Origin of the sequence: Arenibacter antarcticus (genome assembly GCF_041320605.1) — a bacterium.
Lineage (GTDB): Bacteria > Bacteroidota > Bacteroidia > Flavobacteriales > Flavobacteriaceae > Arenibacter > Arenibacter antarcticus.
This window is the reverse complement of record NZ_CP166679.1, coordinates 1-57,671: the sequence shown is the minus strand read 5'-3', so window position 1 is coordinate 57,671 and position 57,671 is coordinate 1. Positions and strand designations below refer to the sequence as shown.

General features: G+C 39.4%; 50 protein-coding genes, 2 tRNA genes, 3 rRNA genes and 1 pseudogene (1 of these 56 running past the window's edge). 27 read left to right on the top strand and 29 right to left on the bottom strand.

Annotated elements, in window-relative coordinates; genetic code table 11:
* Positions 1-415: the 3' portion of a DUF4252 domain-containing protein gene (locus tag KCTC52924_RS00280; protein WP_251808758.1), read on the top strand. Its footprint begins 131 nt before the window's first position; the window shows 415 of its 546 coding nt (coding positions 132-546); its start codon lies beyond the left edge, outside the window; the stop codon is at positions 413-415.
* Between the two features lie 158 nt (positions 416-573).
* Here the strand turns inward: KCTC52924_RS00280 and purB are convergent, their stop codons facing one another.
* From purB to KCTC52924_RS00265, 3 genes are all read right to left on the bottom strand, one after another.
* Positions 574-1,917, bottom strand: coding sequence for an adenylosuccinate lyase (gene purB / locus KCTC52924_RS00275; RefSeq protein WP_251808759.1), 1,344 nt, complete (start codon positions 1,915-1,917; stop codon positions 574-576).
* Positions 1,918-2,044: 127 nt separating this feature from the next.
* A complete protein-coding gene (locus KCTC52924_RS00270; protein ID WP_251808760.1) occupies positions 2,045-2,605 on the bottom strand; it encodes an adenylosuccinate lyase in 561 nt (186 codons plus the stop codon).
* A gap of 41 nt (positions 2,606-2,646) precedes the next feature.
* Positions 2,647-3,339 (bottom strand): NAD-dependent deacylase, encoded by a 693-nt coding sequence (locus tag KCTC52924_RS00265; protein WP_251808761.1) that lies wholly within the window; start codon positions 3,337-3,339, stop codon positions 2,647-2,649.
* Positions 3,340-3,403: 64 nt separating this feature from the next.
* Here KCTC52924_RS00265 and KCTC52924_RS00260 point away from each other — a divergent pair, with 64 nt between their 5' ends.
* Together KCTC52924_RS00260 and KCTC52924_RS00255 are read left to right on the top strand one after the other, a co-directional pair.
* Positions 3,404-4,060 carry an RNA methyltransferase gene (locus KCTC52924_RS00260; RefSeq protein WP_251808762.1) on the top strand — a complete coding sequence of 219 codons (657 nt, stop codon included), beginning with the start codon at positions 3,404-3,406 and terminating at the stop codon, positions 4,058-4,060.
* A gap of 39 nt (positions 4,061-4,099) precedes the next feature.
* Positions 4,100-4,627 (top strand): SRPBCC family protein, encoded by a 528-nt coding sequence (locus KCTC52924_RS00255; protein WP_251808763.1) that lies wholly within the window; start codon positions 4,100-4,102, stop codon positions 4,625-4,627.
* 93 nt (positions 4,628-4,720) lie between these two features.
* Here KCTC52924_RS00255 and KCTC52924_RS00250 read toward each other — a convergent pair whose 3' ends face one another.
* The 6 genes from KCTC52924_RS00250 to KCTC52924_RS00225 all read right to left on the bottom strand — a co-directional run bounded on the left by KCTC52924_RS00250 (position 4,721) and on the right by KCTC52924_RS00225 (position 11,584).
* Positions 4,721-5,536, bottom strand: coding sequence for a metallophosphoesterase (locus tag KCTC52924_RS00250; RefSeq protein ID WP_251808764.1), 816 nt, complete (start codon positions 5,534-5,536; stop codon positions 4,721-4,723).
* Positions 5,537-5,671: 135 nt separating this feature from the next.
* Positions 5,672-7,363, bottom strand: coding sequence for an alpha-amylase family glycosyl hydrolase (locus KCTC52924_RS00245; protein ID WP_251808765.1), 1,692 nt, complete (start codon positions 7,361-7,363; stop codon positions 5,672-5,674).
* Between the two features lie 147 nt (positions 7,364-7,510).
* Complete coding sequence (locus tag KCTC52924_RS00240) at positions 7,511-8,290, bottom strand: carboxypeptidase-like regulatory domain-containing protein (RefSeq protein WP_251808766.1); 780 nt, start codon at positions 8,288-8,290, stop codon at positions 7,511-7,513.
* 76 nt (positions 8,291-8,366) lie between these two features.
* Entirely contained in the window at positions 8,367-10,199 is a 1,833-nt protein-coding gene (locus KCTC52924_RS00235) for a DEAD/DEAH box helicase (RefSeq protein ID WP_251808767.1), read from the bottom strand.
* A 169-nt stretch (positions 10,200-10,368) separates the two neighbouring features.
* Positions 10,369-11,007: a DUF4337 family protein gene (locus KCTC52924_RS00230; protein WP_251808768.1), complete on the bottom strand. Its 639-nt coding sequence runs from the start codon at positions 11,005-11,007 to the stop codon at positions 10,369-10,371.
* Entirely contained in the window at positions 10,979-11,584 is a 606-nt protein-coding gene (locus KCTC52924_RS00225; protein WP_251808769.1) for a non-canonical purine NTP diphosphatase, read from the bottom strand. Before KCTC52924_RS00225 ends, KCTC52924_RS00230 begins: the two co-directional genes overlap by 29 nt.
* A gap of 100 nt (positions 11,585-11,684) precedes the next feature.
* On the opposite strand from KCTC52924_RS00225, the gene KCTC52924_RS00220 reads away from it, so the two are divergent.
* The 4 genes from KCTC52924_RS00220 to serA all read left to right on the top strand — a co-directional run bounded on the left by KCTC52924_RS00220 (position 11,685) and on the right by serA (position 15,765).
* Positions 11,685-12,137 carry an isoprenylcysteine carboxylmethyltransferase family protein gene (locus KCTC52924_RS00220; RefSeq protein WP_251808770.1) on the top strand — a complete coding sequence of 151 codons (453 nt, stop codon included), beginning with the start codon at positions 11,685-11,687 and terminating at the stop codon, positions 12,135-12,137.
* Between the two features lie 112 nt (positions 12,138-12,249).
* Complete coding sequence (locus tag KCTC52924_RS00215; protein WP_251808771.1) at positions 12,250-12,861, top strand: SatD family protein; 612 nt, start codon at positions 12,250-12,252, stop codon at positions 12,859-12,861.
* Positions 12,858-13,559, top strand: a complete 702-nt coding sequence (locus tag KCTC52924_RS00210; protein ID WP_251808772.1) for a DUF3307 domain-containing protein — start codon at positions 12,858-12,860, stop codon at positions 13,557-13,559. Before KCTC52924_RS00215 ends, KCTC52924_RS00210 begins: the two co-directional genes overlap by 4 nt.
* A gap of 313 nt (positions 13,560-13,872) precedes the next feature.
* A complete protein-coding gene (gene serA, locus KCTC52924_RS00205) occupies positions 13,873-15,765 on the top strand; it encodes a phosphoglycerate dehydrogenase (RefSeq protein ID WP_251808773.1) in 1,893 nt (630 codons plus the stop codon).
* A gap of 234 nt (positions 15,766-15,999) precedes the next feature.
* Here serA and rlmH read toward each other — a convergent pair whose 3' ends face one another.
* Positions 16,000-16,473 (bottom strand): 23S rRNA (pseudouridine(1915)-N(3))-methyltransferase RlmH, encoded by a 474-nt coding sequence (gene rlmH, locus KCTC52924_RS00200; RefSeq protein ID WP_251808774.1) that lies wholly within the window; start codon positions 16,471-16,473, stop codon positions 16,000-16,002.
* 211 nt (positions 16,474-16,684) lie between these two features.
* Here rlmH and nadC point away from each other — a divergent pair, with 211 nt between their 5' ends.
* From nadC to priA, 4 genes are read left to right on the top strand one after another with little or no spacing between them, the layout of a single operon-like run.
* On the top strand, positions 16,685-17,542 hold the full coding sequence (gene nadC / locus KCTC52924_RS00195; RefSeq protein WP_251808775.1) for a carboxylating nicotinate-nucleotide diphosphorylase: 858 nt from the start codon (positions 16,685-16,687) through the stop codon (positions 17,540-17,542).
* On the top strand, positions 17,543-18,529 hold the full coding sequence (locus KCTC52924_RS00190; protein WP_251808776.1) for a YihY/virulence factor BrkB family protein: 987 nt from the start codon (positions 17,543-17,545) through the stop codon (positions 18,527-18,529). It abuts the gene before it with no gap.
* On the top strand, positions 18,513-18,953 hold the full coding sequence (locus tag KCTC52924_RS00185; RefSeq protein WP_251808777.1) for a DUF2147 domain-containing protein: 441 nt from the start codon (positions 18,513-18,515) through the stop codon (positions 18,951-18,953). Before KCTC52924_RS00190 ends, KCTC52924_RS00185 begins: the two co-directional genes overlap by 17 nt.
* 12 nt (positions 18,954-18,965) lie before the next feature.
* On the top strand, positions 18,966-21,422 hold the full coding sequence (priA, locus tag KCTC52924_RS00180; RefSeq protein ID WP_251808778.1) for a primosomal protein N': 2,457 nt from the start codon (positions 18,966-18,968) through the stop codon (positions 21,420-21,422).
* Between the two features lie 5 nt (positions 21,423-21,427).
* On the opposite strand, the gene KCTC52924_RS00175 is transcribed toward priA, so the two are convergent.
* A complete protein-coding gene (locus KCTC52924_RS00175; RefSeq protein ID WP_251808779.1) occupies positions 21,428-22,120 on the bottom strand; it encodes a LytTR family DNA-binding domain-containing protein in 693 nt (230 codons plus the stop codon).
* 245 nt (positions 22,121-22,365) lie between these two features.
* On the opposite strand from KCTC52924_RS00175, the gene rpsF reads away from it, so the two are divergent.
* The 6 genes from rpsF to hisS all read left to right on the top strand — a co-directional run bounded on the left by rpsF (position 22,366) and on the right by hisS (position 28,844).
* Positions 22,366-22,704, top strand: a complete 339-nt coding sequence (gene rpsF / locus KCTC52924_RS00170) for a 30S ribosomal protein S6 (protein ID WP_251808780.1) — start codon at positions 22,366-22,368, stop codon at positions 22,702-22,704.
* A gap of 2 nt (positions 22,705-22,706) precedes the next feature.
* Positions 22,707-23,006: a 30S ribosomal protein S18 gene (gene rpsR, locus KCTC52924_RS00165; RefSeq protein WP_251808798.1), complete on the top strand. Its 300-nt coding sequence runs from the start codon at positions 22,707-22,709 to the stop codon at positions 23,004-23,006.
* 13 nt (positions 23,007-23,019) lie between these two features.
* Positions 23,020-23,475, top strand: a complete 456-nt coding sequence (gene rplI, locus KCTC52924_RS00160) for a 50S ribosomal protein L9 (RefSeq protein WP_251808781.1) — start codon at positions 23,020-23,022, stop codon at positions 23,473-23,475.
* Between the two features lie 88 nt (positions 23,476-23,563).
* Positions 23,564-26,743 (top strand): carboxypeptidase regulatory-like domain-containing protein, encoded by a 3,180-nt coding sequence (locus KCTC52924_RS00155; protein ID WP_251808782.1) that lies wholly within the window; start codon positions 23,564-23,566, stop codon positions 26,741-26,743.
* A gap of 189 nt (positions 26,744-26,932) precedes the next feature.
* Positions 26,933-27,403, top strand: coding sequence for a DUF6495 family protein (locus KCTC52924_RS00150; RefSeq protein ID WP_251808783.1), 471 nt, complete (start codon positions 26,933-26,935; stop codon positions 27,401-27,403).
* A 64-nt stretch (positions 27,404-27,467) separates the two neighbouring features.
* Complete coding sequence (hisS, locus tag KCTC52924_RS00145; RefSeq protein WP_251808784.1) at positions 27,468-28,844, top strand: histidine--tRNA ligase; 1,377 nt, start codon at positions 27,468-27,470, stop codon at positions 28,842-28,844.
* On the opposite strand, the gene KCTC52924_RS00140 is transcribed toward hisS, so the two are convergent.
* Positions 28,839-29,387, bottom strand: coding sequence for an NUDIX domain-containing protein (locus KCTC52924_RS00140; RefSeq protein WP_251808785.1), 549 nt, complete (start codon positions 29,385-29,387; stop codon positions 28,839-28,841). The two genes, hisS and KCTC52924_RS00140, sit on opposite strands and share 6 nt — an antisense overlap.
* Before the next feature lie 79 nt (positions 29,388-29,466).
* On the bottom strand, positions 29,467-30,555 hold the full coding sequence (locus tag KCTC52924_RS00135; RefSeq protein ID WP_251808786.1) for a M42 family metallopeptidase: 1,089 nt from the start codon (positions 30,553-30,555) through the stop codon (positions 29,467-29,469).
* Between the two features lie 116 nt (positions 30,556-30,671).
* On the opposite strand from KCTC52924_RS00135, the gene KCTC52924_RS00130 reads away from it, so the two are divergent.
* The 6 genes from KCTC52924_RS00130 (at position 30,672) to rrf (ending at position 37,261) form a co-directional block, all read left to right on the top strand.
* Complete coding sequence (locus tag KCTC52924_RS00130) at positions 30,672-31,346, top strand: DUF4294 domain-containing protein (RefSeq protein ID WP_251808787.1); 675 nt, start codon at positions 30,672-30,674, stop codon at positions 31,344-31,346.
* Positions 31,347-31,903: 557 nt separating this feature from the next.
* Positions 31,904-33,421 (top strand): 16S ribosomal RNA (locus KCTC52924_RS00125).
* 78 nt (positions 33,422-33,499) lie between these two features.
* Positions 33,500-33,573, top strand: a tRNA-Ile gene (locus tag KCTC52924_RS00120).
* A 261-nt stretch (positions 33,574-33,834) separates the two neighbouring features.
* A tRNA-Ala gene (locus KCTC52924_RS00115) sits at positions 33,835-33,911 on the top strand.
* A gap of 226 nt (positions 33,912-34,137) precedes the next feature.
* A 23S ribosomal RNA gene (locus KCTC52924_RS00110) occupies positions 34,138-36,973 on the top strand.
* Positions 36,974-37,149: 176 nt separating this feature from the next.
* A 5S ribosomal RNA gene (gene rrf, locus KCTC52924_RS00105) occupies positions 37,150-37,261 on the top strand.
* The 16S, 23S and 5S rRNA genes sit together here with 2 tRNA genes alongside, the layout of an rRNA operon.
* Positions 37,262-37,483: 222 nt before the next feature.
* Here rrf and KCTC52924_RS00100 read toward each other — a convergent pair.
* The 13 genes and pseudogenes from KCTC52924_RS00100 to KCTC52924_RS00040 form a co-directional block, all read right to left on the bottom strand.
* On the bottom strand, positions 37,484-38,095 hold the full coding sequence (locus tag KCTC52924_RS00100) for a transposase (RefSeq protein ID WP_370671491.1): 612 nt from the start codon (positions 38,093-38,095) through the stop codon (positions 37,484-37,486).
* Positions 38,088-39,023 (bottom strand): transposase, encoded by a 936-nt coding sequence (locus KCTC52924_RS00095; RefSeq protein ID WP_370671544.1) that lies wholly within the window; start codon positions 39,021-39,023, stop codon positions 38,088-38,090. Before KCTC52924_RS00095 ends, KCTC52924_RS00100 begins: the two co-directional genes overlap by 8 nt.
* Before the next feature lie 43 nt (positions 39,024-39,066).
* Positions 39,067-39,408 carry a transposase gene (locus KCTC52924_RS00090; protein ID WP_370671490.1) on the bottom strand — a complete coding sequence of 114 codons (342 nt, stop codon included), beginning with the start codon at positions 39,406-39,408 and terminating at the stop codon, positions 39,067-39,069.
* Positions 39,409-39,503: 95 nt separating this feature from the next.
* Positions 39,504-40,061: pseudogene (locus tag KCTC52924_RS00085) on the bottom strand (transposase); the annotation flags it as partial.
* 122 nt (positions 40,062-40,183) lie between these two features.
* Entirely contained in the window at positions 40,184-40,708 is a 525-nt protein-coding gene (locus KCTC52924_RS00080) for a 5' nucleotidase, NT5C type (RefSeq protein WP_251809378.1), read from the bottom strand.
* A gap of 72 nt (positions 40,709-40,780) precedes the next feature.
* A complete protein-coding gene (locus KCTC52924_RS00075) occupies positions 40,781-41,017 on the bottom strand; it encodes a DUF6095 family protein (protein WP_251809377.1) in 237 nt (78 codons plus the stop codon).
* Positions 41,018-41,067: 50 nt separating this feature from the next.
* On the bottom strand, positions 41,068-41,907 hold the full coding sequence (locus KCTC52924_RS00070) for a DUF4249 family protein (protein ID WP_251809376.1): 840 nt from the start codon (positions 41,905-41,907) through the stop codon (positions 41,068-41,070).
* A 4-nt stretch (positions 41,908-41,911) separates the two neighbouring features.
* Positions 41,912-44,290: a TonB-dependent receptor gene (locus KCTC52924_RS00065; protein WP_251809375.1), complete on the bottom strand. Its 2,379-nt coding sequence runs from the start codon at positions 44,288-44,290 to the stop codon at positions 41,912-41,914.
* A 121-nt stretch (positions 44,291-44,411) separates the two neighbouring features.
* On the bottom strand, positions 44,412-46,631 hold the full coding sequence (locus tag KCTC52924_RS00060) for an NADP-dependent isocitrate dehydrogenase (protein ID WP_251809374.1): 2,220 nt from the start codon (positions 46,629-46,631) through the stop codon (positions 44,412-44,414).
* 943 nt (positions 46,632-47,574) lie between these two features.
* Complete coding sequence (gene rplS / locus KCTC52924_RS00055) at positions 47,575-47,925, bottom strand: 50S ribosomal protein L19 (protein ID WP_251809373.1); 351 nt, start codon at positions 47,923-47,925, stop codon at positions 47,575-47,577.
* Positions 47,926-48,139: 214 nt separating this feature from the next.
* Positions 48,140-48,817 (bottom strand): tRNA (guanosine(37)-N1)-methyltransferase TrmD, encoded by a 678-nt coding sequence (gene trmD, locus KCTC52924_RS00050; RefSeq protein ID WP_251809372.1) that lies wholly within the window; start codon positions 48,815-48,817, stop codon positions 48,140-48,142.
* A gap of 266 nt (positions 48,818-49,083) precedes the next feature.
* On the bottom strand, positions 49,084-49,704 hold the full coding sequence (locus tag KCTC52924_RS00045) for a tRNA (guanine-N1)-methyltransferase (RefSeq protein ID WP_251809371.1): 621 nt from the start codon (positions 49,702-49,704) through the stop codon (positions 49,084-49,086).
* Positions 49,705-50,090: 386 nt separating this feature from the next.
* Positions 50,091-51,485 (bottom strand): S1C family serine protease, encoded by a 1,395-nt coding sequence (locus tag KCTC52924_RS00040; RefSeq protein WP_251809370.1) that lies wholly within the window; start codon positions 51,483-51,485, stop codon positions 50,091-50,093.
* Positions 51,486-51,611: 126 nt separating this feature from the next.
* Between KCTC52924_RS00040 and dapF the strand changes: the two genes are divergently transcribed.
* The 4 genes from dapF to KCTC52924_RS00020 all read left to right on the top strand — a co-directional run bounded on the left by dapF (position 51,612) and on the right by KCTC52924_RS00020 (position 54,759).
* Positions 51,612-52,400: a diaminopimelate epimerase gene (dapF, locus tag KCTC52924_RS00035; RefSeq protein ID WP_251809369.1), complete on the top strand. Its 789-nt coding sequence runs from the start codon at positions 51,612-51,614 to the stop codon at positions 52,398-52,400.
* Entirely contained in the window at positions 52,387-52,914 is a 528-nt protein-coding gene (locus tag KCTC52924_RS00030; protein WP_251809368.1) for a GNAT family N-acetyltransferase, read from the top strand. Before dapF ends, KCTC52924_RS00030 begins: the two co-directional genes overlap by 14 nt.
* On the top strand, positions 52,914-53,957 hold the full coding sequence (mltG, locus tag KCTC52924_RS00025) for an endolytic transglycosylase MltG (RefSeq protein ID WP_251809367.1): 1,044 nt from the start codon (positions 52,914-52,916) through the stop codon (positions 53,955-53,957). Before KCTC52924_RS00030 ends, mltG begins: the two co-directional genes overlap by 1 nt.
* Positions 53,958-54,114: 157 nt before the next feature.
* Positions 54,115-54,759, top strand: coding sequence for a hypothetical protein (locus tag KCTC52924_RS00020; RefSeq protein WP_251809366.1), 645 nt, complete (start codon positions 54,115-54,117; stop codon positions 54,757-54,759).
* 92 nt (positions 54,760-54,851) lie between these two features.
* On the opposite strand, the gene KCTC52924_RS00015 is transcribed toward KCTC52924_RS00020, so the two are convergent.
* From KCTC52924_RS00015 to dnaA, 3 genes are read right to left on the bottom strand one after another with little or no spacing between them, the layout of a single operon-like run.
* Entirely contained in the window at positions 54,852-55,574 is a 723-nt protein-coding gene (locus KCTC52924_RS00015; protein WP_251809365.1) for an SAM-dependent methyltransferase, read from the bottom strand.
* Positions 55,575-56,042: a low molecular weight protein-tyrosine-phosphatase gene (locus tag KCTC52924_RS00010; RefSeq protein WP_251809364.1), complete on the bottom strand. Its 468-nt coding sequence runs from the start codon at positions 56,040-56,042 to the stop codon at positions 55,575-55,577. It abuts the gene before it with no gap.
* A 13-nt stretch (positions 56,043-56,055) separates the two neighbouring features.
* Complete coding sequence (gene dnaA / locus KCTC52924_RS00005; protein ID WP_251809363.1) at positions 56,056-57,480, bottom strand: chromosomal replication initiator protein DnaA; 1,425 nt, start codon at positions 57,478-57,480, stop codon at positions 56,056-56,058.
* Between the last annotated feature and the right edge of the window lie 191 nt (positions 57,481-57,671).

The window sequence follows — 57,671 nt, the reverse complement described above, 5'->3', positions numbered from 1 at the left end:
CCCGGTAAGTCTATTGAATTTGGAAAAGTCCAATTTAACGGAGGAGCAGGAAGAAGCGTTGGCATCCCTGCGGAAACTGAATATCCTCGCCTTTAAAAAGACGGATAAAAATGAGGCTGAGTTCTTAAAAGAGCGAATGAATGTACAGGCCATTCTGAAAAATAGCAAGTTTACTGAACTGATGAAAATGAATACCTCCTACGGAAAGGCTTCCGTAAAGTATTTGGGGGATGAGGAGGCTATAGATGAGGTAATTATCTATGGCGATAGCGATGATAAGGGATTTATGTTGGTTAGGGTATTGGGTAAGGATATGAATCCAGCTAAACTGGTTCAATTTATACAAGCATTGGAAAAATCGAACTATAAAGGTGAAGGATTGGAGCAAGTAGGCAAATTGCTTAAAGGCGCCTAAAGCCTCCCTTCGGGCCCTATAAAAAGTATACCCTGCTCTGGAAATTTCCAGAGCAGGGTATTTTTATTCAGATTATCCCATTATTTTAAGACTAAAATCGGTGATTGAGCGGAATGGACATCACCGGTTCTATAGAGGTAAATTGTTTGTTCAGTCTCCTAAATTCCTGTATAATTACGGGGAGTAATTTGTTTTAGTTCGCTCTTTATTTCATCACTCACCTCCAGGGTATCTATAAAATTGGCAATAGACTGTTGGGTGATTTTTTCGTTGGTTCTTGTAAGTCCCTTTAAAGCTTCATATGGATCTGGGTAGGCTTCCCGTCTAAGGATGGTTTGTATGGCCTCTGCCACAACTGCCCAATTGTTCTCCAAATCTTGATCAAATTTATCCGCGTTCAAAAGTAATTTATTCAGCCCTTTTAAGGTAGATTGGAAGGCGATAAGGGTATGTCCGAAAGGCACGCCTATATTTCTTAGAACTGTACTATCGGTTAAGTCCCTTTGCAGTCTGGAGACTGGTAATTTTGCTGACAAATGTTCGAAAATGGCATTGGCGAGTCCTAAATTTCCTTCCGAATTTTCAAAGTCAATCGGATTTACCTTATGTGGCATAGCCGATGATCCAACTTCCCCTGCCTTTATTTTTTGTTTAAAATAGTCCATGGAAACATAGGTCCAGAAATCCCTATCAAGATCCAAAACAATGGTGTTAATACGTTTTAAGCAATCGAAAAGCCCTGCCATATGATCGTAATGTTCAATCTGTGTGGTAGGGAAGGAGTGGTGTAATCCTAGTTTTTCCTGTACAAATTTCTGACCGAAAGCTCTCCAATCAATGTTGGGATAGGCAACTTTATGTGCGTTGTAGTTTCCTGTGGCACCACCAAATTTAGCGGCATTTGGAATTTCTTCCAAAAAGCGGAACTGCTCCTTTAATCGCACGGCGAAAACATCTATTTCTTTACCCAATCGGGTAGGGGATGCGGGCTGTCCGTGGGTTCTGGCCAACAATGGAATAGCCTCCCATTCCTTTGCCAATTCCTCTATTTTATTTAATACTTCCAAATAATTTGGAACATAGACCTGATCCATGGCCTCCTTAATGGAGAGGGGAATGGCCGTATTATTAATATCCTGGGAAGTAAGCCCAAAATGAATAAACTCTTTAAATTGCTTTAGGCCCAGATCGTCAAATTTCTTTTTAATAAAATATTCAACGGCTTTTACATCGTGGTTGGTGACCTTTTCAATTTCTTTAATGGCAATGGCATCTTCAGTAGTAAAGTTGCTGTAGATTTCTCGCAATGCCTTAAACTTGGAAGTGTCGAAAGTAGATAGTTGAGGTAGGGGAATTTCGCAAAGTGCGATAAAATATTCTATTTCAACTAAAACCCTGTATTTAATAAGTGCTTCTTCCGAAAAATAGGTTGCCAAAGAAGCTACCTTACTGCGATATCTACCGTCTATAGGCGAAATGGCGTTTAATTTGTTTAGTGACATTTTTTGAGAAATTGATTGTTTTAAGAAAAGCGCAAAGATAGCTATAAGTTAAAGAGTTTAAAAGCGAACCCAAATAATGTTTATAGTTTGAAACAAAGGACTTCTCCATTGTTACAAATTAAAGTGATTATCCCAATTTCGCTATGGTAATCCTTGCTCTGGCTTGGTATGCGGCACTTCCAGTGTGGTAGTTTTGTTCCAATATTAACTTTAATTCGGGCCAAATCCAAGGAAATTTCTTTCCCAATAATAGCAGAGAGGTCATGGAATAAGCCTTTGCTGCCACCTTCTGATCTCCAATTAACCAATCGAAGCATGTTGTAGTTAGTTGCGTTAAATGGCCCTCATTCAACGCCTCAATGGTGGCGTGATCCTTGTTAATAAAATAGGAATGGGTTAAATATTCACAGATTTTGGCGATGGGCCTTACTGCAGAATCCAAATGCACCCGCGCCATATTTTTAATGAACTTGTCCAAATACGGTAGTAGTAGCTCCAAGCGTTGTGCAACAATAAATTCTAGGACCAAACAGGCCTTACAAGAGATAGGGTCGTCTATATGAAAGCCAATTTCTATAAGCGGGGCAATGTTTTCGGGATGGTTGAGCACCAAAGTGGACATTTCCATTCTTTTTTGTTTGGAAGCATCTACATTGTCTAAGGCATTATACATTTCCGGTACGGTCACAATGGTATTATTTTTTCATTTTGCTCCTAGGAATAGCGTAATTATGAGCCATTTTTTAGTAATTGCTGTGCCAGCATTTCCACTCCCTTGGTAGCGCTATTTTTAATTATAGTAAGGTTGCTAAAGTCTGTTTCCCTGATATTGGGTTTTGGATCAATAAAATATATTGGCGTATCATCTGCAACATAGTGTACCAGACTGGCTGCGGGGTATACCTGCATCGAAGTACCTATAATAATCAAGATGTCTGCTTTGGTAGTTATTTCTGTGGCTTCTCTAAGCAAAGGGACTTCCTCTCCAAACCATACAATATGAGGACGTAACTGGGTGCCAGCGGCACATAGATCGCCTATTTTAATATCTGTTCTCCAGTCTATGATACTGTTGGGGTTTTTGCTGCTTCTTGCCTTTAATAATTCCCCATGTAAATGAAGGACTTGTGAGCTCCCTGCCCTTTCATGTAGATCATCTACGTTTTGGGTGATGATATGTACGTTGTAGACTGCTTCCAGATTGGCCAAAGAAAGGTGCGCCTGATTGGGGTTTACATTGGATAACTGTTTTCTTCGTTCATTATAAAAATTAAGAACCAAACTGGGGTTTTTTATGAATCCTTCAGGTGTGGCAACCTCCATTACATCGTGGCCTTCCCACAATCCATCTGCATCCCTAAAGGTGTTTATGCCACTTTCCGCGCTAATTCCTGCCCCGGTTAAAACAACTATTTTTTTCATTTTAAAAAGTATATAGTAATATTTGTAAAATTAAGGCATTTCATTTACACTATTAATCAAGGATATGAAAGACAATCAATTGCTTACGTATTTGGAAGGATTTATTACTCTGGAAAGAAAGCAACGTTTTTTGGAAATATTGGAAGAACGCACCAAGTATATTACTGTCGCTGTTGAAGATGTTTACCAGATGCACAATATGAGCGCTGTAATTAGAAGCTGTGATATTTTCGGTATTCAGGAGGCTCATTTGATCGAGAATAGATTTGGCAAGCGATTGGATAAAAGTATAACCATGGGCTCACAGCAGTGGGTAGACACCAAAAGATATAATAATACGGCAGACTGTATTACTGCTTTAAGACAAGACGGGTATAGCATTGTGGCAACAACGCCTCATGAAAACGGAGTGCTTTTGCCAGATTTTGAGTTTAACGGAAAAACGGCCCTTTTTTTTGGTACCGAACGCAACGGTTTGAGTTCGGAGGTAATGGAAAATGCAGATTCATTTCTCACCATACCCATGGTCGGATTTACCGAAAGTCTAAATATCTCTGTTGCCGCTGCCATCATATTGCACAATCTTACCAATCTATTGAAAAAAACCGACCTGAACTGGCGTTTAACAGAAGATGAGAAGATGGAAAGAAGGTTGGATTGGACCAAGAAATCTGTCCGAAGTATAGACGATGTTTTGGCGAGATACTACGGAACCAAATGATAATTTCGCTATATTTAAGGGAACCAACAACTACATGCTATGTTAACTTTGCTCTATATTTTATTGGGGGTAATTGTCCTGATTGTCCTTTGGGCAGTCTTGGGACCAAAAACCTATGATGTATCTAGGTCCATTCTAATCAATAGTCCCAAAGAACATGTTTTTGAAAATATTAAATTTCTAAAAAAACAACAGGAATGGTCACCTTGGGCCAAAAGAGACCCCAATATGATAAACAAATTCACCGGTATAGATGGTGAGGTAGGCGCAATAAGCTATTGGAAAGGAAATAAGGAAGTAGGGGAAGGGGAGCAGGAAATCACAAAGATAGTGGAGGGGAATAGAGTAGAAGGAGAGCTCCGGTTTCTAAAACCGTTTAAATCCACTTCCGACTGCTATCTTATTGTAACCGAAAAGGAAGCTGATCAAACGGAAGTTGTATGGGGGTTTAAAGGAAAAAATAAATTTCCAATGTCCATTATGATGCTTGTTATGACTATGGATAAAATGGTAGGCAAGGAATTTGAGGAGGGTTTGATAAATTTGAAAATAATAATGGAGAAGTAGATTTCATTTAGGGTACAATGGTAGGTTGAATGTACCACTTTACCGACGGATACCGTGGGATATAAGATTGCCTTAATTTCCTACTTAGACACCTTAAATATAGAAAATGCTGGCTTCTGATCGGCAAGCAAATCGTATGGGCATGATGGCCGTGCCTACACCTCTTGAAACATACATTTTAGAGTGTTCGTTATTGTACCAGCCCTTTACGTAGTGTGCACTGCCATATGGGGTGTAAATTGGCTTTCCAAAATAGGTTATCTGCCCGCCGTGGGTATGTCCAGCTAAAATAAGGTGTGACTTTAAATGTAATTTTTCGCCAAGTTCGTCTATTTGCTCCCTATAAGCGGGACAATGGTTTAGAACAATTACGAGTTGGGATTTATCTATACCCTTGGTAGCCAGTTCAAAATCTGGAGTACTGTAGACATAATCGTCCAAACCAACGACATTAATTTTTCTATTTCTAACGGCAAATAATTGGGATTGATTAATCAACAGAGTTCCATTATACGTTTCAAATACCGCTTTTAGCTTTTCCAAGTCTACCTTTCCGGAATATTCCTTGTTACCTAAAATGGCAATTTTTGGGATTTTGGCATCAATAAGATCCAAAAAAGCGATTAAAAAGGGAAAATGGCCGTTGTGGTTTATGGTGTCCCCTGTGATAAATAGCACATCGGGCTTTTCGTTATTTATTTTTTTGGTGATTGACCTGTGATAGGCACCTATAGACCTTAGGTGTAAATCTGTAAGATGAATGGCTTTTATTTTGTTAGAACTATCCCTGTTCAGATCAAATTCGGTCCATTCTATTCCATAGGGTTCCAACCAATAGGCATCCAACACCACCAAACCAATTATCCCGACAACTATTTTACCAATAAAACTACGCCTATTCAACACCATGTAACAAAATCTATTCCCCCCTTATGATAAGAGTATTGGACGGTAAAAATACCAAACGGAAAGGAACGATATAGTACAGAAATGTTAAAATGACTGAATTTCTACTGCTCTAATGGCAAGTTTAATGGGATATTATTATTGGGCCAATTCCAATAGTGCAATATCAAAATCGTTATCCAAAAAGGCAGTCCCGTTTGTAACGGTGACATGGGTTTGGGAATAGGTATCGAATAATTTTGTTCCATCGTCGAAAAAACCTTGAATTTTTAGGTCTTTTTTTCCTTTTGGCAAATTGAGCCCAATAACCACTTTATCCTTATAATTGCCCTTTTCATAAGATCTACTGAATACATAGGGTAATTTGGATACTAAATTGTGTGTGCCGGCGCCAACTGCGGGGTGGTTGTTTCTAAACTGCCCTAATTTTTGCCAATGGGCCAATATTTTTTTTGTTTCTGCCAAACTATCTAGTTGTTCCCAATTCATAAAGGATCGCAAAGTGGCATCGCCTTGAGCGTCTGGGATAGACAAAGATCGATTAGTTTCGTCTCCATAATATATTTGTGAGGCTCCTGGCGTTAGCAATAGCACGTTTGCGGCTCTGTAGGGCAATTTCCTATCCTTGTCATACGGCTGCCCATCATCATGCGAAGCCAAGTAGTTTACAACGCTTTTGCCCTTTAGTGAATTTTTTAGAAGATCGTTGTACTTTTTAAAGATCGTTTCATAATCGCTTTTGGCATCGTACTTTAGTTCAAAGTTGATTAGGCTGGTAAATCCGTGCGCAAAATAATCAACCTTCCTGTCCCCAAAATCGTATTGCCTTCCATTGGAAATACCATATCCATAAACTTCACCTACCATAAAGAACGGGTTGTCATCCAAAACCTTTTCTGGGTGTTTTTTCTTCCAGATATTAAATACATAGGATGCTTCACGCTGTAGATCTGTCCAGGTGTTTTCGTCCACATGTTTCGCCGTATCTACTCTAAAGCCATCTATTCCAAGGTCGTTTACGTAATCGGTGAGCCATTTAATAATATAATACTTAGGGACCCTCGGATGGCCAGTTCTATCAAAAAATAATTGAAGCTCATCCAATTCCTGACTTAAGCGGCCTTCCTTCTTCCATTTGGCCATAAGGGCATCGGGGAGTTCTACCTCTGCGTCGGATTCGGTTTTAATATCGGGTAGATTTTTAACCAATGTACAGGCTGTGGTAGATTCGTAAGTGGTGTATTCGCAAACCGGTCCTGTGCGAACCCATTCTGACGGCCATACTGGATCTATGTCAGTAACTGGTCCCGTATGGTTGAGTACTACATCCATTAGAATTCTGATTCCCTTAATATGGGCCGTTTTCACTAAGGTTTCCAACTCTTTTTTGGTGCCAAAATTGGGGTCCAATGCAGTCCAATCCTTGGTCCAATAGCCGTGGTAACCATAAGTGTTGCCTGTACCTTCATTTACAAGATCATGAATTTGTTCTACAACAGGAGTAAACCATATGGCATTGACTCCCAAATTGGAAAAGTAACCTTCTTCTATTTTTTTAGTGATTCCCTGTAGGTCCCCGCCCATGAAACCTCTAAGAACCCCGGTTTCCTTATTTCTGTTCAGGGTAGTATCATTACTTGTATTTCCATTGTAGAAACGATCCGTAAGAAGAAAATATATATTTGCCCCTTCCCAAGCAAATGGTTTTGTGGATGGAGTGGATGGCATAGTAGTGATAGGACTTTTGGATTCCTTTATCGGCTCTTTTCTGTATTTCTTACAGGCATAAAATAGGAGCAGATAAATGATAAAAACGAGTGTTTTTTTCATTTCAGTCTATTTTCCCTAAAGCTATAAAATGATGATCAATAAAGAAAATTTATTTATTGACCCAAAATTGGAGGTTTCAGATAGAATGTTAGTGCCTAAAATAAGAACTGTATGATAATGGTAAGATTAAGTTGTGGTTAATAATGCTTATTGTTTCCTATTTAATACCTTAAACTCTTCGTAACAACTGCTGATGGCGTCAAGAATCTGAAGATCATTTGCGGTTGCAATAAAGGATCTTGAGTAGTTACAATTGTTAAGTATGTCCTCTATATCTACCTTTTCTATCTGAAGCAGTTCTGTTAGGGTTTCCCGATCAAACTTGGAAGCTAGTAGATCACGGATCTTATCGTCCTCCTTAATTTGTCGAAGTTTACGCATCTGGTTGGGTTTTTTTCCAAAAAGATTCCTTAAAAGATCAGCTGGATTAAGAATGGCGCCCAATACTTTTGAGACTGCACTTGGGTTTTTGTTTCCTGCTTCATAGCCCACAGATAAACCGGAGATACTATATTGGAATGCATTATTGAGGGGTAAGTTTTTTACATCAATCTCCAAATAGCCGGTAAGGGAATAGGGTCTTACAATAACTTCTTCCAAAGCGTATGCCAGTTCGGTAAGTGATATTTTGGTGTTTTTAAACTTAAACATATCGTTGGTAACCCGGACTTTTTGTGACTTAAAACCAAGAAAGGTGAAGAATATGGTATCATTGACCTTGGCCGTAATAGCAAACTCTCCATTTTTATTGGTGATGGTGCCTATTACCTGGTTAAGGTTTACCACATGGACACTTTCCATAGGCTGGTCCGTTTGGGCGTTGATAACAATTGCTTTAAGAGATGTTGGATCGTTCTCGCTTTCAGTCTCTTGCGAGTATCCAAAAGTCATAAACACGATCAGTAGGGGCAATAAAAAGATTTTCATTAAATAAGTCCAAGATTATAATTGCTAAACTAACTAAAAAAATACGCCGAAGCGTATTTTTTTAATATACAATTAACTAATAGGAGTCGCTTTTTCTCGGCGATCTTCTTTTTCCAGAACTACTGGAAGAGTTTCCTTTGGCAGGGCCACGGTCACTTCTTTTGCTTCTGCTTCGGTCGTTATCACGGAAATCTCTTCCGCCTCCGCTTCTGCCACCGCCACTTCTGCTACCGCCACCGCTTCTGCCGCTATCACGGTTTCCACCTCTGTTGCTTCTGCCACCACCACCACCTGGGCTTTTGGAAACTTCCACGTTAACAAATCTTCCGTCGACCTTAAATTCGGTAAAGGTCTTTAAGATGGCCTCAGTAGATGCGGCATCGGTGTTAAAGAAGGAAAAACTCTCCTTAACGTCGACTTTAAAAATATCGTCTTGCCCTAGGCTAACGGTATCTCTGATAAAATCCTTTAGGGACATCCAGTCATAACCGTCCTTTTCCCCAACATTGATAAAGTATCTAACGTTCCCATTGTCTGGGGCGCCATTACTGCTCTCCATGCCTCTTTCGCCTCTTTCACTAGCGCCAGAAGTATTAAGGTCCTTGGTTTTGTTGTAATAATTAAAGAAGCGGGTAAACTCTACTGAAACAATTTTTTTAATCAATTCTTCCCTATCTATTCCGGAAAGTACGTCGTTGATTGCTGGTAAATAATGGTCTACTTCTTTATTTATTTTGGTATCCTTTATTTTATTGGCTAAGTGATAAAGCTGTATTTCACAGATTTCCATCCCTGTTGGAATTGTCTTAGCTATAAAGGACTGTTGAATCTTATTTTCTATGGCTTTAATCTTACGAAGCTCGCTTCGAGTAATAATTACCATTGAAATCCCTGATTTCCCAGCTCTTCCTGTACGTCCACTTCTGTGGGTATAGGTTTCTATTTCATCGGGGAGTTGATAGTTGATAACGTGTGTAATATCATCAACATCTATACCTCTTGCAGCAACGTCTGTTGCTACCAGCATTTGAATTTGTTTCTTACGGAAGGAATTCATTACCAAATCCCTTTGGTTTTGGCTAAGGTCTCCGTGTAATGCTCCTGCATTGTATCCGTCTTCGATCAATTTTTCAGCCACCTTTTGGGTGTCTCTCTTGGTTCTACAGAAAATAACGGAAAAAATATCGGGGTTGGTATCTGCTAACCTTTTTAAAGCAGGATAACGATCTCTTCCACCTACAACGTAATATTCGTGCTGTACGGTACTAGTACCAGCATTTTTTGTACCCACAGTAATTTCCTGTGGATTTTTCATGAATTTCTTGGCGATTAATGATACCTCCTTGGGCATGGTGGCTGAAAACAACCATATGGATTTTTCCTTAGGGGTATTGGATAGAATATCCTTGATATCCTCATAGAAGCCCATATTCAACATTTCATCGGCCTCATCTAGAATACAGTAGTCTAATTTGGAAATATCTACCAAACCACGACCAATCATATCCTTCATTCTACCAGGGGTAGCTACAATAATTTGTGCACCTCTTTTTATTTGTCTTGCCTGATCGGTTATACTTGCACCACCATAAATGGCAACTACGTTCAACCCTTTTTCGTATTTGGAATACTGCACCATTTCATTGGTGATCTGCATACAAAGCTCACGGGTAGGGGATAGGATTAATCCTTGGGTAGTCTTGCTTTCGCGATCTATCTTTTGGATAAGTGGAAATCCAAACGCAGCGGTCTTACCTGTCCCTGTCTGGGCAAGGGCAACCAAATCTGTGTCACTTTCCAATAAAATTGGGATTGCTTTTTCTTGTACTTCTGAAGGACTTTCAAATCCAAGGTCAGAAATAGCATTTAATAGGGACTGATCTAGCCCTAATGCTTCAAATTTTGTCATAATATGTTATAAATAATCGCAAATATGTATGTTGTACGGAGCGATTATTTTCTATAACCTACTTAGACTCATCACAACACATGCTATACCAGCGGCGTTAATTAAAGGTGCAAAGGTAGTGTTATTTATTTAATTATAATATATTATTTTGCATTCATTTTTTAAGCGGTTATAAACCCAATAGGTAACCATAACTGGCCGCTATAATACCAAGAATACCAAATAAAATTGTTAGACCTATAAAATTTGACTGTAGTTTTTCATTGTTTCGAATCATAATACACACAACGGAAAACACAATACAGATTTGGAATAGCAATTGGCCCAGATCCATCTTTTGCGTGGCCGCATTATATTTTTGGGTCATTGTAATCCATTCCTTTACGCCAATTATCTGACCCATTTCTCCGTCGAGGTCTTGGGCCCAATATTCTCGTGGAATGCTGGAGGAACCCACAAGGAGTTCAGTTTTTTCAGCCTCGTACTTTATGGCCATTGATTTGGTGTGGGCCATGATGTTTTTAAAATTCTGTTGTTTCTCAGGTGGAACTATCCCAATTTCCATAAGGGCTTTTAGGAAGTCCAATTCGCTTTCTTTTAGATTCTGCTTAATGCTTTTGGCCTGATACCAGTTGGAGTAGCTTATCTGTTGGTTTTGAGAACGGGTCATTTGCTCCTCCAGTTTGTTGTTAGTTAGTTCTGTGATGGCCATTAATGCGGCAGAAATTACGATTAATAGTGCTGCTGCGGTTTCTTTGCTTTTAAAAACACCTATATTTTTACTCCTTGTTGCGAGGGGATTGTTCATTGGATTGTTGATTAAAGAAGGCGAGTAATTGTTGTGTAGCCTTAGCTCTATGGCTTATTTGGTTTTTAATGGTCAATGGTAATTGGGCAAAGGTTTGGTCATAGCCCTTAGGGATAAAAACAGGGTCGTATCCAAAACCTTTTTCACCTCTTTTTTCTGTGGCAATCTCACCCTCGACTATGCCTTGGAAAAGGAATTGGCCTTTGTTTAAATTTAACGCGATTACAGTTTTAAAGTGTGCTGACCGGATGGATTGATGCTCTAACTCGGCCAATAATTTATTAATATTGTCGTCTGTGTTTTTTTGATCGCCTGCGTATCTTGCGGAATGTACACCTGGGGCACCATCTAACGCATCAACCAACAAGCCAGTGTCATCAGCAAAACAGGGATATCCGTAATGCTCTGTTACAAAATTGGCCTTAAGGATGGCATTTCCCTCTATATCAGGTTCAGTTTCAGGAATATCCTGGGTGCAACCAATGTCTTCCAAGGAGAGTAGTTTGATTTCCTTTGGAAATAATTTTTGTACCTCTAGTAGTTTATTGCGGTTGTTTGTGGCAAATACCAATTGCATTGAAATAATTTTTATATTGTATTATTGTAGCCTGCGCTATTGTAAGTCATTTCGGTAACTTCAAAAGTAGTAATTTTATTGTGTTAATATTTTTTTAGTTATGAAATTGAAGATGCCACCTCTAATTGTCGCTTTTTTATTTGCCGGGTTAATGTTTGTCTTGGCTAAATATTTACCGGTTGGAAATTTTGATTTTTTTGGAAGGAGTTATCTGATGCTTACACTTTGCCTATTGGCTCTTTTTATCGGCCTCATTTCTTTGGTTCAGTTTTATAGATCACGTACTACCATAAATCCTTCCGCACCCTCCAAGGTTTCAAAATTAGTTACTGGAGGTTTGTATAAATACTCTAGAAATCCTATGTATTTGGCTTTATTGCTACTTCTGTTAGCATGGGGCCTGCATTTGGGGAATGCTTTTAATACTTTACTTGCGGCAGGTTTTGTATATTATATGAATATTTTTCAGATAATTCCTGAAGAAGAAGTGCTCTTTCAAAAATTCACAAAAGAGTATCAAAAATACTGTGTGTTGGTAAGGCGGTGGTTTTAGCACTTTCTTCGGCATTTTTAAATGAAGGGTTATATCGGTATTTAAGCTTATATTTCAATATATTAGTGTTTAAGCTTATATTTTGATATATTAGCCATATAGCTTATAAAAAATGATTGCAATAATAACAGGTGATATCATTGATTCCCAAACGGACGGGGCATCTGACTGGATGGGTATTTTAAAAGAATACCTGAGCAGCAAGGGGAATACGCCAGAAGATTGGGAGATTTATAGGGGCGATGAGTTTCAAATAAAAACCACTCCGGAAAACGCATTGAGAATGGCTATCCAGATTAAGGCTATAATTAAGTTTATAAAGCCTTTGGATGTTAGGATGGGGATAGGCCTGGGGAGCGAAACTTATGTAGGTAGTAGTGTAAGTCAGTCCAATGGGGAGGCGCATCAACGTTCCGGAAGGGTATTTGAGACCTTAAAGGATCAAAAACTAAACCTAGCAATAGTAACAGGAAACGATAAAAAGGATAGGACCTTAAATCTAATATTAAGATTGGCTTTGGACTTTATGGATAACTGGTCCGTAGTTTCATCGGAAATAGTGCGGTTAACCTTGGATAATCCAGCGGATTCCCAGCAGCAGATCGCCGATCGATTGGGGATACAGCAATCTGCGGTAAGTCAACGTCTAAACCGTGCAAGAATGGATTTAGTGCTAGAAATGCTTCGCTATTACGAATCAGTGATAAAGGAACTAAAAGGATGATATTTTTTACGAAACTTTTGTTGGCACATCTAATAGGCGATTTCTTATTGCAGCCCACCCGATGGGTAGTTCACAAGGAGGTGCACAAAATAACTTCCAAATTTTTATACCTTCATATCTCAATCCATTTTGGGGTGACCATGCTATTGCTATGGGACTTAAATCAATGGCAATGGGCCGCATTAATTGCCGTATCGCATTATTTTATTGACCTAGGGAAACTCTACTCTAATCCGCATTTTAAGAATAAGGCTATTCCCTTTTTTGTAGACCAGTTATTGCATATTATTGTGCTCTATAGTTGTGCGTATCACACTAATTTACTGGAACATACCATAGCTTTGGTAAAGGAGTTTGACTGGAATTTGATAACGGCGATCGTATTTATAGGCGCCCCGTCCTCAATTATAATGGCAAAGCTCTTAGGAGGAATGTCGGATCGGATAGAATTAGATCATAAATCCCTGCCCAATGCAGGAAAGTATATTGGCATCATTGAACGTTTGTTTGTGCTGATATTTATTATTTTAGGACGTTGGGAGGCAATAGGATTATTAATAACCGCTAAATCCGTGTTTAGGTTCAACGATCTAAAGGAAAGCAATTCTCGTAAGCTCACAGAGTATATATTGATCGGAACCTTATTGAGCTTTGGGTTGGCCATTATTACGGGAATACTCTACATGTGGGTTAGCTAAGGGTTGCATCCGCTGCAAATTCTTCTAATAATATCTTCAAAAAACCAAGAAACAGCTCCTATTGGCTTTAACGAGCCTAAAATCATGGCTTTAAAAGCCGCCTAAACATCCAGTTTAGGTTTTGTTTAATTAAATTTTAGCTTTATCGCTACTTTATAAACAGTCATTTATGGATTTATCAATATTTACTACTAAAATAAACCATATTCTCACTTCTTATCTACAAAACCTACCGCACACTTAGTTTTCTGGTCAGTTTTAATTGTCAGTCCATATTTATTCCTACTTTTACGGCTTAAATTTTTTAGGCAAAATGGTTGCAGAGAGCAGAAAATATGTGTTCGATTTTGATAGCACACTCACAAGGGTAGAAGCCTTGGATGTTTTGGCAGAAATCACACTGGAAGGTAGAAGTGATAAGGAGGAGATAATTAAGGAAATCCAGAAAATCACCAATCTGGGTATTGATGGCGATATTTCGTTTACAGAATCATTGGAAAAGCGCATCAAATTATTGAACGCCCATAAAAATGATTTGGATAAATTGGTGGAGCTATTGCGCCATAAAATATCTAAATCCATTGAATCCAATAAAGAATTTTTTGAAACCTATTCAGATGATATTTATGTAATCTCATGTGGATTTAAGGAGTTTATAGACCCCATAGTTGAAGCGTATAATATTCCTGCAGATAGGGTGTATGCAAATACCTTTACGTTTGATGAAGATGGTAAAATCATTGGATTTGACGAGGCCAATGTATTGGCTTCCCACAACGGAAAGATTGCCTGCCTTAAAAATCTTGATCTTCAAGGAGAAGTACAGGTTATAGGGGATGGTTATAGCGACTATGTAATGCGCGAGGCAGGTATTGCGGATAAATTTTTTGCTTATACCGAAAATGTGCATAGAGAAAAGGCTGCGAAGAACGCAGATTATATTACACCGAATTTAGATGAATTTTTATTTGTGAATAAATTGCCTAGAAAGATATCTTACCCTAAGAATAGAATTAAGATCTTATTATTGGAAAACGTGCATTCAAATGCCTTTGAAACCCTCTCGGAAGAAGGGTTTTCCGTAGAACTCCTAAAACACAGTCTTACTGAGGATGAGCTTATAGAGAAAATAAAGGACGTACACGTTTTGGGGATACGTTCCAAGACACAGGTTACTGCAAAAGTTTTGGAAGCTGCCGAAAAATTGATGACAGTAGGTGCATTTTGTATTGGTACCACCCAAATAGATTTGGAAGCCTGCAAGAAAAAAGGGGTGGCAGTTTTTAATGCGCCTTATAGCAATACCAGATCGGTGGTAGAACTTGCCATTGGAGAGATTATAATGTTGATGAGGAGTATTTTCCCCCGTAGTACGGAAATACATGGTGGACAATGGAATAAAACAGCGGCCAACTCTAAAGAGGTGCGCGGTAAAAACCTTGGAATCATAGGATATGGTAATATCGGGAAACAACTTTCTGTTTTGGCAGAAGGTCTTGGTATGCGGGTCTATTATTATGACGTTGGGGATCAATTGGCATTAGGGAACGCCATAAAATGCAGTTCTTTAGAAGATCTTTTGAATGTCTCCGACGTGGTTACCCTTCATATAGATGATAACAAGGCCAATCATAATTATATTGGAGAGCGAGAAATAAACCAAATGAAAGACGGGGCGCTTTTTGTCAACCTGTCTAGAGGTTTTGTAGTAGATATCAGTGCTTTGGCAACTGCGCTAAAAAGTGGAAAGATCGCTGGTGCGGCCATAGATGTTTTTCCTGAAGAACCAAGGAGTAACGGTGAATTTTATACCGAGTTGAAAGGCTTGGAGAATGTAATTCTAACGCCGCATATTGGCGGAAGTACCGAAGAGGCTCAGCGGGATATTGCAGAATTTGTACCCAATAAGATAATGGATTACATAAATTCAGGAAATACGGTAGACGCCGTAAATTTCCCAAATATTAGGTTGCCAAAACAAAATAATTCACATCGCTTTTTACACATCCATAAAAATGTTCCAGGAGTAATGGCTAAGATCAACGAGGTTTTGGCACGTTTTGATATGAATATATCAGGTCAGTACCTCTCTACCGATAACGAAGTAGGGTATGTGATCACCGATCTGGATAAAAAGTACAATAAAGATGTTATTAAGGCCTTGAAAAAGATAGACAATACTATTAAATTCAGAGTGTTGTATTAATCGAGCTAAAATTTAACCACACCTAAAGGAATTATATTTCCTATCCTATAAAGAAACCCCCGGATACGATGTCCCGGGGTTTTCTTTTAATTGCCTCTAAGCTGCTAAATTAGGACAGCTAAACGTCCATGATTAATTCTGAATAGGTGAGAAATCAGATTCGGTTGCAAGAGCGTACGTAATCTTTATGTGATTACCTTTTGTAGGAGGTAAACTTTCCAATATAGGAAACAGCTATTGATGATGATAGGGTTCGTTTTTTAGGATGGTAAAGGCCCTGTAAAGCTGTTCTACCACAAATAATCGCACCATTTGGTGAGAGAAAGTCATTTTGGATAAACTGAGCATGCCTTGGGATTTTTGGTATACCGCATCACTAAAACCATAAGGTCCACCAATTACCAGAACCAGCTGCTTTATCCCTGAATTCATTTTTTTTTGTAGGTATTGGGAAAATTCTACGGAGGTTTTTTGTTTGCCGTTTTCGTCCAATAAAATTAAAATATCAGTAGGGTTTAATCTATTTAATATTGCTTCCCCCTCTTTCTCCTTTTGTTGTTTTTCGGAAAGATTTTTAGTGTTTTTTATATCGGGAACAATATCCAATTCAAACCTAATATAATGTTTTAATCGTTGTTGGTATTCCTCTATTAATTTAATCAATGGAGCGCTGTCCGTTTTTCCCAGTACTAGTAACTTTATGGTCATAAGGCAAAAATAAGCTGCAATTTTTATTTTCCAAGAAAAAAGGAAATTAATGATGTGTTCTCCTACTTAGGTCGATTAAATTTAACTAAGCGGTAAAGGTGTGTCATAAATAATGTACCCTTAAAAGATGTAGGTAACTATAGGTCTTTGGTCCTCATAAACCGTTCTCAACCCAAACATTTTATTAATTTAGCATGAAAATTTGTATATAATGATTTCAGAAGAACAATTTAGTACAGAATTGGACCTGATTATAAAAAATGCCGTTCGGGAAGATGTTGGTGATGGAGATCATAGCTCCTTGGCATGTATTCCATCCAATGCACAGGGAAAGGCCAAATTGTTGGTTAAGGATAAGGGGATTATTGCTGGGGTAGAATTTGCCCAAAAAGTATTTCACTATATAGACCACAGCTTGGAAATAGAAGTGCTTATTAAGGATGGGGCTCCAGTAGAATATGGAGATATTGTATTTTATGTTTCGGGAAATTCGCAAAGTATCTTAAAAGCAGAACGATTGGTTCTCAATGCAATGCAACGAATGAGCGCTATCGCAACTAAAACCAATTATTTTACAAACCTACTTAAAGGGACCAAGACTAAAATTTTGGATACCAGAAAAACTACACCTGGGATTAGGGCTTTAGAAAAGTGGGCGGTAAAAATAGGGGGTGGTGAAAATCATAGGTTTGCTTTATACGATATGATTATGTTAAAGGATAATCATATCGATTTTGCGGGTGGTATTACTAAGGCTATTGAAAAGACCCATAAATACCTTGCCAATAACAATAGGGATTTAAAGATTATAGTAGAAGCCAGAAATATGGCTGAGGTTAGAGAAATATTGGAATCTAAAGGTGTTTATCGCATATTGCTCGATAATTTCAGTCTAGAGGACACCAAAAAGGCAGTAAAACTAATTGGGAAAACTTGCCTAACGGAGTCGTCTGGGGGAATCAATGAGCAAACCATTGCCAAATATGCAGAATGTGGTGTAAACTATATCTCCTCTGGGGCGCTAACCCATTCGGTTTACAATATGGACCTAAGTCTTAAAGCCGTATAAATGTCTGCAGAGATAGAGGATAAGTTAGAAAAAATACCGATTCTTAATTTAGCGTTAAAATTGCTACAAAAAATTAAGTTACCGGGTTTTGAAGGCTTGTCATCTTACGATCTTATAGAAATGTATGTAATGGGTATAATAAGGGGTACCTTGTCTACCAGGGCCAGTGCTATTGCGTTTAGCTTGTTCCTCGCCTTGTTCCCACTTTTAATCTTTTTGCTGACATTATTGCCCTTTATTATTCCATACGTAGCACTAGACAATTCTAATTTTGATGCTGAATTTCTGGAATTTTTGGAATCTTTTCTTCCCACCGCTACTGGGGAATACTTTGGTGAGATTTATGTACAGATAAAATCCCAAGAAAGGGGAGATCTATTATCATCGGCCATTGCGTTTGTCACCTCCATATTTTTAATGGCCAATGGAGTGAACGCTATTTTTGGGGGGTTCGAAAATTCATATCATGTAAGTCTTAATCGAAGCATCCTAAGACAGTATATAACTGCCTTGGCAGTAGGGTTGTTTTTATCGATCGTGCTTTTGGTGGGAGCGGTGGTCTTTGTTTATTTTGAAGCTTATATTTTGGGTGGGCTACATGAAATAATTCATGGGAAAAATGCCTTGCACGTAGATGAAAATGATTTTGTTTTGGTGCAGTGGAGCAAGTTTGTATTTTTGGGAATGCTCTTTTATTTTATAATCGCAACCTTATACTATTTTGGGACGAAAGAGGGCAAACAAGCTAAATTTTTCTCTGCAGGTGCAACGATGACCACACTGCTCTTTATACTGACCTCCTATTTATTTGGAGTGTATGTGGAAAAGTTTGCCAGATATAACGAATTGTACGGCGCTTTAGGTGGTTTGTTGATATTATTGGTTTTTATTTGGTTAAATTCAAATTTATTACTGCTTGGGTTCGAATTGAACGCCTCGTTAAATTCATTGCGAAAAAAATATAAAAAACATGGGAATAAAGAATAAGTGGATAATTGGATTGGTTTTTGTGCTTTTTTCCATGCCCACGCAGGCGCAAAGTGTTTTTGGAAAATGGAAGACCATAGATGATAGGACAGGAAATCCCAAAGCCATAATCAATATTTATAAAGAAGATGGTATGATGCACGGTCTGGTTGAAGAGATTTTGGAGCCAGGAAAAGAAGATGCGGTTTGCCATAAATGTGAAGGGGAAAAAAAGAATCAACCTGTTTTGGGAATGAAGATTATTGAAGATTTAGAACATAGTGGCGAAGGGGTATGGAAAGGGAAATATTTGTTCGATCCAGAACAAGCAATGACTTTTAAATGTAAGATATGGCTAAATCCAAACAATCCGAATGAATTAAAGGTGAGAGGCTACTTGGCCTTTATTTTCCGTACCCAAACATGGATCCGCGCAGAGGGATAGAAGCTTATGGGTATGCCTTATTTTATCAATGTTATTTTGCCAATTCCACTGGAAAAACAATTTACCTACAGTATTTCCAATGCAGAGGCGGACCTATTAAAACCAGGTATGAGGGTGGCGGTTCCCTTTGGGAAGTCCAAAATCTATACGGGCTTGGTGGTCACTGTACATCAAACTCCACCCACGGTTTACGAGGCTAAGGAAATTGATCAAATTTTAGACGATACCCCCCTTGTTACCGCAATTCAATTACAATTTTGGGAATGGTTGGCACAATACTATATGTGTACGGTAGGAGAAGTTTTTCGCGCTGCCGTTCCCGGTGCACTTCTGCTAGAAAGCGAAACCTTGATTCTTAGGAACCAGAAAGCGATAATCGATGAAAACGAGCTAAAGGATGAAGAGTATCTGGTTTTCGAAGCACTACAACACCAACCTATCCTTAGGGTACGAGAAATTAGTGATATTCTAGATAAAAAGAATGTCATTCCCATCTTGAATCGCTTGTTGCTTAAAGATATTATTTTCCTTAAGGAGGAGGTTTATGAGCAATACAAGCCTAAACTGGTACGGTATGTACAACTAGGAAAAGATCACCGTTCCGAAGAAAATTTGGAAGCATTGTTGACTTCATTGTCAAGGGCTCCCAAACAGAGTCAGGTGGTACTTTCGCTCTTCCAATTACAAGCAGCAACCAAGAAGCCGGTAAAGGTAAGTGATCTGGAGAAGTCGAGTAATACTTCCAGTGCCATAATAAAAACACTGATCGATAAAGGAATTTTGGAAGAGCAATTTGTTAGGACAGATCGGGTAGTGTTTGAGGGAGGTGAGGATTATGAGGCTTTAAAATCCTTAAACGAATATCAACAAAGTGCATTGGGAGAGATAAACAATGCCTTTTCAATGGGGAAGGTCACACTTTTACATGGCGTTACATCTTCGGGGAAAACGGAAGTTTATGTAAAACTAATTGAGGATTTTATTGCGAAGGGAAAACAGGCACTCTATTTGCTCCCGGAAATTGCACTTACCACACAATTAATTTCTAGATTACAAGCTTACTTTGGTAATAAAGTGGCGGTTTACCATTCCAAATACACGGTACAGGAGCGGGTAGAGGTGTGGAACAATGTTCTGGGAAGTAAACCAAAAGCACAAATAGTGATAGGGGCTCGGTCAGCATTGTTCCTGCCCTTTCAAAACCTGGGGCTTATTATTGTGGATGAGGAACACGAGAGTTCTTTTAAGCAATACGATCCGGCTCCAAGGTACCATGCAAGGGATGCGGCCATTGTGTTGGGGAATTTACACGGAAGTAAAGTGCTTTTGGGATCGGCAACCCCTAGTGTGGAAAGTTATTATAACGTAAAGACTTCCAAATATGGGTATGCCCAGATTCTAAGACGTTATGGTGACGTGCTTATGCCCGATATAGAGTTGGTAGATATCCGTGAGCAATCCCGTAAAAAAAGAATGAAGGGGCATTTCTCAGAAAGGCTTATGGAGGAAATTTCAGAAACTCTGGAGAATGGGGAGCAGGTGATTCTTTTTCAGAATAGGCGGGGTTATGCCCCAATTATGGAATGTACCAGCTGTGGCCATACCCCACAATGCCCAAATTGTGACGTTAGTTTAACGTATCACCAATTGCGCAAACAGCTACGGTGCCATTATTGTAGTCATCATATTGCACTGCAAACTAGTTGTCAGGCTTGTGGTAGTGCTACTTTAGATACCAAAGGCTTTGGGACCGAACAAGTAGAGCAAGAGTTGCAAACCCTTTTTCCAAAGGCTAAGGTAGGCCGTATGGACTTGGATACCACTAGGGGTAAATATGGATATGAAAAAATAATTACCGCCTTTGAGCAACAAGAGATCGATATTCTTGTTGGGACTCAGATGCTGACCAAGGGGCTCGACTTTAGAAATGTGAATTTGGTTGGGATCATGAATGCGGATACCTTATTGAATTTCCCAGATTATAGGGCACACGAGAGAAGTTTTCAGTTGTTGACCCAGGTTGCGGGGAGGGCAGGGCGTACCCAAAAAAGGGGCAAGGTCATTATTCAAAGTTACAACCCCGAACATAGGATTTTACAACAGGTTACCACTAATGATTATATAGAAATGTTTAACGAGCAACTTTATGAGCGGGAGCAATTTAAATACCCTCCGAACAATAAAATAATCAAGATTACCTTTAAACATAAGGATTACAACAAATTGAATGAAGCCACGGACTGGTTTGCAAAATCGTTGAAAATTGGTTTTGGCAAAATGGTATTAGGACCAGAATATCCTCCTGTGGCTAGAATAAGGAACCAATATCTTAAAAATATTCTCTTGAAAATTGGGAAGGATCACTCCTTAGTGAAAACAAAAAATAACATTAAAAAGATTGAAAAATCCTTTAATGCTATTTCTTATTACAGAGGAGTTCGCATCATCTACAACGTAGACCACATATAATTAAATCAAAAATTATTGAGTGCTTCCGCTAATTCTGTTTTTTTATTTCTGCTTAGAGGTATTTGTTTTCCACTTACTTCTACATTTTTACTGTTAAACTTCTCTACCTTTTCCAAATTGACGATATAGGATTTGTGAATCCTTAAAAACTTTTCTGCTGGCAATTGTTTTTCAAAAGATTTCATGGTAGATAAAATTACGATATTGGCTTCATCGGTAACCAACTTAATATAGTCGCCCAAGGCCTCTATCCACTTTATCTCGTTAAGGATAACCTTTCGTTTTTTGAGATTGCTTTTAACGAAAATATGTTCTTCGTCTTCTGTAACCTTATTGATCTGCTCATATTTTGCCATAGCTCTTTTAACAGAAGCATCAAAACGGGTTAGCGTTATGGGTTTGTGGAGATAATCTGTTACGTCGTATTCAAACGCTTTAAGAGCATAGTCGGGCTTACCAGTAATTAAAATTACCTGCGGGCTATTATCCAAGGATTCCAATAAATCGAACCCAGTGATAATCGGCATTTCAACATCTAAGAAGATTAAATCGATTTCGTTGTTTTTAATGCCATTCTTAGCTTCAATTGCATTACTATATTCGGCTACCAAAGCTAGATTTGGATGGTTATTAACCAATTTCGCAACTGCCATCCTTTGCATGGACGAATCGTCCACTATTATACTTTTTAATTTCATAAATGGTTGATTTAAGGTGTTAAATCATCGACAAATTACATAAAAATCCAGCTGTTGTACTATGAAAGTTGTGAAAATTGCTATAATTGTTGTGTAAATGGTCGAACTAAAGGTTATTATGGTTATTATCTGGGTTGAAATGCTATTCAATTGGGTTTGTTCTCTACTATAACGAAGATTTATTGATTTTCTTGTGAATGGAAGAAAAAATAATTACTTTTGCACACTTAAAAAAATTTAATTATATGAACAATTACGAAACTGTTTTCATTTTAAATCCCGTTCTGTCTGATACCCAGGTAGAGGAAACAGTTAAGAAATTCGAGGATTTCTTAATTAACAGAGGAGCCAAAATGGTGGCCAAAGAAAACTGGGGCCTAAAGAAATTGGCCTATCCAATCCAACACAAGAAAAGTGGTTTTTACCATTTGTTCGAGTTTACCGTGGAGGGCGAGGTGTTATTGCCTTTTGAACTAGAATTTAGAAGGGATGAGCGTATTATGCGTTTCCTAACTGTAAAACTAGACAAGCATGCTGTTTCATGGGCAGAGAGAAGAAGAACAAAGTTAAAAGCTAAAGCGTAAGGATTATGGCATCAATAGAACAACAAGCTAAAGGAAAAAAAGATGGGGAGATCAGATATCTTACCCCACTTAATATAGAGACCAATACTCAAAAGAAATATTGTCGATTTAAAAAGGCAGGAATTAAATATGTGGATTATAAAGATCCAGATTATTTGTTCAAGCTGGTAAATGAGCAAGGGAAATTACTTCCAAGAAGACTTACGGGTACTTCCTTGAAATATCAACGTAAAGTGGCCGTAGCGGTTAAGAGAGCACGTCATTTAGCTTTAATGCCATATGTTGGCGATTTATTAAAATAAAAAGAAAACGACGATGGAACTTATATTAAAGGAAGACATACAAAACTTAGGTTTTAAAGATGACGTGGTAAACGTTAAGAATGGCTTTGGTAGAAACTACCTTATCCCACGTGGATTGGCTGCTATGGCTACTCCATCTGCTAAGAAAGTATTGGCGGAAAATTTAAAACAAAGAGCTCATAAGGAAAAGAAAGTTGTTGATGCAGCCAATAAAACTGCGGAGACTTTAAGACAGTTAGAAATTAAGTTAACTGCAAAAACTGGAGCTGGAGATAAATTATTTGGATCTATATCCAATATAGACCTAGCTGCGGCCTTGGAAAAAGAAGGACATTCAATTGATAAGAAATATATATCAATTTTAGGTGGTGTGATTAAAAGAACCGGCCCTTACAATGCCCAAATTAGATTGCATAGAGATGTGATCGTGGACTTTCCATTTGAGGTAATTGCGGAAGTAAAAGGATAGTATGTTTTAAACATCTTAATTAAAGGCCACATTTATGTGGCCTTTTTTTGTTATTTTTAGTAGGACTCAACTATAAAAATAACTGGTTATGAAACTTTCTATTAAAAGAAAACTACTGTTGACCACAGCTTTTGTCTACGGTAGCCTACTGTTATCTGCACAGGTTACAACCTCTAATATCCGCGGTTTAGTATTGGACGATTCCAATGAACCGTTATTTGGTGCCAATATTGTGGCTCTACATACGCCCACCGGAACAAGATTCGGCACCATAACCAATGAAGACGGTAGGTTTAATCTTTTAAACCTAAGGGTGGGAGGGCCATACGAAGTAACCATTTCCTATATTGGCTTTAAGACTCAGACCGATAACGATATTTTCCTTACCCTTGGTAAAACACAAAACTTAGAAGTTGTTTTGGTTACAGATAGTCAGGCCCTGCAAGAGGTGATCGTAGTATCCGATCGTGCCGGCGGAACCTTTGGTAGCGATAGGACCGGGGCCGAGACCAGCGTAGGTAGTCGCGAACTTACCAGACTGCCCACTATTTCAAGATCAGCTTCAGATTTCACTAGATTGGAACCTACTGCCAGTGGTAATTCCTTTGGTGGGCGTAATGATCAGTACAATAATTTTTCGTTGGATGGGGCTATTTTTAACAATCCCTTTGGTTTGGATGCTCCTACTCCTGGGGGCCAAACGGACGCCCAACCTATTTCCTTGGATGCCATTGATCAGATTCAGGTGGCTACCGCACCCTATGATGTAACCCAATCTGGTTTCACCGGTGCCTCTATAAATGCAGTAACCAAAAGTGGTACCAATGAATTTCATGGGACTGCCTACGGATTTTATAGAAACGAGGATTTAACGGGTGGTAAAGTAAGGGGAGAAGAAGTAGTAAAGCCTGCCCTTAAACAAAATCAATACGGTTTTAGTCTTGGAGGACCTATAGTTAAGAATAAATTGTTCTTTTTTATGAATTTTGAAAAGGACGAAAGAGATGATTTAGGGACCAATGGATGGGTGCCCAATAACGGGTCAGGAGCTATCAATGAATCTAGGGTTAAGGAAAGTGATCTAATGGCGGTGCAATCTGCCTTATCTGCATTGGGTTATGATACCGGGAGTTATGAAGGTTTTACTTTTGGTGCCAAATCCACTAAAGGGATTTTTAAGTTGGATTGGAATATAAATGATAGTAATCGGTTGGCGTTGATTTACAATTTCTTGGATGCGTCCAAGGAAAAACCGGCACATCCTACTGCAATTGCATCACGTGGACCTAATTTCGCCACCTTGCAATTTCGGAATTCTGGATATGAGATCAATAATAAATTGAATTCACTTCAATTGGAGTTAAACTCTAGCCTATCCGATGAAGCTACTAATAAATTACAAGTTGGGTATTCCCATTTTGACGATTTTAGAAACCCTTTTTCCAAGCCAGCTCCTGTAATCACAATACAGGATGGTAACGGTTCCAATTATATTATTGCAGGACATGAGCCGTTCTCCATCAATAATCAATTGGATCAACAAGTATTTCAGTTGACCAATAACCTAAGCTTTTTTAAAGGTAACCATACCTATACCGTTGGATTTTCCTTTGAAAAATTTGAATTCAAAAACTCTTTCAACCTTACCAATTACGAATCTTTTAATTTTGGGATTTTTCCTTATTATGGATTGTTTAATCCGTATCCAAGTGTTCAGGAATTTTTAGACAATGCACAAGCTGGTGGGGTAGTGGAAAAGTATTTAGCTGCTACACAGAACGAGTTTAGTACCAGCAATGCCGCTGGGGTAGGAGAGGATGGGGGCTGGAAATTGTCGGAACTCAATGTTGGGCAAATGGCATTTTACATACAAGATGAATGGAATGCTACTGAGAATTTTAAGCTTACCTATGGTATTAGGGCAGACAGACCCCTATATTTTAATACGTCCAAATTAATTCAGAAATTCATCAATACGGAAAATGGAGCCGTTAGGGATAATTCCGTTCCCTATTTCAACCCCAATACAGGCGATGAGGTTTTTTTAAACTCTACCACGATGCCGACCAATGAGTGGTTAATATCCCCTCGATTAGGATTTAATTGGGATGTGAAAGATGATAGATCTACCCAGTTTAGGGGTGGAACCGGGGTTTTTACCGGTAGGTTGCCCTTTGTTTGGTTGGGGAATCAGGTAAGCGGAGCTGATGATGGCTTTTTTCAAGTAGTGGATCCAGACTTTAAGTTTCCACAAGTTTGGCGGACTAATTTGGGATTGGATAAAAGATTTGGTATCGGTATTATCGGAACGCTTGATGTCTCCTATACCAAGGATATAAACGCTGCTCACGTTCAAAATTGGGGGCTTAGAAATCCTAGCGGAACCTTAAACGCTCCTGGCGACAATAGACCAGTGTATGCAGCGGCCGATAAGGAGAATAATGCCTATGTATTTACCAACTCGGATAAGGGTAGAATCTGGAATGTCGCATTAAAAGCGCAAAAAACCTTTTCTTCCGGATTTTATACCAGTTTGGCCTACAGTTACCTTAATGCAAAGGATGTAAATTCTATTGAAGCCGAGATTACCGGAGATGCCTTCGATTTTAATCCCAATCTAGGGAATGCGAATAAGGATGTATTGGCCTATTCAAAATATGGAGATACCCATCGCTTTATCGGCGTGGCGTCTAGGCAGTTCAAATATGGAGGGGAAACTTGGGCAACTACCCTCTCTACCTTTTTTGAATATGCACAAGGAGGTAGGTATAATTATACGTATGCCGGAAATATTAATGGGGATAGTTCTTCGCAAAACAATGACTTGCTATACATTCCAACCAGTTCCGAAGTGAACCTGATGCAGTTTTCCGGAGTAGGGCAGGCGGAGGCTTTTGAAGCCTATATACAACAGGACAATTATTTAAAGGATCACCGAGGGGAATATATGGAACGTTATGGGGCCCTTGCGCCATGGAGAGGTCGTTGGGATCTAAAATTATTGCAGGATTACAACTTTAAGGTGGCTGGGGATAAAACTAACACTATTCAGTTTAGTATAGATGTGCTCAATGTAGGAAACCTTATAAATTCCGATTGGGGAATAATTCAACAGCCCAATAACATTAGTCCGATAGGGGTAACAGTAGATCCAGGCACCAACACGCCAACCTATACTTTTGATAATACGGTTGTAAAAACCTATGGGTATGATGCCAGCTTGCTTTCTAGATGGCAGGCACAAGTAGGCTTGCGCTATATATTTTAATATTTAAATCCCCCTGCTATATAAGTGTTGTGCAGCTTTATTAAGAAATTTTTTATTTAAGGGTTAAAAGGCTGTGCAAATCGCGCAGCCTTCTTATTTTTGCAAATTATTAAGTGCTTCCTCTAATTTTGGGGAGACGGTATACAACAGCGGGATTAAAAGGTAACGCCCAATGTAAAATTGATGACAATGAAATACACAAGACTAACCAAGGAACAACTGGAGGAACTGAAACAAGAGTTTATAAATTTTTTGGCTACCCAATCCATTACTGGAACCGAATGGGAGAAGATAAAGAAGGAGAAACCTGAAGTAGCGGAAGAAGAATTGGATGTTTTTAGCGACCTTATCTGGGAAGGTGTATTGTCTAAAGTGCAGTTTCTTGAAAATGTATCTGCTCAAAACATGCATTTTTTTCACTTGCAGGAAAAGGAAATGAAGCTTATATCGGTAAAAGTGATGAATCCTGATATCGATTTAAGGACCAAAGAAGGCTTTGCATGGTTCAAGAAAAATTATCAATCCGATTTTGTGGATTATTTAACCGCTTCCAAAGCGTATTCGGAAGATAAAAATTTAGACAAGTTTAATTTAATAAAACAGGGAGCTGTGATTACCAAGGGTGAGCTATACCAATGGTTTGATGATTTAATAGGTTGATTTTGATTATATCCCCCTAGTTAAGCTTGCACTAACTTCTATATTTACAACAGAATTAAAAACAATGGCACAAAAACCATCTATACCTAAAGGAACAAGGGATTTTTCCCCATCCGAAGTCAATAAGAGAAATTATATTTTTGATTTGATCAAAAAGCATTTCCAAACCTTTGGTTTTCAACCTATAGAAACTCCCTCCTTTGAAAACTCGGAAACCCTAATGGGGAAATACGGCGATGAAGGAGACCGATTAATTTTTAAGATTCTCAATTCTGGGGATTTCTTGAATAAGGTTGGCGATGATTTATATGCTGGGAAGGACTCAAGTGCTATTACTTCAAAAATTTCCGAAAAGGCACTTCGCTATGATCTTACTGTGCCCTTTGCCCGTTATGTGGTAATGCACCAAAATGAGATCAGCTTTCCTTTTAAAAGATATCAGATCCAGCCCGTATGGCGGGCCGATAGGCCACAAAAAGGTAGGTTTCGTGAATTTTTCCAGTGCGATGCCGATGTAGTAGGGTCCAATTCGTTGTTGCAGGAGGTAGAACTGGTGCAGTTGTACGATGCGGTTTTTACGGATTTGAAGTTGGAAGGAGTAACCATAAAGCTGAACAATAGAAAGATATTAGCAGGAATCGCAGAGGTTATTGGGGAACGCGATAAATTGATTGATTTTACCGTTGCTTTGGATAAATTGGACAAAATTGGGATAGAGGGCGTTTCTAAGGAAATGCGAGAAAAAGGTATTTCCGATACGGCCATTGAAAAAGCGGCTCCCTTATTTTCACTTACAGGAACCAATTTGGAGCAGCTTGCAATTCTAGGTAATCTATTAAATGAATCAGAAGAGGGGAGTAAAGGGGTAGCAGAACTGACTTTTATTGTTGAAACATTGGAAGAATTAGGATTGCAATCTGCCAATTTAAAGATCGATGTTACCTTGGCAAGGGGTCTTAATTATTATACAGGGGCCATATTTGAAGTTGCCGCTCCTGAAGGGGTTAGTATGGGCTCTATCGGTGGCGGTGGTCGGTATGATGATCTTACCGGAATCTTTGGTCTTAAGGAGGTTAGTGGGGTAGGAATATCCTTCGGTTTGGACCGTATTTATTTGGTGCTGGAGGAACTGGAGCTTTTTCCAGAGGCAATTGACCAATCCTTACAAGTGCTCTGTGTTAATTTTGGGGAAAAGGAAGCATTGGCCTCCTTGAAACTTGTTAATCTTCTTAGGAAGGCTGGAATTAAAAGTGATCTTTATCCATCAAGTGCCAAAATGCAGAAACAAATGAAATATGCCAATAATAGGGAAGTTCCTTATGTGGTGTTAATCGGGGAGCAGGAATTGACCAATAATTCGTTTGTGGTCAAGGATATGGTCCAAGGAGGTCAGGAAACATATAACTTGGATAGGCCAGAGGAGTTTTTTAACAAGTTATAACCTCGTTTGTATAGCATTTAGAACAAAGTCATAGTATTCCATTTCGTAAGGAACGTATTTTCTGGAAATCACATTGCTTTCCAATTCCTTACGGAAGGTAGGAATAGAAATTAGGCCAAGGTCGTCTACTTCGCTTTCTTGCCTTTTAAGTGCTGAAAAGGGTACTTTCAATTCACTTAAAAAAGTATGGTGGAATTCGCAGTCCAATAAATCCTTGCGATGCAGGTAGCTGTATTTAAATACTCCTATTTTTTGTAATTCCTTTTCTAAGAGGTCAACTCCTATCTCCTCCTTTACTTCCCTGATGGCTGAATCCACTATATCCTCACCCGCGCCAATATGTCCGGCTACCGAAACATCCCAAAGTCCAGGGTGGGTGTCTTTATTTCTGGCTCGTTGTTGAATTAGCACCTCCGTATTTTTGGTATATAGCCATACATGGATACTAGGGTGAAATAACCCCTTTTTGTGAGCTTCGGATCTCATGGTCGTTTTACCGGTGTAATTACCTTGAGCATCCAATATGTCTATTAATTCATCCATATGATGTTATATTTCAGATGTTAGGAAGTTGGTTTTAAACTAAAAAATCCTCCCTTTTGGGGGAGGATTTAGAAAAAGACTATTCAAAATAGCTAAAGGTTTCCCCTTCTTTTATGTTTAATAAACATTCGTAAATCAATCGAATTACATTTTCAACATCATCTTTATGTACTGTTTCTACGGTGGTGTGCATATATCTTAGCGGTAGGGATATTAAAGCCGAAGCCACCCCGCCGTTACTATAGGCAAAGGCATCCGTGTCCGTGCCGGTATATCTTGAAGAGGCCATCCGTTGAAATGGAATCTTGTTGGCTTCAGCAGTCTCAATGATTCGTTCCCGAAGTTTGTTTTGTACCGCAGGGGCATAAGAAATCACAGGACCTGCACCAATTTCAGTATGGCCTTGTTTCTTTTTCTCGATCATGGGTGTTGTGGTGTCGTGACACACATCGGTTACAATGGCAATGTTAGGCTTAATGGTATGGGTAATCATTTCGGCACCTCGGAGTCCAATTTCCTCCTGTACGGAATTGGTAATATACAGTCCAAAAGGCAATACCTTTTTGTTTTCATGCAATAACCTTGCAACTTCTGCGATCATAAAACCACCGATTCGATTGTCTATTGCACGACAGACAAACTTATCTTCATTCAGAATGTGAAATTGGTCTGGATAGGTAATGACGCAACCTACATGTACTCCTAATTTCTCCACTTCGGCCTTGTCCTTGGCGCCCACGTCTATAAATATATTGTCCAATTTTGGAGGTTCCTCCTTAGAGCTGTCTCTGGTGTGGATGGCAGGCCATCCAAATACCCCTTTCACAATCCCTTTTTTGGTGTGAATGTTCACCCATTTGGAAGGTGCAATCTGATGGTCGCTACCACCGTTTCGGATTACATATATAAGTCCATTGTCTGTAATGTAGTTAACATACCAAGAAATCTCATCGGAATGCCCTTCAATAACTACCTTGTATTTTGCATCCGGATTTATCACTCCTACTGCGGTGCCATAGGTGTCGGTGATGAAAGTATCTACATAAGGTTTTATATAATCCATCCATAATTTCTGTCCTTCCCATTCATAGCCGGTGGGGGAAGCGTTATTTAGGTATTTTTCTAAAAAATCGGTCGATTTTTTGGTAAGAATCTTCTTTGTGCTCATTTACATGTATTTTAAATACAAACTTAACGATATTCACTTTTATTTAATAATAACCTGACAGCTTTATCGTTAATTTTGGCAAGGCTTTTGAGATTTTAGATACGATGAAACAAAAAATGTTAGTATTGTTATGTGTGTTGTTAGGGTTTATGGGGTTTTCCCAGGTTCCCGAAGAACCTTTAGATTCCCTTTCCCAACATTATATTATTATGGAGGGGGATTCTGTAATGCAAAGTTCAATAGCCTTAAATGAAGTATTTATATTCGGAAAGCTTAAATTCTCTTCCTATAATGATAAGCTGCGCTATTATATTTTGAGGCGTAAGACAATTAAGGTATACCCATATGCTAAATTGGCTGCAGAAAGGCTGGTGGAATTGAACGATAGTTTGGTGTACATTAAAAAGAATAGACATAAGAGAAAATTTACCCGCAATGTTCAAAAGTTTATCGAGGATGAGTTTTCTGAGGAATTAAAAAAGCTGACACGTACCGAAGGACAGATATTGGTAAAATTGATTTATAGGCAAACGGGGACGACCGCTTTTGATCTTGTAAAGGAATTGCGCAGTGGATGGCGCGCGTTCTGGTATAATACCACGGCGAAAATGTTCAGTATAAGTATAAAGGAAGAGTTTCATCCAGATGCAATTCATGAGGATTATTTAATAGAGGATATTTTGCAACGAGCTTTTGCCGATTTCAGTTTGGAAAGACAGCCCTCTGTGCTGGAGTTTGATTATGCCACCCTGAGTAATATTTGGAAAGACAAGGCTCAAACTAAGGAGTAGTAGGGAATAGATTTTATGAATACATTGTATTGGGGTATTCTTGCAGGATTGGGTTTGCAAGGGGTATTTTGATCTAGAAATCATTTCATTTTGTAAATTAATCAAAAAGTGTTATCTTGTTCTTCCTTTTTCGATCAGGCAAAAACCTGTTTTACAGTCTTTTGTGTTGTGGTATTAAAAAAAGGCAAAAAACTTATTAAAAAAGCTTGTGGGATTTAAAAAGGGGTGGTAGATTTGCACCCCGCAAACGAAGCGAAAGTGAGTGAGCGGCAGGTGAGCAGATCACCACGTTATTTGAAATTCCTGATTCGAAGTTGCCGAGTAAAAAAAGAAATTAATTTTTCTCAAAAAAAAGCTTGTCAATTTAAAAAAGGGTTGTACATTTGCAGCCGCTTACGGAAACGGAGTGAAGGAAAATAAAGAGATTAAAAGTTCTTGGACATATTGTAAAGACAGCGTATCATGATCTGGCGACAGATTGTGATACAGAAAAGAAAACCGAAAATACGGGCCGGGCATTCTACTCCTGATGGTTGATCGAAGTAATTTAAGAATCAACGATGAAGAGTTTGATCCTGGCTCAGGATGAACGCTAGCGGCAGGCCTAACACATGCAAGTCGAGGGGTAACAGGGAGCTTGCTCCGCTGACGACCGGCGCACGGGTGAGTAACGCGTATAGAATCTGCCCTTCACTGGGGAATAGCCCGAAGAAATTTGGATTAATGCCCCATGGTCCCTTAGTATGGCATCATATTAAGGGTAAAGATCACGGTGGAGGATGACTATGCGTCCCATTAGTTAGTTGGTAGGGTAACGGCCTACCAAGACTGCGATGGGTAGGGGCCCTGAGAGGGGGATCCCCCACACTGGTACTGAGACACGGACCAGACTCCTACGGGAGGCAGCAGTGAGGAATATTGGACAATGGGCGAGAGCCTGATCCAGCCATGCCGCGTGCAGGAAGACGGTCCTATGGATTGTAAACTGCTTTTGTACGGGAAGAACAAGGGGCACGAGTGCCCCTCTGACGGTACCGTAAGAATAAGGATCGGCTAACTCCGTGCCAGCAGCCGCGGTAATACGGAGGATCCAAGCGTTATCCGGAATCATTGGGTTTAAAGGGTCCGTAGGCGGGCCATTAAGTCAGGGGTGAAAGTCTGCAGCTCAACTGTAGAATTGCCCTTGATACTGGTGGTCTTGAGTTATAGTGAAGTAACTAGAATATGTGGTGTAGCGGTGAAATGCATAGATATCACATAGAATACCGATTGCGAAGGCAGGTTACTAACTATATACTGACGCTGATGGACGAAAGCGTGGGGAGCGAACAGGATTAGATACCCTGGTAGTCCACGCCGTAAACGATGGATACTAGCTGTCCGGCAGCAATGCTGGGTGGCCAAGCGAAAGTGATAAGTATCCCACCTGGGGAGTACGTCCGCAAGGATGAAACTCAAAGGAATTGACGGGGGCCCGCACAAGCGGTGGAGCATGTGGTTTAATTCGATGATACGCGAGGAACCTTACCAGGGCTTAAATGTGGTCTGACAGCTTTAGAGATAGAGTTTCCTTCGGGCAGATCACAAGGTGCTGCATGGTTGTCGTCAGCTCGTGCCGTGAGGTGTCAGGTTAAGTCCTATAACGAGCGCAACCCCTGCCGTTAGTTGCCAGCATGTAATGATGGGGACTCTAACGGGACTGCCGGTGCAAACCGCGAGGAAGGTGGGGATGACGTCAAATCATCACGGCCCTTACGTCCTGGGCCACACACGTGCTACAATGGCCGGTACAGAGAGCAGCCATGCCGCAAGGCAGAGCGAATCTATAAAACCGGTCACAGTTCGGATCGGGGTCTGCAACTCGACCCCGTGAAGCTGGAATCGCTAGTAATCGGATATCAGCCATGATCCGGTGAATACGTTCCCGGGCCTTGTACACACCGCCCGTCAAGCCATGGAAGCTGGGAGTGCCTGAAGTCCGTCACCGTAAGGAGCGGCCTAGGGCAAGATCGGTAACTAGGGCTAAGTCGTAACAAGGTAGCCGTACCGGAAGGTGCGGCTGGAACACCTCCTTTCTAGAGTATTTGCCATTGGGAGTAGGGCGCAAGCGCCCGTTTATTCGGTTTTCTGTTTTTACATATACTAATATAGTGAGTCTCATAGCTCAGCTGGTTAGAGCGCTACACTGATAATGTAGAGGTCGGCAGTTCGAGTCTGCCTGAGACTACAAATTACAACGTAGGCGAGGTGCGGACAAGAAGTTCATGCTGCTGTAAGCAGTAAGTCTGCCTGAGACTACAAATTACAACGTAGGCGAGGTGCGGACAAGAAGTTCATGCTGCTGTAAGCAGTAAGTCTGCCTGAGACTACAAATTACAATTTTGTTCTTCGGGACACACGTTCATTGATTGAAAGTATTGAATTAGGAAATTCTAGAAGTTGGGAAACCTGACGACTGTAAAGTGGCATCTGCCGACTTATAGAACACGGGGGATTAGCTCAGCTGGCTAGAGCGCCTGCCTTGCACGCAGGAGGTCATCGGTTCGACTCCGATATTCTCCACCAAAACGCCAAAGGTGCAAACCTATGGCAGAGAACGGCAAGTTCTTGGTCTTTTTTTTTAGACCATGGGCGAACTGTTGGAAAGTTCATTGACATATTGGGACAGGGTGCGCAACAGATTCAGGTCTTTGCGTACACTGAAAAAGAAACACAAAAGTAAAGTAAAGTACAAGTACAAGAGTGTCCCCTAAGGCAGCCGCCAAGGGGGGCGTATAATATAAAAGGTCTGGCGACAAGCTAGATAAGGGCGTATGGGGAATGCCTAGGCTCTCAGAGGCGATGAAGGACGCGATAAGCTGCGAAAAGCTGCGGGGATCGGCACACACGATATGATCCGCAGGTATCCGAATGGGGCAACCCACCATATTGAAGATATGGTACTCCGCAAGGAGGGCAAACCCGGTGAACTGAAACATCTAAGTAGCCGGAGGAGAAGAAAACAAAAGTGATTCCGTAAGTAGTGGCGAGCGAAAGCGGATTAGTCCAAACCGATGTTGTTCCGGCAATATCGGGGTTGTAGGACCGCGACATTTAATGTGTAATGAATCAGAATCCTTTGGAAAGAGGAACCATAGAGGGTGATAGTCCCGTAAGAGCAAAGAGCATAATTGATAGCGGTATCCTGAGTAGCGCGGGGCACGTGAAACCCTGTGTGAATCCGGCGGGACCATCCGCCAAGACTAAATACTCCTGAGAGACCGATAGTGAACCAGTACCGTGAGGGAAAGGTGAAAAGAACCCTGAACAAGGGAGTGAAAAAGATCCTGAAACCATACGCCTACAAGCGGTCGGAGCCCCTTCGTGGGGTGACGGCGTGCCTTTTGCATAATGAGCCTACGAGTTACTTTTACTGGCAAGGTTAAGCACTTCAGGTGCGGATCCGTAGCGAAAGCGAGTCTGAATAGGGCGCCATAGTCAGTAGTAGTAGACGCGAAACCGTGTGATCTACCCATGGGCAGGTTGAAGCAGTGGTAACACACTGTGGAGGACCGAACCCGTTGACGTTGAAAAGTCTTGGGATGACCTGTGGGTAGGGGTGAAAGGCCAATCAAACTCGGAAATAGCTCGTACTCCCCGAAATGCATTTAGGTGCAGCGTATACATAGTTTTATAGAGGTAGAGCTACTGATTGGATGCGGGGGCTTCACCGCCTACCAATTCCTGACAAACTCCGAATGCTATAAAATGTTTGTGTGCAGTGAGGGCATGGGTGCTAAGGTCCATGTCCGAGAGGGAAAGAACCCAGATCACCAGCTAAGGTCCCCAAGTATATACTAAGTTGATATAACGCGGTGGAACTGCATTGACAGCCAGGATGTTGGCTTGGAAGCAGCCATTCATTTAAAGAGTGCGTAACAGCTCACTGGTCGAGCGGTTCCGCATGGATAATAATCGGGCATAAGTATATCACCGAAGCTGTGACTTCCATTAATTTGGAGGGGTAGGGGAGCATTCCAGGGGTGTTGAAGCGGATCTGTAAGGCTCCGTGGAACGCCTGGAAACGAAAATGTAGGCATAAGTAACGATAATGCGGGCGAGAAACCCGCACGCCGAAAGACCAAGGTTTCCCCAGCTATGCTAATCAGCTGGGGGTCAGTCGGGACCTAACGCGAACCCGAAGGGGGTAGTGGATGGACAACAGATTAATATTTCTGTACCTGCTCACATTAAAAGTGACGGGGATGTGGCGTTGGTGCGTACTGACGGAATAGTACGTTGAAGGGAGCGGTAACGCCCCGATAGTACACCGAGGCTTCGGCCAAGGTGATAATCCAGCTTAACATCCTCCGAGAAAACCAAGTGAAGCAGCCCGTACCGCAAACCGACACAGGTGGTTGGGATGAGTATTCTAAGGCGCTCGAGAGATTCATGGCTAAGGAACTAGGCAAAATAGACGCGTAACTTCGGGAGAAGCGTCGCCCCCCTCCGGGGGGGCCGCAGTGAAAGAGTCCAGGCGACTGTTTATCAAAAACACAGGGCTCTGCAAAATCGAAAGATGAAGTATAGGGCCTGACACCTGCCCGGTGCTGGAAGGTTAAGAGGAGATGTCATTCCTTCGGGGAGAAGCATTGAATTGAAGCCCCAGTAAACGGCGGCCGTAACTATAACGGTCCTAAGGTAGCGAAATTCCTTGTCGGGTAAGTTCCGACCTGCACGAATGGTGCAACGATCTGGACACTGTCTCGGCCATGAGCTCGGTGAAATTGTAGTATCGGTGAAGATGCCGGTTACCCGCAGTGGGACGAAAAGACCCCGTGCACCTTTACTATAGCTTCGTATTGACCTTGGGCAACCAATGTGTAGGATAGCTGGGAGACTTTGAAGCTGCGCCGCTAGGCGTGGTGGAGTCATTGTTGAAATACCAGCCTTTGTTTGTCCGGGGCCTAACTCCCTTATGGGAGGACAATGCGTGGTGGGTAGTTTGACTGGGGTGGTCGCCTCCAAAAGAGTAACGGAGGCTTCTAAAGGTGCCCTCAATACGGTTGGCAATCGTGTGCAGAGTGCAATGGCACAAGGGCGCTTGACTGAGAGACATACAGGTCGATCAGGTACGAAAGTAGAGCATAGTGATCCGGTGGTTCCGCATGGAAGGGCCATCGCTCAAAGGATAAAAGGTACGCCGGGGATAACAGGCTGATCTCCCCCAAGAGCTCATATCGACGGGGGGGTTTGGCACCTCGATGTCGGCTCGTCACATCCTGGGGCTGGAGAAGGTCCCAAGGGTTGGGCTGTTCGCCCATTAAAGTGGCACGCGAGCTGGGTTCAGAACGTCGTGAGACAGTTCGGTCTCTATCTACTGTGGGCGTTAGAAATTTGAGTGGACCTGACCCTAGTACGAGAGGACCGGGTCGGACTGACCGCTGGTGCACCAGTTGTTCCGCCAGGAGCATCGCTGGGTAGCTATGTCGGGATGGGATAAGCGCTGAAAGCATATAAGCGCGAAACCCGCCACAAGATGAGATTTCTTTAAAGGGCCGTGGGAGATGACCACGTTGATAGGCCATAGGTAGAAGTGCAGCAATGTACGTAGCCGAGTGGTACTAATTGCCCGTTGGCTTGCGCAAACGTCGCCCCGTGGGAAACTGCGGGGCGCAACAAACCTTTTTTTTTCAAGAACAAGTACCTTACCTTATATTTGCCGTTTCCAGTGTCATCCTGTCCCTTTAATATGTCAACGATATTGCGCCCTAGTGGCGCGGTGAACACCTCCCGTAATAGCGGGTTGTGCTAACCAACGATTTAAGGTGGCCATGGCGACGGGGCCCACCCCTTACCATTCCGAACAGGGAAGTTAAGCCCGTCTGCGCCGATGGTACTGCTACACTAAGTGGGAGAGTAGGCCGCTGCCTTTTTTTAAGAGTCCCTTCATGATTTCATGGAGGGACTTTTTTTGTTTTATAATTCTTATAATGGCACGCCCTTGGCGTGATCAGGGATCAAGCAATATTTTTGGGGAGTGCCATAAATTAGGCATATAATTTAGTTAGTCTAAACAAGAAAAACCTAACATCTCTTACCCCTCTGAACATTGCCCTGATCTCGGATCAAGCAATATTTTTGGGGAGTGCCATAAATTAGGCATATAATTTAGTTAGTCTAAACAAGAAAAACCTAACATCTCTTACCCCTCTGAACATTGCCCTGAACTCTTTAATTTTTGCATTAAAAGATTCCGCAGAAGCATTGGTACTCCTATTATTAAAATAGTTCAAAATCGGTTTGTAATGCATTTGTATAGACCTTGCTATGGTATTGAACGACTTAAAGTTTGAGTTTTCTACTTCGTTATACCAATGTGCCAATTTTAGTCTTGCTACATCCTTGTTCGTATTGTTTTCATAGATAAAGCATAATGCTTGGGCCAACTTATAAGCTTTTTCAATACTTGGGTATAGTTGAAATAATACTTCCGCTCTTTCTATTTGTCCCACAGTCCATTTGGTCTTTGATTTAAATAACAGATATCGACTTCTGGCCAGCAACTGTCTATGGGTATCTCCGTTAGTGAGAAGTTCTGGTCTATATGTTTTTTCTGTTTTCCGAGCTTCCTCAATGGCTTTGTTTTCCACTTCTATAACTTCCCATCTTAATCGGATACGTTCTTCCTGGACGGCTTCTGAGGCTAGTTTTTGGACATGAAATCTAGGATCAAGCAATATTTTTGGGGAGTGCCATAAATTAGGCATATAATTTAGTTAGTCTAAACAAGAAAAACCTAACATCTCTTACCCCTCTGAACATTGCCCTGAACTCTTTAATTTTTGCATTAAAAGATTCCGCAGAAGCATTGGTACTCCTATTATTAAAATAGTTCAAAATCGGTTTGTAATGCATTTGTATAGACCTTGCTATGGTATTGAACGACTTAAAGTTTGAGTTTTCTACTTCGTTATACCAATGTGCCAATTTTAGTCTTGCTACATCCTTGTTCGTATTGTTTTCATAGATAAAGCATAATGCTTGGGCCAACTTATAAGCTTTTTCAATACTTGGGTATAGTTGAAATAATACTTCCGCTCTTTCTATTTGTCCCACAGTCCATTTGGTCTTTGATTTAAATAACAGATATCGACTTCTGGCCAGCAACTGTCTATGGGTATCTCCGTTAGTGAGAAGTTCTGGTCTATATGTTTTTTCTGTTTTCCGAGCTTCCTCAATGGCTTTGTTTTCCACTTCTATAACTTCCCATCTTAATCGGATACGTTCTTCCTGGACGGCTTCTGAGGCTAGTTTTTGGACATGAAATCTATCGGTCACGATTTCTGTTTTAGGAAAACATTTTTTAGCGATCAAATTCATATTTCCGGCCATATCGACAGTAACTTCTTTGACCATATTTCGTCTTTCCACAGGGATTTTATCAAGTACATTGATGACGTCATCCGCTTTAGTTCCCTTGATAATGGCCACTATACAACCTTTCTTTCCGTTAGCTCCTTTATTGGTTAAAATCGTATAGAGTTCACCGTTGGACAAAGAGGTTTCATCCAAACTTAAATAGTAACCTAAATTTTTTCCAAAGAGCAACCAATCTTGTGAATGTTTCTTTTGTGGCCAATCCTTGAAGTCGCTAAGATGGTTTTTGTAGTGATACTGTAGGGTTTTGCCATTAATTTTATAATAGTCGCCAAACCGTTTAGCGCTTACGGCATGGGTGTCAAGCGATACCTTTTAAAAAAGAGGCAAACTCGCTGGTTATCCGAGTGCCTTTAGCTATTAAATTCCAATCTCTTTTTATGATCTTTCCCGTATCCATAAGAGTCCAGCGCCTACGCTTTATATGGAGCAGTACCGATTTACCTCTTAAGGGGAAGTCCTCAACTGTTACCTCTGGCAGGAAGCCTTTGGACTGGGCTATTTCTGATTGGTGCTCTTTGGGGAGCACGTTCTTTTCTTCTAAGTAAAAATGAATCTTACCTTCTGATGATTTATGGCCTACAATTTCAAAGTAATCCAATACGCCTTCTGGCAACAAATACCGCACTAATTCTATATCCAAGATCTAATCTCTTTGTTGTCAAAGATAAAGATTCTCCCCAAGTTTTACGTTTGACCCGTAACGGATCAAGCAATATTTTTGGGGAGTGCCATAAATTAGGCATATAATTTAGTTAGTCTAAACAAGAAAAACCTAACATCTCTTACCCCTCTGAACATTGCCCTGAACTCTTTAATTTTTGCATTAAAAGATTCCGCAGAAGCATTGGTGCTCCTGTTATTAAAATAGTTCAAAATTGGTTGGTAATGCATTTGTATAGACTTTGATATGGTATTGAACGACTTAAAGTTTGAGTTTTCTACTTCGTTATACCAATGTGCCAATTTTAGTCTTGCTACATCCTTGTTCGTATTGTTTTCATAGATAAAGCATAATGCTTGGGCCAACTTATAAGCTTTTTCAATACTTGGGTATAGTTGAAATAATACTTCCGCTCTTTCTATTTGTCCCACAGTCCATTTGGTCTTTGATTTAAATAACAGATATCGACTTCTGGCCAGCAACTGTCTATGGGTATCTCCGTTAGTGAGAAGTTCTGGTCTATATGTTTTTTCTGTTTTCCGAGCTTCCTCAATGGCTTTGTTTTCCACTTCTATAACTTCCCATCTTAATCGGATACGTTCTTCTTGGACGGCTTCTGAGGCTAGTTTTTGAACATGAAATCTAGGTTACGCAACCATAAAAAAAATGTGAGGTGTTCAAAAGTAATATATTCCAATTAACTACTGCTGGAAGGGGGAATCACGACTTTTGTAGGAGTGCATTTTATGAAATGCTATAACAATAAGCCTGCTACTTCCATCCAATTGTCTACGCGTTCATAACCTGTAGTATGAATGTTGTGTGGGGAACTGAACAAAATTTTTCTTCCATTAAAGGATTCCAAATTATAACTACGGTCGTCAATAAGAATATCACCCTTAAGGATATGTTTGTGGCCGCAGAGGATTCTATTTTTCCAATGGATAAAAGGAAAGTGTTCATCTAACCAATCGCTTTTTTCTCTCAAGGAATTGGGAAATTCCATAGCAGCTGATGCTACATAGAGATCATATTTTTCTGATAATTCCTTTATAATTTTTTGGCTATCCTCAATTGGCTTCAGTGCTCTAAAAAAACCTTCCGTTCTTGCATGGTTTTTCACACCAAGTTGGTGGTCTTCTGGAACGGACTGCCATACTTCCCGACCTAAACATGCATTTATATCAAGATCTGCGTTAAATTTTGCATTGTAAAGTTCTATATGCGCATTATAAGTGTCCGCAAAGACTTCATCCATATCCACAAATAATGTCATCATCCCAAATATTTTAATTACGAAAATAATACTTTTACCGCTAAGGAGGCAACTATAACTGGATTAGGTGTTTTTTTATTCGGTCGTATCCTTTTTATTGAACAAGGCATCCATAATGGTCTTAATGGCATAGAAACCTAGGCTAATGGCTCCTATCGCCAAAATTAATCCTATTATTAGGACAGGCCAATACATTGGATGTCCTTCGTTTTTAAAAGCCTGATAAATAACTATCGGAGCAGTGAACATAAGGGCTATGGTGTAGGCTATAAACTTCACACCTTTCACTAAAAGTTCTTTATCGGTTCTCATAATTGTTATGTTTAATTTTTATTTCAATAGGATTGCTAATTATACTCTACCTACTTATTAATTGTAATTGTGCTTGAAAAGGTTTGGCACACGGCGAAATAACCCAATGCAAAATTATCATTATTTACTTTCGCATTATTCAAATTAACAGGGCTGGTGATGTTTATAATATTCCCTCTAACAGTAATCGCTGGAGTGCTAAAGGGACCTGTTACAGGACCACTTAGTTGTATCAATTGGTTCATATAATTAAAAAATATTTTATCGACCCCTAGCAGACTTATCTTAACTTCTTTTTGATTCTTTAAATCTTTATCATAAAAAAAAGAAAATTCAAATCGTTGGCCTTGATAAAATTCATCCTCTGTTACTAAATACTCCCCAAATGCAAAATCGAACAGATAAAAATCATTCCTAGTACCGTTATCGGTAAAACTTACCAGAACTTCGGTTTCATCCTCTCTGAAAAGAGTGCTTGTTCCTTGCTTTAATGAATCGATAGGCACTCCTGGGACAAATTTTGTATTTGCACGGTAGGTTTGATCCAAATGTTGAAGGGTGAGTTCTAAGTTTCCCTCAATGAGCTGTTCCGTTTCCCATTCCGTTTGGTACACTCCAGAACCCGGTTCTGTTTCTTCCAAATTAATAGATGTGTTATTATCTGTATTGCTAATACTAATTCCCTGTAATTGGGCAGGTTGAACGGAATCGAAAAAAGAACTACTGAGCCTTGCCTTGACGCTGACCAATGTTTTAGGTTGGAATATATCATTTATCCTGATTACGGCATCTATCACTAATCTAGGGTCTTCCGTTGGAAGCTCCACATCAATAACATCTTGGCATCCTATTATGGCGAATAATAAAATGAAAAATAATAATTTGCGCATTTCCTTAAAATTTAAAATTGTATGTTGCCGCGGGGACCATCCCAAAGATAGAGGTCCTTACCGCTTCGTTGACGCCAGAATCGCTATTTCTGCTAAAGCCTATAGACGCTGCATTTTTTCTGTTATATAGGTTGTAAATGCTAAACACCCATTCAGATTTTAGTTTTCTTCCCTTATTTTTCCTTGGAGTAAGTGTGGCTGAAATATCAATTCTGTGATAAGCCGGTAGTCTTTCCTTGTTCCTAGGTCCATAATATGGGATAATTAAATTTTGAAATTCATATTGTCCGATTGGATAATTGGTGGGTTGGCCAGTCTGATACACAAAATTACTATTAAAACTCCATTTTTCATTATGGTCATAGCTGGCATATGCCGAAAAATCATGGGTTTTATCATAGGGAGTATTGTACCATTTCCCAAAATTTATTCCATTTTCCATGAGAGTTCTTCCAGGAGTTCTTTGTTCCGACTTTGATAGCGTATAGGCCAGCCACCCTTGCCATTTACCAATATTTTTTCTCGCCAATATTTCTAGGCCGTATGCCTTTGCTTCCCCGTTTAATATAACCTGTTCTATGGCTTCATTGGCAATGAGATTAGCACCATCTATATAATCTATTCGATTTTGTGTTTTTTTATAAAATATTTCTGATTCCAATGAATATACCCCATTGTTTAAATTTTTAAAATAACCAAGGGCATACTGATCCAAGAGCTGAGGCTTAACAAATGGACCACTTGGCGTCCAGACATCTAAAGGAGTGGGGGAGCTGGTATTGGATATTAAATGTAAATACTGGGCCAATTTGGTATAACTGGCCTTTATTGAATTGTCTGGATTAAATGCAAAGGACATCGCCAAACGCGGTTCCCAATTGGTGAAATTGGCAAGTTGTGTACTACGCTTAGGATTTATAGCGGATATTGGATCTGATTTTTGGTAGATCTGAAGGAGCTCATTAAAACTTACAGGTTTATTGTCTGTGTAAACATTGAGTTCTTCTTGACCCAATCTAATAAAATTGCTAAGACGTAAGCCATATTGTAGGTTTAATTTTTCTGTAATCTCCTGCTCTATATCCACATATACCGAAAATTCATTGGCGTATTTTTGAATCAGTTGATCCTCTAGGATTCCGGAGGAAGGTCTATTGGGCTCAATCTTTCCCGGGTTAAATTGATAATAAATATTGTTTAGACCGTAATTTATCTGAAAACTGTTACTTAAATAGTGCTTAAAATCATATTTGAAATTAAAATTCTGTATTCCTGAATTCCATTTAAAACCAACAAAATCCAGTTCTAGTCCATAATAATAGTCGGAATAGATAAGGGAGAGGTTGGAAAAGAGTTTATCGGAAAATAAATGGTTCCATCTAAAATTCATTACCGTATTGCCATAGGTATTTATAAAACTCTCGCTAATATTAAAGACATCCCTTCCAAAATATCCTGATAAAAAAATGCTGTTCATTTCATTTATCCTATAGTTCAATTTTGTGTTAAGGTCATAGAAATATGCCGTATTGTCCACATCAAAAAGGGGAAGGAATAAATGGGCATACGATGTCCTACCACCAATAAGGAAGGCGGCCTGATCCTTGATTATGGGACCTTCTACCAACAACCTACTGGCAACTGCGCCGATACCACCATTTATCTTTAATGATTTGCTGTTACCTTCTTTTTGAAAAATCTCCAGGACTGAGGATACTCTGCCTCCGTATCTCGAGGGAATTCCACCTTTAAACAGTTTAACATCCTTAATGGCATCTGGGTTAAAGACGGAGAAGAAGCCAAAAAGATGTGATGAATTAAATATGATGGCCTCATCCAAGAGAATTAAATTTTGATCTACAGATCCCCCACGTACGTTAAAACCTGAAGAGCCTTCCCCCGCATTTGAAACACCAGGTAGCAATAAAATGGATTTGATGATATCTGCCTCACCAAGGATGACAGGAATTTTTTTGATGGTTTCTACCGATAGGGAATTAACACTCATCTGTGGCTTACGAATGTTTAATTTTTCCACATCATCAGTAACCACAACTTCTTCTAATTGCTCCGCGGCCTCTATTAATTGAAAGTTTATTAGCTTGTTCTCGGTGGAAAGGTTCACCATTTGGGTAATATCCTTAAAGCCTAAGTAACTGACCCTAATTTCATAATCTCCTTCTGGAAGGGTAATGGAATAAAAGCCATACTCATTAGTTATAACCCCTTTTCCGAGAGAAGTAATGGAAATGGTTACCCCGATCAAAGTTTCGTTGCTTAATGATTCAGATACTGTACCACTAAGTGTGTACCGGTTTTGGGAATAGACGTTTATGGAAAGTAGAAGGAAAATGAAAAGTGGAAATCCAATGCGTAACCTCATTAATTTTCTAGTCTTTTATAGTATACTGAGTTTAGTATCCAATGTTAAAGCTAAGCATTATTTAAAACAAAAGGACCTTTTCATAAGTTGAAAAGGTCCTTTATACCAGATTGTTATTGTCTTAAATACTTTCTAAGATCGTATTAAAAGTTTTACTGGGCCTCATTGCTTCTCCAATTAGTTTAGCGTCGGGCATATAATACCCTCCAATATCTACGGGAGAACCCTGGGCTTTATTTAATTGTTCCAGAATTTCAACCTCACTATTGGACAGTCTCTCTGCAATGGGAGTGAAAATTGATTTCAATGTTTCATCTTCACTTTGTTGGGCTAAAGCTTTAGCCCAATATAATGCTAGGTAAAAATGACTACCTCTATTGTCTAGTTCACCAACCTTTCTCGAAGGTGATTTGTCATTGATAAGGAACTGTTCCGTAGCGGAGTCCAGTGCATCCGCCAATATTTGTGCTTTAGGATTTTTGACATGTTCCCCTAAAAACTCTAAGGAGACTCCAAGAGCCAAAAATTCCCCCAATGAATCCCATCTTAAATGGCCTTCTGACAAAAACTGCTGAACATGCTTGGGAGCAGATCCACCTGCACCAGTTTCAAAAAGTCCGCCACCATTCATAAGAGGTACTATGGATAACATTTTAGCACTGGTTCCCACTTCTAGGATAGGAAATAAATCCGTTAAATAATCACGCAATACATTTCCAGTAACAGAGATGGTGTCCTTTCCTTCTTTTAATCTTTTTAGGGTATATAAGGTAGCATTTTCAGGAGACATTATCTGTATGTCAAGTCCTTCCGTGTTATGATCCTTTAAATAGGTATTTACCTTTTTTATTAATTCCACATCATGGGCGCGATTCTCATCCAACCAAAATATAGTAGGTATGTTTGTAGTTCTTGCTCTAGATACAGCTAATTTAACCCAGTCTTGGATAGGTGCATCCTTAACTTGACACATTCTCCAAATATCACCAGCTTCAACGTTATGTTTAATTAAGGTTTTGCCTGTATTTACATCAATTACGGATACCGTACCATTGAAGTTAATTTCGAAGGTCTTATCGTGAGAGCCATATTCTTCTGCCTTTTGGGCCATTAGTCCTACGTTGGGAACAGTTCCCATGGTAGTAGGGTCAAAAGCCCCGTTCTCTTTGCAAAAACTTATGGTGGCCGAGTATATAGTTGCGTAACTGCTGTCAGGAATAACAGCTAGGGTGTCTTGTGATTTCCCTTTGGAATTCCACATCTGCCCAGAGTTCCGTATCATAGCAGGCATAGATGCATCTATAATAACATCGCTGGGAACATGAAGGTTGCTAATACCCTTGTCCGAATTTACCATAGCCAAAGCCGGTCCATTTTGAATGGCCGTGGTGATGTCTTTTTCGATTTCCGTACGTTGTGCCTCCGGGAGAGTCTTAATTTTATTGAGTAAATTTTCCAAACCGTCATTGGCGTTGATTCCAAGGGAGGCAAAAGTTGTTGCGTGTTTCTTAAAAACATCTGCAAAAAACACCTTTACCGCATGACCAAATATAATGGGGTCTGAAACCTTCATCATTGTGGCCTTCATATGTAATGAAAATAACACGCCTTTGTCCTTAGCTTCTTTTATCTGTGCCTGAAGGAAGTTTAACAGTGCTTTTTTACTAAGTATTGTGGCATCTATGATCTCATTTTGCAAGAGATTGAGACCTTCTTTTAATATTGTTTTAGTACCATCTGACTTTGTGAGTACTACATTTACTGTGGTGGCTTCCTTTAGGGTTACCGACTTTTCATTGCATTGAAAATCGCCCTGATCCATTGTGGCAACTTGTGTTTTGGAGTCGGAACTCCAAGCTCCCATGGAATGAGGATTTTTTTTGGCATAATTTTTTATGGCCCTAGGAGCTCGTCTATCAGAATTGCCTTCCCTTAATACTGGATTAACAGCACTTCCTTTAATTTTGTCATACCTAGATTTGATATCTTTTTCCGCATCGTTTGAAGGCGAATCTGGATAGCTAGGTATATTGTAACCTTTAGCCTGTAATTCAGCGATAGCTTCATTCAACTGTGGAGTTGAGGCACTAATATTAGGGAGTTTTATAATATTGGTATCCGCTAACTTTACCAATTTCCCCAATTCTACCAAATCATCCGAAATCTGCTGATCCTTTTCCAAGTTTTCTGGAAATGTAGCAATGATCCTACTGGCAAGTGAGATGTCCATAAGGTTTATTTCTATTCCAGCTGTTTTTGTAAATGCCTTAACTATGGGAAGAAAGGATTGAGTTGCTAATGCGGGGGCTTCGTCTGTTTTGGTATAAAAAATCTTTGGCATTTGTTGTTTAATTTTTAGGTTTAAGCGGTGCAAATATACGATTTTAAAAATGCCAAATAAACTGCTATCCTTTATATTTGGAATAATCAGTGGATTAATGTGATGAGTATTGTGCGAAATAATGAATGGTTTGGGATTTATGGTAAAGAATATTGAATTATCAGAATTTTTTGAATAGGTCAATTCAATTTTAAAAGTGATACTTTTTGGAGTCGGAATCAATTTGTGATCCAGATCGTGTAGTGTCTGTGATGAAGAAGGTCGACTTTCAAGGAATTTTAAGTCCGTTTTAAATGTCTATGCGGGGCTTCCTATTGGAACCGCTAGGGAAAGAAATTAGGGTTTCTATTTTTTATCAGAAGCAGTGGTAGAGATAAGACTGCTAAAGCGATGTTCTCAAAAAATAAAAGCCATATCATTGTAGCATCTACCTTGATATGGCTTTCTAGAAACAGTTTGCAAACTTATTGTTCTGTATTTTTACAAAACGGCAACCATTGATTGCATTTGCGTCGCTGATTCAACGTTTGAAACACTATATCCTAAATCTTTCGATCTAGAAATAAATGTGTTTCTCCCAATGTTTAAATATTTGGTAATGTTAATGAACAACCTAGACGTTACATTAACAAAAGTCAACCATTTACAAATTTTCAATTTTGCCTAAGCTAGTCCGAAAATTTGATTTCAATTTGCAGTATTCCTAACCTTAAATTGAAATAAACATATGGATAAAGAACGTAAACTTTATATGGCTGGAATTCTTTAAAGACTTAATAACCATGTAATGAAAATACGGTTTTTATGTCTAAAAACCAAATATTTAGATCCTTTTTATGAAATATTTTATGAACATACTGCTAACTAAAGTTTTTAACAATTGTTCATAAAAAAAGCGTCCATATAGAATGGACGCTTTTTAGTATGGTGAAAAAAGATTTCGTTATTTACGAATTTCTTTAATTCTTGCTTTTTTACCGGTAAGTTCTCTAAAGTAGAAAATACGTGACCTACGCACTTTACCTCTTTTGTTAACTTCTACCTTTTGCAATGCAGGCATGTTGATCGGGAAGATACGCTCTACACCGATTATACCTGACATTTTACGAATAGTAAAAGTTTCGGTAGCACCAGAACCTCTGCGTTGAATTACAACACCTTTAAAGAACTGGGTTCTTGTTTTTTCCCCTTCCTTAATTTCATAGTACACTGTAATAGTGTCCCCTGCTGAAAATTCTGGGAAATCTTTCTTAGGAACAAATTCGTTTTCTACAAATTTTAATAAATCTTCCATGGTATTTTATTATGGTTTACTTAAGCCAACTTTCACGATTTTCGTCAGAGGTTGATTTATTGGAGTGCAAAAATAGTTGATTATTTATAATTCACAAGAGAATAAGTCAATTTTTATAGGAAATCCAGATAATGTTAGGCTCATATATTAATTTGTGAGGTATATAGGAAGCTATCAAGACTTTTTTAAGAAGAATAATTTTGGCTTGGTGTTATTATTGGTCCAATAGATCAGGCCTAAGTTTCTTGGTTCTATCGTAGGCTTGGTCTTCTCTCCATTTTTCTATTTTGGGAAAATTTCCACTTAGCAATATCTCTGGCACCGTACTGCCTTTATAATTTGAGGGCCTTGTGTAGACCGGAGGAGCAAGTAGATCGTCTTGAAAGGAGTCTGTAAGGGCCGAGGTCTCATTATTTAAAACACCTGGTATGAGCCGTATTATAGCATCACAAAGTACCGCAGCGCCCAATTCGCCCCCAGATAGGACATAATCACCAATAGATATTTCCTTGGTAATAAATAGGTCCCTAACACGTTGATCCACCCCTTTATAATGCCCACAGAGTATAATGACATTATTTAAAAGCGACAAGCCATTGGCTATTTTTTGGTTTAAAGTGGCCCCATCCGGGGTCATATAGATTACTTCATCGTAATCACGCTCCTTTTTTAGGGCAGATATACACTTGTCAATAGGCTCTATCATTAACACCATGCCTGCACCGCCACCAAACTGATAATCGTCTACTTGGTTATAACTTTTATCCGTATAGTCCCTTAAATTGTGAAGATGAACTTCTACAATATTTTTATCTATAGCCCTTTTTAAGATGGATGCTTCAAATGGACTTTTAAGGAGTTCGGGGACCACGGTAATAATATCTATTCGCATAACTAAAGGAAATTGCTATTATGGCTATTTATAATAGCGGTGCAAAAGTAATGAAAACAGTTGGAATCCTTTCATTTACCCAATATTTCCGTAAGTCCTTTATGATGGTTTTATTTTGGGATCTACGAATATGCACTTTAAGCTATTTAATTCTGTGCTTTTGACTAAAGATCCATTCAGGAATAAAGAGTGTATAATTAAATGTATGCTGTAGCTATGGTACACTCACTAACCAAAAAAAAAAGCTCCCTTGTGGGAGCTTAATGTTATTTGGATTTTTTGTATTTGTTAATTTCGTCTTGGAGTTGCCTACTGATTTTTTGTTCGCGTTCTAAGGCGCGTCTTCTATGGTCTTCATATTCCGTTTCTACTTCAGATAGCGACTGTTTGGCCTCTAAAGTAAGAATATTACTATTCCTGAATTTATAGATAAAGAACAATAGTAGTAGTAATAAACCACCAATTATAGTCCAAAGTATAATATTATAGGTGCTTTTGGCTACCAATATTCCTAAAAAAGCCATGCTGTCCTTTTCCTCTGTAACCGATGCAAGGTTGTTGGTGGTCTCTTCAAGCTTTTTATTGAGGGACTCTATAGTTTCCTCATGTCCTGCAATGGTTGTGTTGAGCTGTGTTGCCTTTTTATTGAATTCGTTGATTGAATCCAAGACGTTCTGCCTTAACTTGTCCAGGTTTGACTCTTTGACAACTTCATATCTAATGCCTTCCGCCCTATAATTCCCAGATTTTACAGATACATATTCAAACTGGTCACTAATAGGACCATTGTCCAGGGAAAGAGGCTCTTCTTCCTCAATTTCCTGAGCAATAGTAAAGTTAAATGACAATAGAGCCATTACAATAAATAGTATTTTGAAAAACTTCATTTATGTAATTCTTATTGTTAATAATGAACTAGAAATGGCTAAATTACTTTAATATTCCCAATTAATGAAAAAAATAGGAGACAACATGAGTTACAATCCTAAAAAGCATCAGGTTCCCATCCGTTTTTTGTAATTCTCTGTCTACAATAGCAATATCGCCTTATTTTTACAGTATACTTCGCAAGTTGGGTAATCTGGTGAGAATACCTAAACTCATTGCCATGCCAGAATTAGAGCGTCAATTGTTCCCTTCAAGAAACTCTGGCAGAAGTGCTACGGTAATTATCTGGGAGCGATATTCCTGTGATATGTATATTTTTTAGCACTTCCTTTCTAGGCCAGTAGGCAAAAATTGATCACTAATTTTGTAATTAAAGCAGCTAATGCTACTGTATAATGAGCCGTTCTCTTTCTCCTTTATCGTTTAACATGGTAATGCTTGTTCGCCCGTATCTTGTAATTCGGCCAAACTTTGTCCTAGCATCTTGAATATTTTTTATGTCATCTTCTCCGAAGGAGATCAATACTTTGCCCTCCAAATCATAGGCCCTAAAGGTTTCTGGGACGCCAATGATTTTAACCCCTTTTTTGGTTCTAAAGGTTTTCATATCCTTTTCGGTTAAATTTTTTATTTCAAAGCCCAATATAGGAATGGTCATGGTTTGCCTCTCCTTTAGGGTTACCGGAACCTCCAATACTTCCTTTTCCCGCAATATGGAGACCATAAGTTCGTCCCCTGGTCTTTTAGAGGCAATATAGCCTATGAGGTCGGAATATTTGCGAATGTCAACATTGTCGACCTTTTTTATTATGTCGCCCTCCGCTAATTCGGCATCAAAGGCACCCGAATCCTCTTCTACTTGGGCAATGTAAACCCCGTCTATTTCGTTAATGCCTTTTTCTATGGCGTACGGACTGTTCATTGGAATGGTGCTGATTCCTAATATTCCTTTCTGAACATTGCCATACTCAATTATATCTTCCACAACCTTTTTAGCAATATTACTAGGTACTGCAAACGAATAGCCTACATAGGAACCTGTTTGTGAGGTGATAGCCGTATTTATACCAATTAGATCTCCGTTGGTATTCACTAGGGCCCCTCCACTGTTTCCAGGGTTGACCGCCGCATCAGTCTGGATGAAGGACTGGTCTAAACTGGCTAGGGCCCTTGCTTTGGCGCTTACAATACCAGCGGTTACCGTAGAGGTTAGGTTAAATGGATTTCCCACTGCTAATACCCATTCGCCAACCTTGGTTTCGTCTGAGTCGCCAAATGCCAAATAGGGGAGAATTCTTTCTGCATCGATCTTTATTAACGCAATATCCGAATTTGGGTCAGTGCCAATTATATTTGCATTATACGTCTTATTGTTGTTTAAGGTAACCTGCAGTTGCTCCGAATTGGCTATAACATGGTTGTTAGTCACAATGTACCCGTCTTGAGAAATAATTACACCAGATCCAGTACCTACCTGTGGCTTTTGATTGCCTCCATAACCATAGAAGAACTCTCTTAATGTTGAAGGACCTTGGCTTAAGGTTACGTTTTTTACGTGTACCACTGCATTAACCGTATTTTCCGCAGCAGTAGTGAAATCTACTTCATTGATGCCGGCTCCTCTGAAGGAGGTAGGGGAAAAACTAGTAGTGACTAAGTTATTTCCATTGTCCTGTGTGACTACAGCGTAATTTGGTGCCTCGAAAAAAAGTTTATAAGCACCTAAAGTTATGGCGCCTGCAAAAACAGAGACCAGTAATAAACTTCCAAATTTCTTCATAAAAACATTTTTTTGATTAACTCTAGTAAAATTAACATAATTACATTTGATTAATTTGTCTTTAACGACTTTTTAACTGCTAATTAAACCTTAATAAAATTATATCTTTGCGATATAAATTACATTATGCTATTAAATTTTTATAAGTACCAAGGAACAGGTAACGATTTTGTTATCATAGATAATAGAAATCAGGTTTTTCCTAAAGATAATAATGGGTTAGTCTCGTTCTTATGTGATAGGAAATTCGGGATAGGTGCAGATGGACTTATTTTATTGGAAGATGATGATGTCGCTGATTTTAAAATGGTTTACTATAATTCGGACGGAAACCAGAGCTCTATGTGCGGCAATGGAGGAAGGTGTATTGTAGCCTTTGCCAAACATTTGGGGTTGGTTGTAAGTGATGCCTCATTTGAAGCTGTGGATGGACATCATAAAGCAAGAATTGAAGCGGACGTGGTTAGTCTGCAAATGCAGGAAGTAACAGATATAAATGAGAAGTCTAATTCACTTTTCTTAAACACTGGATCTCCGCATCATGTTCAATTAGTGACTGATTTGAAAGATTTTGATGTGCGTAAGGAAGGTGAAAGGTTGCGATATGGAGTTTATGGACAGGAAGGAAGTAACATCAACTTTGTGGAGAATATTGATGAAAATTCTTTTTTGGTCCGAACCTATGAAAGGGGAGTGGAGGATGAGACCTTGTCCTGTGGGACAGGAGTAACGGCAGTAGCCTTGGCAATGCATCACTCTGGGCAGGCAAATAGCAATACCATTAAAATAACAACTCCAGGTGGTTTGTTGGAAGTGCGATTTACAAAGAATAAAAATAAGGAAGGTTATAACGAAATTTGGCTGACCGGTGCTGCTCAGCTTGTTTTTAAAGGTGAAATATATGTTGAAGCTTAAAGGGGAGCACATATTTCTTAGGGCATTGGAGCCCGAAGATTTGGATTTTCTTTACGAACTGGAGAACAATCCCGAGATTTGGGAGATTAGTGGAACCACTACGCCATATTCCAAACATATCCTAAGATACTATTTGGATAATGCCCATAAAGACATCTATGAGGTGAAACAATTACGACTATCTATCTGTAATTTGGAGGGTACATTAATCGGGTTGATAGATTTGTTCGATTTTGATCCCCAAAACCTAAGAGTGGGGATGGGCATAGTTGTGAGCGAGGTAGCTAATAGGAATCAAGGTATAGGGGCAGAGGCTATAGTTATATTGTGTAATTATGTTTTTTCCGTCCTGGGGCTTAGACAGGTCTATGCGAATGTGTTGGAAGGAAACGAAGCTAGTATTCATCTCTTCGCGAAGATGGGATTTGAAAAAGTGGGGATAAAAAAAGATTGGATCAGTACCGGTGGTAAATTTAAAAATGAAATTCTTTTTCAAAAGATAAACAAAGGGTAATGAAATTAAAGCGTGTTTTGTTAATAGTGGTGGGCATGGGCCTAATATTGGCTGCTGTCATCGCCTTTGTAGTATATGGAATTTTTTTCACTCCAAATACTAAGTTCCAAGCTCAAACAGCTTACGTCTACATACCTACAGATGCCAAATTTGAAACGGTGATGGGGCTTCTGGATCCACTTTTGGAAAATATGGATAAATTTGAATCTGCAGCCAATAGAAAAGGGTATAACGAACATGTGAAGTCGGGTAGATATGCTTTGGAAAAAGGCATGAACAATAATGCAATTATCAATTCTCTACGCAGTAGAAATATACCGGTAAAACTAGCCTTTAATAATCAGGAAACCTTGGCAGACCTAGCAGGAAGGGTGTCTTTACAGATAGAGGCCGATAGTTTAAGTCTGTTGAATTCTTTTCAAGACAGTGCGTTTTTAACGGACAACGGTTTTAATGAGGATACAGCGCTTTCCATGTATGTGCCTAATAGTTATGAGTTCTTTTGGAATACCTCTGCGGAGGGGTTTCGAGAAAGGATGTCGAAGGAATACAATAGGTTCTGGAACGAAAAGCGTTTGGGTAAGGCTAAAAAGATGGGGCTAACACCGAAAGAGGTGAATACCTTAGCTTCTATAGTGCATAAGGAGACGGCTAAAGTGGATGAACGACCAAGAGTGGCAGGGGTTTATCTTAATAGGTTGAGAACGGGGATGCTGCTGCAGGCAGATCCTACCGTAATATATGCTATAAAAAAACATACAGGGAATTTTGATACTGTAATTAAAAGGGTGTTGTACAAGGATCTGGAATTGGATTCGCCCTACAACACCTATAAGAAATCAGGCTTGCCGCCAGGCCCTATTGCTATGCCCGATATAACGGCTATTGATGCCGTGCTGAATTCGGAGAAACACGATTATTATTACTTTGTGGCAAACGTAGAAAATTTTGGTTATCACAAATTTGCCAAGACCTTGGCGCAGCATAACCGTAATAAAGTACAGTATATCCGATGGATAAATGCTCAGAAAATTAATAGATAAGTCGCTAGACCCGATTTGCTGACCATTTATCCATTATTTATACGTATATGTATAAAGTAACGTTAAAAACGACTTTGTTATAAAAAACGGCTTTATATTTGTAGCTTGAAATTTAAGCAAACACATTTTGTGTTATAAGTCTTAAGAAAACAAATATATGAGAAAGTGGACAATATTTTTGTTCCCCGTTATCATCGTTTTTATTCTATTGAGTTTTGGGTTTAAGCCGGTAAAAGTGTCGGTTCCAGAGGCTTTAAGAGTAAACGGACCTACCAAAGTTTTGTTTCCCAATCACAAAACCATTCTAATTAAGACAAGGACATTGACCGCACCACCCTTTTTAGGCACCTCCTACAACGGATTTAAGGAAGCTTTGGCCTTTAAAGAATCGCAAGGAAATTATTTTACCACCAATGCTTTTGGCTACCTAGGCAAATACCAATTCGGTATCGGTACCTTGGAATTGTTAGGTGTTTATAATGCTACTCGCTTTCTAAACGACCCTATTTTACAAGAAAAAGTATTTCAAACCAATTTATCCAGAAATAAATGGATTTTAAGGAGGGATATTAAACGTTTTGTAGGTAAGGAAATCAACGGACAGGAAATTACTGAATCTGGTATTCTAGCCGCTGCCCATTTAGCGGGAGCAGGGAATGTAAAAAAATACCTTCGTTCTTATGGTAAGGAAAATGTAAATGATAATTATGGATCTACAGTGTCCTATTATATCAAGAAATTCTCTGGATATGATATCTCACATGTAGCGCCCATCAGAAATCCTAGGATTCAGAAAATTTAGTAAAATGAGGAAGCCTCGACCATTGTGTCGGGGTTTTTTTTGTTTTTAATTTTAGGTAGCTCAGCGCTAATACTAGTTCTTCTCTAGCCGATTTAACCTTGAATTATAAAAATAGTGGGTCTTTTGTGAAGGTCCAAATTGGCGCCTTTCCATTCTTCCACCATCTTTGTTGCAATAAATTCTGTAGTCAGAGTAATATCGCAGGCAATGCAAACCTGAGTGCGTGGGGAAAGGGTCTTTATAATTTCCGCCAGTAGCTTATTGTTTCTATAGGGTGTTTCTATGAAAATTTGGGACTGATCGTGTTCCTTGGATAGCCTTTCAAATTTCTTTAGACTTGCTTTTCGCTCCCCAGCTTCAATAGGCAAATAACCGTTAAAGGCAAAGCTTTGACCATTGAGTCCACTGGCCATTAAAGCGAGTAGGATGGAGGATGGTCCTACCAAAGGGACAACCTGAATACCTTTTTTATGTGCAATATGTACTAGGTCTGCGCCGGGATCGGCAATTCCAGGGCAACCGGCCTCCGATATAATACCAACGTTATAACCCTCCAAACAAGGGTCTAAAAATGTAGGTAGCAATTCAGGCTCTGTATATTTATTAAGTAAGCTGATGTGTAGGCCCGGCTGAGATTTCTTGGAACTAATTTTTTTTATAAAGTGACGGGCAGTTTTTTCATTCTCCACCACGTAGTGATCTATTTGCTCAATGGTACTTTTGACAGATATAGGTAATACTTCCAAAGGGGCATTGTCTCCTAGGGTTGTTGGAATTAAAAATAATTTGCCTTGGATGTTGTTCTTAATTGCCATTTAGCCGGAGTATTTTTTGTTTAATTCCTGTGCCAATTGCTCGCAGGCGGAATCCAATAATTGATAGACCTTTTCAAATCCTTGATCACCGCCATAATATGGATCTGGGACCTCATGGTCTGACGTGGACATTTGGTGTAACATTAATTTCACCTTCTGTTGTTCCTTCCCGTTTTTGGCTAAGGCAATGATATTGGTATAGTTTTCCTTGTCCATAGCGAATATATGGTCAAATTCCTCGAAGTCCATGGGGGTAAACTGTCTACAGCGCTGCGTACTTATGTCAATGCCATGCTTTTTGGCTACTGCAATAGATCGTGGGTCTGGCTGTTTTCCTATATGGTAACTTGCGGTGCCGGCTGAGTCGACAAAAACTTGGTCTTTGTCAACTTTTTGTTTTAGAATGCCTTCGGCTAAGGGGGATCTGCATATATTCCCCAAACATACCATAAGTATTTTGGTTTTCATGGGGCAGTGGGTTTTATGAAAACTTCTTGGTTAAATCTTCTATATATTTTCTAAATTGTTTGTCTGTTTCCGCAAGGTTGTCTACGGTCTTACAGGCGTGGAGTACTGTAGCGTGGTCCCTTTTGCCAATTTGTGACCCAATACTGGCCAAGGAGGCCTTGGTAAATTTCTTTGCAAAGAACATGGCTAACTGCCTTGCCTGTACAATATGTCGTTTTCTAGTTTTAGATTGCAGGGTGGCTACGTCCATTTCAAAGTAATCTGATACTACTTTTTGGATATAGTCTATGGAAACTTCTCGTTTTGTGTTCTTAACAAACTTCTCTACTACCAGCTGAGCCAATTCTAATGTAACTTCTTTTTTGTTGAACGAAGACTGGGCAATTAAGGAGATTATAGCTCCTTCTAGCTCTCTAATATTGGTTTTAATATGCTTAGCAACATAATCTATTATGTCTTCAGGCATTTCCACACCATCTCTGTACAATTTATTTTTAAGTATGGATATTCTGGTCTCGTAATCCGGAGTCTGTAATTCTGCAGATAAGCCCCATTTAAAACGGGATAATAATCGTTGTTCAATATCTTGCATATCAACCGGAGCCTTATCGGAAGTAAGGATAACTTGCTTCCCATTCTGGTGCAAATGGTTGAATATATGGAAGAAAACATCCTGAGTTCCAGATTTCCCAGATAAAAACTGAACGTCATCAATAATAAGAACATCTATTAACTGGTAAAAGTGAATAAAATCGTTCCTTGTATTTTTCTTGACGGACTCTATATACTGTTGGGTAAACTTTTCTGCTGAAATGTAGAGAACGGTTCTTTCTGGATACTTATCCTTGATTTCTACTCCAATGGCATGTGCCAAATGTGTTTTACCTAAACCTACTCCTCCAAAGATCAATAGTGGGTTGAAAGATGTGCCTCCTGGCTTATTCGCAACTGCCATCCCAGCTGATCTTGCTAACCTGTTCGCATCGCCTTCAAGGAAATTATCAAAATTGTAATTAGGATTAAGTTGTGACTCAATCTTTATATTTCTGATTCCCGGAATTACAAATGGATTTTTTAACTCTGGGTTTTTGGATTTTATAGCAACGTCTAATTCTTGGGGTTCTACATTGGACCTATTGGAACTCGGGATTTTCTCAGTAAATGGCTCTCGGTTGCCATAGGTGTTCTCCATTTTAATAATGTAGACTAATTTTGCGGTCTCTCCCAATTCTTTGGTAAGCGCTACTTTGAGTAATCTTACATAATGTTCTTCCAGCCATTCGTAAAAGAATTTGCTGGGAACCTGAATGCTCAATGCCTTATCAGACAACTTTACCGGTTTAATAGGTTCAAACCAAGTTTTGAATGCCTGCGGTTGGATATTGTCTTTTATAAAGCCCAAACAATTGATCCATACGGAATTAGCAGTAACACTCATTTTTGATAATTTCTTTTTTGGTTAGTGAAAAAATAATGTGATTACGGTGGAAAAACCCGCGTTATCATGTTGGGCAAATATGTGAACAAATATCCTAAAAAAAAAATTCAGAGGGGTTGATTATTCTCTTTTTTTTCCCCATGTTGTACCCTGGAATTGTCGCAATTTTAAATATATAGTTTTTAACCGAT

Coding starts and splice junctions, on each gene's coding strand:
- KCTC52924_RS00155 (WP_251808782.1), top strand. CDS start 23,564: ATGAAACTTTCTATTAAAAGAAAACTACTGTTGACCACAGCTTTTGTC.
- rlmH (WP_251808774.1), bottom strand. CDS start 16,473: ATGACCATAAAGTTACTAGTACTGGGAAAAACGGACAGCGCTCCATTG.
- mltG (WP_251809367.1), top strand. CDS start 52,914: ATGAAATTAAAGCGTGTTTTGTTAATAGTGGTGGGCATGGGCCTAATA.
- KCTC52924_RS00265 (WP_251808761.1), bottom strand. CDS start 3,339: ATGAAAAAAATAGTTGTTTTAACCGGGGCAGGAATTAGCGCGGAAAGT.
- KCTC52924_RS00245 (WP_251808765.1), bottom strand. CDS start 7,363: ATGAAAAAAACACTCGTTTTTATCATTTATCTGCTCCTATTTTATGCC.
- KCTC52924_RS00010 (WP_251809364.1), bottom strand. CDS start 56,042: ATGAAAACCAAAATACTTATGGTATGTTTGGGGAATATATGCAGATCC.
- KCTC52924_RS00045 (WP_251809371.1), bottom strand. CDS start 49,704: ATGAAGTTTTTCAAAATACTATTTATTGTAATGGCTCTATTGTCATTT.
- KCTC52924_RS00235 (WP_251808767.1), bottom strand. CDS start 10,199: ATGACAAAATTTGAAGCATTAGGGCTAGATCAGTCCCTATTAAATGCT.
- KCTC52924_RS00030 (WP_251809368.1), top strand. CDS start 52,387: ATGTTGAAGCTTAAAGGGGAGCACATATTTCTTAGGGCATTGGAGCCC.
- KCTC52924_RS00100 (WP_370671491.1), bottom strand. CDS start 38,095: ATGCCTAATTTATGGCACTCCCCAAAAATATTGCTTGATCCTAGATTT.
- purB (WP_251808759.1), bottom strand. CDS start 1,917: ATGTCACTAAACAAATTAAACGCCATTTCGCCTATAGACGGTAGATAT.
- hisS (WP_251808784.1), top strand. CDS start 27,468: ATGGCACAAAAACCATCTATACCTAAAGGAACAAGGGATTTTTCCCCA.
- KCTC52924_RS00040 (WP_251809370.1), bottom strand. CDS start 51,485: ATGAAGAAATTTGGAAGTTTATTACTGGTCTCTGTTTTTGCAGGCGCC.
- KCTC52924_RS00080 (WP_251809378.1), bottom strand. CDS start 40,708: ATGATGACATTATTTGTGGATATGGATGAAGTCTTTGCGGACACTTAT.
- KCTC52924_RS00240 (WP_251808766.1), bottom strand. CDS start 8,290: ATGAAAATCTTTTTATTGCCCCTACTGATCGTGTTTATGACTTTTGGA.
- KCTC52924_RS00215 (WP_251808771.1), top strand. CDS start 12,250: ATGATTGCAATAATAACAGGTGATATCATTGATTCCCAAACGGACGGG.
- KCTC52924_RS00225 (WP_251808769.1), bottom strand. CDS start 11,584: ATGCAATTGGTATTTGCCACAAACAACCGCAATAAACTACTAGAGGTA.
- trmD (WP_251809372.1), bottom strand. CDS start 48,817: ATGCGAATAGATATTATTACCGTGGTCCCCGAACTCCTTAAAAGTCCA.
- dapF (WP_251809369.1), top strand. CDS start 51,612: ATGCTATTAAATTTTTATAAGTACCAAGGAACAGGTAACGATTTTGTT.
- KCTC52924_RS00220 (WP_251808770.1), top strand. CDS start 11,685: ATGAAATTGAAGATGCCACCTCTAATTGTCGCTTTTTTATTTGCCGGG.
- KCTC52924_RS00260 (WP_251808762.1), top strand. CDS start 3,404: ATGAAAGACAATCAATTGCTTACGTATTTGGAAGGATTTATTACTCTG.
- rplS (WP_251809373.1), bottom strand. CDS start 47,925: ATGGAAGATTTATTAAAATTTGTAGAAAACGAATTTGTTCCTAAGAAA.
- KCTC52924_RS00020 (WP_251809366.1), top strand. CDS start 54,115: ATGAGAAAGTGGACAATATTTTTGTTCCCCGTTATCATCGTTTTTATT.
- rplI (WP_251808781.1), top strand. CDS start 23,020: ATGGAACTTATATTAAAGGAAGACATACAAAACTTAGGTTTTAAAGAT.
- KCTC52924_RS00140 (WP_251808785.1), bottom strand. CDS start 29,387: ATGGATGAATTAATAGACATATTGGATGCTCAAGGTAATTACACCGGT.
- priA (WP_251808778.1), top strand. CDS start 18,966: ATGCCTTATTTTATCAATGTTATTTTGCCAATTCCACTGGAAAAACAA.
- KCTC52924_RS00150 (WP_251808783.1), top strand. CDS start 26,933: ATGAAATACACAAGACTAACCAAGGAACAACTGGAGGAACTGAAACAA.
- serA (WP_251808773.1), top strand. CDS start 13,873: ATGGTTGCAGAGAGCAGAAAATATGTGTTCGATTTTGATAGCACACTC.
- KCTC52924_RS00075 (WP_251809377.1), bottom strand. CDS start 41,017: ATGAGAACCGATAAAGAACTTTTAGTGAAAGGTGTGAAGTTTATAGCC.
- KCTC52924_RS00210 (WP_251808772.1), top strand. CDS start 12,858: ATGATATTTTTTACGAAACTTTTGTTGGCACATCTAATAGGCGATTTC.
- KCTC52924_RS00070 (WP_251809376.1), bottom strand. CDS start 41,907: ATGCGCAAATTATTATTTTTCATTTTATTATTCGCCATAATAGGATGC.
- KCTC52924_RS00135 (WP_251808786.1), bottom strand. CDS start 30,555: ATGAGCACAAAGAAGATTCTTACCAAAAAATCGACCGATTTTTTAGAA.
- dnaA (WP_251809363.1), bottom strand. CDS start 57,480: ATGAGTGTTACTGCTAATTCCGTATGGATCAATTGTTTGGGCTTTATA.
- KCTC52924_RS00060 (WP_251809374.1), bottom strand. CDS start 46,631: ATGCCAAAGATTTTTTATACCAAAACAGACGAAGCCCCCGCATTAGCA.
- KCTC52924_RS00065 (WP_251809375.1), bottom strand. CDS start 44,290: ATGAGGTTACGCATTGGATTTCCACTTTTCATTTTCCTTCTACTTTCC.
- KCTC52924_RS00255 (WP_251808763.1), top strand. CDS start 4,100: ATGTTAACTTTGCTCTATATTTTATTGGGGGTAATTGTCCTGATTGTC.
- KCTC52924_RS00175 (WP_251808779.1), bottom strand. CDS start 22,120: ATGAAATTAAAAAGTATAATAGTGGACGATTCGTCCATGCAAAGGATG.
- KCTC52924_RS00015 (WP_251809365.1), bottom strand. CDS start 55,574: ATGGCAATTAAGAACAACATCCAAGGCAAATTATTTTTAATTCCAACA.
- KCTC52924_RS00130 (WP_251808787.1), top strand. CDS start 30,672: ATGTTAGTATTGTTATGTGTGTTGTTAGGGTTTATGGGGTTTTCCCAG.
- KCTC52924_RS00230 (WP_251808768.1), bottom strand. CDS start 11,007: ATGAACAATCCCCTCGCAACAAGGAGTAAAAATATAGGTGTTTTTAAA.
- KCTC52924_RS00190 (WP_251808776.1), top strand. CDS start 17,543: ATGTCTGCAGAGATAGAGGATAAGTTAGAAAAAATACCGATTCTTAAT.
- nadC (WP_251808775.1), top strand. CDS start 16,685: ATGATTTCAGAAGAACAATTTAGTACAGAATTGGACCTGATTATAAAA.
- KCTC52924_RS00185 (WP_251808777.1), top strand. CDS start 18,513: ATGGGAATAAAGAATAAGTGGATAATTGGATTGGTTTTTGTGCTTTTT.
- KCTC52924_RS00250 (WP_251808764.1), bottom strand. CDS start 5,536: ATGGTGTTGAATAGGCGTAGTTTTATTGGTAAAATAGTTGTCGGGATA.
- rpsF (WP_251808780.1), top strand. CDS start 22,366: ATGAACAATTACGAAACTGTTTTCATTTTAAATCCCGTTCTGTCTGAT.